This window comes from Micromonospora sp. NPDC052213, from assembly GCF_040679695.1.
Taxonomy (GTDB): Bacteria; Actinomycetota; Actinomycetes; order Mycobacteriales; family Micromonosporaceae; genus Micromonospora.
Window position 1 is genome coordinate 1 of record NZ_JBFAVI010000032.1, and the last position, 52,394, is coordinate 52,394.

The following is a 52,394-nucleotide window of genomic DNA, read 5'->3' on the forward strand; positions in this document are numbered from 1 at the left end:
CAGGTAGCTCAGCGCGCCCAGTTCCAGGCACTGAAGTGCGATCACGTCGTCGGCGCGCATCGAGTAGACGACGACCCGTCGCCCTGCCTGCACCAGCCTGCGCAGGTCACCCATCGCCGGGGTCGGTCCACCCAGGTGCAGGTCGAGAATGACCACATCGGCCTGGGCACCCTCACCGAGCCACGCGACGCGGACGTCACTGCCCGAGGCGGCCACCCGTATCGGCGGTGTTCCGCAGGACAGCCAGTGGGTCACCCCGGCCAGCACGGCTGGGTGGTCATCGACGATCACGGCGCTCAGCTGCTCCTCGTCTGCCATCTGGCCTCCATTCGCACGTACTCGCCATAGGTGTCATAGTCGACTGCGACCTGCGCGGAGGCCGCGGTGACCATGTCGGTGTCGGTGCCGGCATCCGCCATCACGGCAACCCGCACGTCCTCGTGGGTGCGCAGCACACTCACCCGCGCGTGGGACCGCGCCGCCGCCAACGTCGCCACGACCGGGCTGGTGAGTTCCCGACGCACCTCGGGGGGCACCGCCACGGCCGCGCCGCTGACCGCCAGCGACACCTCGATGCCGCGTCGTTCGGCCTCATCGACACAGGCGGTGACTTCGTGCACCAGCGGATCAGGGACCTCGTCGTTCTCGGCGAACAACCTGCGGAGCTGGGTCGCCGCGAGGGAGCACCGTCGTCGGGTGTCGTCGTCGCGGGGGTCCAGCACGCCATCGGCCAGGTCCGCCAGTAGCGGCAGTGTCACACCCAACTGCCCGGCGAAGACGCTGCGCTGTTCCCGTTCCCACTGCTCGACCGCCATCACCCTGGTGGTCAGCTGCTCCTGCTCGGCAGCCACCGACATCGCCTGACGGGTTCTGTGGTGCAGCATCCGCGAGATCGGCACGACCGCCAGCTGGATGCTGGCAGTGCCGAACGCGACGATGCCCGCGGCACCGATCCCGGCGCGGTCCGGCACGACCGCCAACAGGAATTGACCAACGCTCACCGTCAGGTGCACGGCCATGGCGGTGAGCAGCACGGGCACGCGGTCCAGGAGCAGCAGCAACAGATGCCACCCCACCAGGCCGAACGACCAGTCCGGTGTGCCGAAGTGCTGGCCCGGTGGCAGGACGCGGGTGGCACCGGCCGAGGCTGCCAGCGTGACCGCCGTGCCGACCACCACGACGGCGGCCGGTATGGGCTTTCGGCGCACCACCCACACGCCACAGGCCGCCGTGACGAGCGCCAGTGCCGTGAAAGCGGCCACGGCGACCCACTTCGGCCGGTACTCATATTCGACCAGCGGCCGTACGCACAGCCCGAATTGCACGACGCCGGTGACGCACAGCAGCGCAATCCGCATCGTGGAGTGCACGTGGTCGCGCGCGGCGCGGCTCTCAGGCACCGGGCCACACCAGCCGCACCGAGGTCCCCGTACCGGGGCGCGAGGTGACAAGGGCGCTGCCGCCGGCCGCGGTCATGCGTTCGACGATCGAGCCACGAATGCCGCGGCGGGAGTGCGGCACCTCGCCAGGGCAGAACCCCACGCCCGCGTCGTCGACCGCGACGACCACGCGGTCCTCCTCGACGTGGACGCTCAGCGTGGCGTCGCGTACTGCGGCGTGCCGCTCGACGTTGGCCAGCGCTTCACGTACCGCCCGCACCAGCGCGAGTGCCGCCGACGCGGGCACCACCGTCCCTTCCCGCCAGCGGACGTCGACGGTCAGTGGAGTCCGGTCCACGACGGAGCGCAGCGCGGCGTTCAGGTCCACCGGGCTGTCCTGCGAGGACTGTCCACCCGTAGCGCCGGTGAGCACGGTCAGGTCGTGCCGTGCGTACTCGGCCACCTGCCTGGGGTCGGTATCCCGGCCGTGCGTCGTCACCAGGAGAAACGTCGCCGACGCCGTGTCGTGCAGCAACGCGAGGAACTCCCGTTCCTGGGAGTGCCGCGCCACCGCCACCGCCTCGGCCCGCGCCAGCGCTGCCCGGCGTGCCCGCAACACGTCCACACGCCTGCTGGACCGCTGCAACAACACGAACGCCAGACGCGCCATGACGCACTCGACCAGCAGCCGCAGGCCGACCGCGCTCCCCTCGTCGACGCCAACCATCGTGAAGCCGACCACGAGCAGCCCGGCCGTGACGGGCAGTGACACCTTTGGCGGCCAGTCCCACTGCAGGGTGATCGACGTCGTGGTCAGCGCGTTGAGTGCCCACTGACTGGGCTTTCCATCGGTCCACTCCTGCGTCGCGCAGATCGCCGCGACACGCACCACCGCGAACGCAAGGGCCAGTGGCGCCGCACGCTCGGAGAACCCGGCCTGGCAGTCCACCACGGCACCGACCACCATCAGCCCGAACAGTGCGGACCCCAGCGGGAGGGCATCGCCGGGAACCGTCAGAAGCCCGAAAGCGCTGATGAGCAACAGCACGGATCCACGCATGGGCGCCGCGTACCGGCGTGCCATGGCCAGGAACTCCGCCTCTACGCTGCCCGGCCCTGAACTCGACGGCATGGCGATCTGTCATGTCCTGCGGCAGGAGCAGGACGCCTGCGTCCGCGCCACAAGACTGCGATCGGCTTCGATAACCACGCGAAGACCCTAACAACGGGGGCCCCTGTTTCACATCGGCCGGCGCCGTCGCCGTGATGCAGCTCGACGATCGGTGAGGGTGGGTCTGGTGGATGGCTCCCTGCCCTCAGTGGCCGTCGGTCGAACGCACGATGCCTGCCGTTCGTGCCCTGTCTAGGTTCGGGCGCACAGCACCCCTCGACGTGGGAGTCGGATGATGGCAGGCGACGGGTTCCGCAGACGGACCTTCTTGTGCGCAACGGTGGCGGCCGGTACCGCCACCGCGGTCGGTATCGGGGCGCGCGCGGCCGAGGCAGCCGTCCCGGTTTCTACAACCCCTTCGGTGGCTATCCGATCACTGGGACCTGGCAGGAACATCTCAACCGGGGTTCGCTCGGCGGCATCGACTACGGCATGCCCGTCGGCACGCGACTGCCCGCTGCGGGCGGCGGTGTCGTGACCAACGATCCGAACAACGGCACCGGCGGCCAACGGAATCAGAATTCTCTACAGCCGATAACGTGATCCGGGACCTGCGGCCGCTCGGCATCGACCCGCATATCCCCTGGTTGAACATTCCTTTGTCGAGTGACCAGGGCTGCCGGGGTGCCGTCGTCGCAAAAAGCGGGTGAGTGCGGGCGGGGATCGGCGAACAGCAGCCGGATGCACGTTGGGCCTGATCTGCAGGACTTTTTCAAGGGGAGATTTGACATGACCGCTTTCCTGGGGCGGCTTGCGGTGGCCGCCGCGGTTGCCTTCGTGTTGCCGGGTACCGCCGCGGCGGTACCCGCCGCCGCGGCGGTGCCGGCCGGCACGGTGTCCGGCATTGACGTTTCCACCTGGCAAGCCGGTATCGACTTCGCCGATGTCCGGGCCGACGGCTACCAGTTCGTGATCGTGAAGGCTGGCGGCTCCCAACTGTCGGAGGGCCCGTACACCGGCTCGCAGTACGCGATCCAGGTGGATGGCGCGCGGGCAGCGGGGCTCAGGGTCGGCCACTACTGGCTCGCTGGAGACTTCCAGGCCCCCGTTCAGGCTGCTGACTACCTTGCCGACCATCTGCACGACTATCGGCCTGGTGACGTGATCGCGCTGGACAACGAGGTGCTCGACGACTCGACGAGGCTGTGGAACGACACCGAGGTCGCGACATTCTTCCAGCGCATGCGCGACCGGATCGGCAACCACGTGCCCTGGCTGTACATGGGTGCGGCAGACCTGCGCTCCGGGACGTGGCCCCAGACGATCGCGGCCGGCGTGAAGCTCTGGGTGGCGTCGTGGGGCGCCAACAACGGCAGCTACCCCGGAGAGCCGAACCTGGGCGGCGCCTACCCGACATGGAGTGCGCACCAGTACAGTTCGTCCGGATCGACCGGCGGTATCGCCTCCGTGGACCTGAACGTGGCCAAGCCGAGCGCGTTCGAGATCGTCGACGGCGCACCGGTCGACCCGCCGCCGGACGACCCACTGCCCAAGACGACCACCGAGCAGGACGGCATCCCCGGCCCGATCTTCTACCAGCGGATGCAGAACTGGCTACGGATCACCGCCGGCTACACCGGCCCGATCGACGGCGTGCCCGGCGTGAACACGTACGCCGCACTGCAACGAGCCATGCGCAACTACGGCTACACCGGCCCCATCGACGGCATACCAGGGCCGAACACCTGGAAAGCGGTACAGCGACTCGCCTCCGGCTGGGGCTACACCGGCCCGATCGACGGCGTGATGGGACCGAACTCGTGGCGGGGCTTCGCCCGCTTCCTCAACCAGGACCAGTGGGACTAACCTGCCACCATCCAGGCAATGGCCGACTCACCGCACGGCGACGCCGACGAGCAGACGAGGTCCAGGTAAGCCTGACAGGCTTGCGGCCCCACTCGATGGCGCGGCGCACCCGGAGACTCGGGTGCGCCGCGCGGGGGTGCCGAACGGCCGGGCTCGTCAGGGGTCGCCGTCGAACTCGGTTCGCGGTGCCCGTCAGCGGCTCCGGTCGACCTCGATCCGGGCCTCGTCGGCCAGGCGGTAGCCGACACCGTGGACGGTGGTCACCAGCGGCGTGTCGGCGCCGAACTTGGCGCGCAGCCGGCGGACGTGCACGTCGACGGTGCGGGCCACCGCGTGTTCGTAGCCCCAGACGTTGGCGAGCAGTTGGAGGCGGGTGAAGACCTGGCGGGGTCGCTCGGCCAGGAACAGCAGCAGGTCGTACTCGATGCGGGTCAGCGCCACCGCCCGGGTGCCGTGGTGGACGACCCGGGGCCCGGCGAGGATCCGGACCCCGTCGGGGCGACCGGCGTCCGGGGCTGGGGCGGGGTCCGCGACGGCCGCGGCTCCGCCCGCGACGGCTGGGACCGGGCGCGGCGCCGCCGGCGGGCCATCGGCGGCGGCCGGGCGCACGCGCCCCTCCCCCGACTCGGCGAGTTCGCCGATCAGCTCCAGCAGCCGGGCCAGGCGGGGGCTCAGCGGCCCGGAAGCGACGTCGAGGGTGATGGTGAGGGTCGGTGCGGAGCGCGGGCGGACGGGCCCGGGGCGGCCCGCCGGCTGGGGCCGGGGGGTGAGGGCGACGACGGACATGGAGCCTCCTGGGGACGGCGGTGCCGCCACGCCCGGTGGGGCGGGACGGTCAGGACGGCGCCCGGCCGGCGGTCACCGGGGGCGCGGGAGCGGACGGACGGGGTGGCGGGGTGGGGCCGAGGACGGGCAGGCCGGCGAGCCGCCAGGCGACGAAGCCGCCGATCACGTCGGTGGCGCGGTGCAGCCCGAGGTCCCGCAGGGCGGCGGCGGCCAGCGAGGAGGTGTAACCCTCCTGGCAGATGACCACCACCGGCAGGTCGTAGCCGACGGCCTGCGGCAGCCGCGCCGGGCAGCGCGGGTCGAAGCGCCACTCCAACACGTTGCGTTCGACCACCAGCGAGCCGGGGACGGTGCCGTGCGCTGCCCGCTGGGCGGCCGGGCGGATGTCGACCAGCAGCGCCCCGCCGCGACAGGACAGATGCGCCCGCTCGGGATCCAGCCGGTCGAGCCGCGCGCGGGCGGCGGTCAGGATCTCGTCGACGCCCCGGGAGCCCGGCGGCGGCGCCGGGGCCGGACAGGCGTGCGGGTCGGTCTGCGGCATGGTCGTTTCCTCCGGTGGGTGCTGACGGTCGGTGGCGCGGGACGGTGGGGCGTTCACCAGGCGACCCCGGCCTCGGCCACCTCGGCGGCGCGGAGCCGGCCGTCGGCGAGCAGGTAGCGGGTCATCCGGCGCAGGGCGGGGCGGTAGACGTGGACGCTCACGGCCGGCTCGTCGCCCCGGTTGGTCACCTGGTGCACGTGTCGGGGCCCGAAGCGACGGCCGGAACCGGCGGCCAGGTGGTGCGGGCGCAGCCGGCCCCCGCTGACGGTCTCCTCGGTGAGGGCGCCGGCCACGACGAGGAACGCGCCGCCCGAGCCGCCGTGGTCGTGCAGGTCGGTGCCCTGCCCGGGCAGCCAGCTCAGCGCCCAGACCTCGTGGTCGGCGGTCTGGGCGAGCCGGGCGTACCACCGGGAGGCCGGGTCGAAGCACAGCGGCACCGGCCATCCGGCCGGGTCGGCGGCCCACGCACCGGCGATGGCGAGCAGGTCGGGCTGGCGACGGTCGGTCATGGCGGTCCTTCGGGGTACGGCGACGTGCGGAGCCCCAGCTTAGCCTGCAAACCCTATGGGTTTAGTAGGTAATTCCGCATGCCGGGACACGGGCGTCCACGAGCCGGTACGGGTCAGCGCCGGACCGGCGGCTCCACCCGGTAGCCGGGGACCGACGGCCAGCGGACGGTCAGCACGACCGCCTCGCACTCGGCGTACCAGGAGTGGTCCACCCCGCGCCCCCACACCACGTAGTCGCCGGGCTCGCGCAGCACCACCGTCCGGTCCGGCAACTCGACCCGGAAACGCCCGCTGACCAGCACCAGCAGGGCAGTCCGCCGCTCGCCGGTCGCCCATCGGGAGCGCGCCTCACCGGCCGGGTGCACGCCCCACTTGACCTCGACGTCGGTGCTGTGCCGAACGGCGCCGGGCGGCATGAAGTGGCCGAGCAGCCAGCCGGCGTTCGTCGCACCGTCGACGCCCGCCTTGCCCACGTACACCGTGCCGTCCATCGATCCCTCCCCAGCGCGCCGGCCGAGCAACCTACCAGGCTGCCGCGCGACTAACCTGGACCGGTGAGTGAGGAACTCGACGCCGAGACGCTGGCGTTCGCGCACCGGATGTTCGACCTGGCGCGCGACGGCGGCACAGACGAGCTGGCCGACTACGTCGACGCGGGGCTGCCGGTCGACCTGACCAACGACAAGGGCGACACCCTGCTGATCCTGGCGGCGTACCACGCCCACCCGGAGACGGTCGCCGCGCTGCTCGCCCGGGGTGCCGACCACGCCCCCACCAACGACCGGGGGCAGACGGCGCTGGCCGCCGCGACGTTTCGCAGCAGCGCCGACGCGGTCCGGGCGCTGCTCGCCGCCGGGGCCGACCCGCACCACGGCAACCCGTCGGCGGTGGAGACGGCCCGCTTCTTCGACCTGCCCGAGATGCTCGCGCTGCTGACGGCGCCGGCCGGCTGACGGCGACGGCCCCCGCGCCCGGGTCCCGGCCGGTATACAGAGGCGGTGGAAGATCCGCTGCCCGAGCAGATGCGCACCGCCGGCACGGCGCTGCTGGCCGCGCTGGACGAGCCCGCCCGCGCCCGCGCCGCCCTCCGGTTCGACGACGAGCAGGCCCGGCGCTGGCTGGAGTACCGGCCGCGACCCCGGCCCGGGGTGTGCCTGGCCGACCTGGACCGCGCCGGGCGCAAGGCCGCGCACCGGCTGCTGGCCACCGCGCTGAGCCCACCGGCGTACGCCCAGGCGATGGCGATCGTCGCGCTGGAGGAGGTGCTGGACCGGGCGGAGGGATGGCGCCGGGGCCGGCACAGCGGCGACTACTGGGTGGCCGTCTTCGGCGACCCGGCCCGGGACGACGCGTGGGCGTGGCGGCTGGAGGGGCACCACCTCTCGGTGAGCATGACCGTGGTGGCCGACCAGGTCTCCCCGGCGCCGATCTTCCTCGGCGCCAACCCGGCCACCGTCCGGTACGCCGGCCACCCCGTCTCCCGGCCCCTGGGCGTCGAGGAGGACCTGGGCCGCGCCCTGCTGGACGCCATCGGTCCGGCAGGCCGGGCCGCCGCGATCGTCGCCGACGAGGCGCCCGGCGACATCATCAGCGCCACCCGCGCCCGCGTCGACGCGCCACTGGAGCCGCTCGGGGTGCCCGCGGACCGGCTCGGCCCCACCGGGCGGGCGCTGCTGGACCAGCTCGTCGCGCTCTACCTGGACCGGCTCCCGCCCGAGCTGGCGATCCGGGAGGCACGCCGGCTGGCCTCGGGGCAGCTGCACTTCGCCTGGGCCGGCCCGACCCGCCCCGGCCACCGCCACTACTACCGCGTGCAGGGCGACGACCTGCTGATCGAGTACGACAACACCACCGACGACGGCAACCACGCGCACACCGTGCTGCGCCGCCCGGCCAGCGACTTCGGCGCGGACGTCCTGGCCGCCCACCACGCCGAATCCCACCCGACCCGCTGACCCTCCCCCGGCCACCCTCTCCGCCTCGCGGTCTCGCACCTTCAGCCCTCGGATCGGGTGGAATTGCCACCTTCGTCAGGGCGCCAGGTGCAAGATCGCGGGGACGGCGGGGGTGGGGTGGGTCAGGGACGGGAGCGGGCCAGGTCGACGGTGGAGCCGGAGACGCCGCCGCCCAGCGCGTCGAAGGTGGTCGCCTCGGCCCGGCGGCCCGCGTCGAACAGCCGCACCAGCCGGGCGCCCAGCCGGACGCCGACCGCGCCGACGGCCAGGGCCACGACCTCGGTGAGCAGCAGCACGACGCTGGCGCCGCGCTGCGGCGCGTCCGCGCGGACGAGGCAGGACACCAGGAACAGCGCGGCCATCGCCACGTTCACCAGGTTGAAGGTCACCGCCGTGCGCCGGGTCCGACCGCCCGGCACGTCCCACAGGTCGATCATGCCGGCCACGGCGGCCAGCGCGGCGGCGAACAGGGCCGCCACCGAGCTCCAGTAGCCCACCTCGCCGAGGAAGGCCGGCCCCCCGAGCACGTCGGTCAGGTCGAACACGGTCGCGCTCACGAAGAGCCCGAACGGGAACGTCACCAGCATCGGTTGGATCGGGTGGCCCTGCACCCGAAGCCGGCTCTGCATCGTTCCTCCCCCAGGTCGGCTCACCCCACGAATCCAGAGTGCTACCCGGGCGCTCCCAGGGCGAAACGACACGCGCCCCCATCGGCCCCGGATGTCACGGCTGGCAGGGACGGCGGACGGGACGGCGACGGGGCTCAGGTGTCCCGGGGACGCGACACGGTGCTGACCAGCCGGTCGGCCACCTCGCGCAGCGGGATGTCCAGCGACGACGCGGCGCTGCGCAGCACGTCGAGAGCCTCCTCGGCCGGACAGCCGCGCTGGGTCATGATGACCCCGATCGCCTGCCCCACCACCCCGTCGCCGAGCAGCGACGAGTCCAGCTCCCCGGCCCGGGCCGCCCGGCGCGCCCGGTCGCGGACCGCCGCGAGGAGCAGCCCGGCGTGCTCGGCGAGCAGCATCGCGGTGAGCTGGTGCCCGGGGGTGAGCAGGTCGGCGGCGCCGGCGTAGAGGTTGATCGCCCCGATCACCTGCTCGTCGACGTCGACGGGGGCGGAGATCACGCCGTGCACGCCCAGCTCCCGCGCGTGGGGCGTCCACACCGGCCAGCGCGGCTCGCGGCCCAGGTGCTCGGAGAGGATCATCTCCCGCCGCCGGATCGCGTCCATGGCCGGCGAGTCCGGGCCGTGCCGCAGGTCGTCCAGCCCCGCCAGCCGCTCGTCGGAGGCGGCCACGCCGGCCGGCTCCCCGGCCCGCAGCGCGGTGAAGCCGCACCAGCTCACGCCGTCCACCGCGTCCCGGCCGATGCGCACCAGCGCCGCCAGCGCCTCGTCGAAGTCGTCGACGGCGATCAGCCCGGCCGTCAGCTCCCGCAGCAGGGCGGCCGTCTCCAGGACGCCGAGCCGCTCCACCGCCGGGTCCCGCATCTCCAGGTTCACCGCGGCACAGCCTCCACCGACCCCGCGCCTGCCCCCGCGCGCCCGACCGGCGCCGTCACCCGTTCCATCTTCTGATCTCTCCCGACTCTTCGGACCCGCCCTACTACCCTCGCAAACCGGGGTCGAAACGGCGCAAAAGGGGGCCCCTTCCGGCGCCACATGGCGCGGAAGGGGCCCCGACGCGTCAGCGGGAGCCGGCGCTGAGCCGTCGACCCACGGAAGCGATCAACCGGTCCAGCTCGGAGCCGAACGGGTTGTCGTGCACCAGGTACGTCCAGGTGGCGCTCGGCCGCACGAGCTTCGCCTCGTCCGGCTCCCAGTCCTCGCCGAACTCCGTCTCCTCGAAGGTCGCGATGGTCCGCTTCTCGATCTCCGGGATCAGGTTGTTGAACGCCGGCACCGCCGCCCGGTGGAACTCGTCCAGCGGGTCGAGCCGGCCGAGCGCCCGCAGGTGCACGCCCTCGCGCACCTCGGACAGCTCGGCGAGGTGCTCCGCCCAGAGCCGGTCGAGGTGGTAGAGGGCGATCGACCGGGCGACCCGGGCGAGCAGGTCCTCGTCCATCTCCTCGGCCTTCTCCGGCACCCGGTCCAGCAGCATCAGCGCCGCCACGTCGCTGGTCAGCAGCCGCTCCCGCCGCTCGGCGAGGGCCTTGCGCTGCTGCTCGATGACCACGCTGTAGCGCCAGGTGTTGCGGTGGATCTCGTGGTTGACACCCTCGGCGACCCGCTGGGCGTGCTCGACGGCGTAGTCGACCTGCTCGTCGGTGACCAGGCCGTCGGCGTTCATCCGGGGCGACGCCGGGACGGCGTCGCCGGCGTGCCGGACGACCAGGTCGTCCTCGAGACTGACGAAGAAGACCGAGCCACCCGGGTCGCCCTGGCGGCCGGCCCGGCCGCGCAGCTGGTCGTCGACCCGCCGGCTGTCGTGCCGGCCGCTGCCGATCACGTAGAGGCCGCCCAGCTCGGCGACCCGCTCCCGGTCGGACTGGTCGCTGCCGCCGAGCCGGATGTCCACGCCCCGGCCGGCCATCTGGGTGGAGACGGTCACCGCGCCGTACGCGCCGGCCTCGGCGATGATCGCCGCCTCCTCGTCGTCGTTCTTGGCGTTGAGCACCACGCAGGGCACCCCGGCGGCGTTCAGGCCGGCCGCCAGCCCCTCGGACTCCTTCACGTCCAGCGTGCCGACCAGCACCGGCCGCCCCGCCGAGTGGCAGCGCGTGATCTCGTCGATCAGCGCCTCCTCCTTCTCGGCGCGGGTGGCGTAGATCCGGTCCGGCTCGTCCTCGCGGACGCACGGGGTGTTCGGCGGGATCACCGCCACCTCGAGGCCGAAGAACTCCCGGAGCTGGTCGCCCACCAGCACCGCGGTCGCCGTCATGCCGCACACCGTCGGGTAGAGCGCGATGTACGCCTGCACGGCGATGGTGCCGAGCACCTCGCCCTCGGCGGTCGCGTCCAGGCCCTCCTTGGCCTCCACCGCCGCCTGGAGCCCGTCCGGCCAGCGGCGGCGCTGGGCCACCCGGCCACGCATCTCGTCGATCAGCTCGACGGTGCCGTCACGGACGATGTAGTCGACGTCGCGGTGCAGCAGGGCGTGCGCGTGCAGCGCCACGTTCACCGCGGAGAGCTGCGCGACGTGCTCCTCGTCGTACAGGTCGATGCCGAGCTTGGCCTCGACGGCGGCCAGGCCGGCGGCGGTGAAGGCCACGCTGCGGCCGTCCTCGGCGACCGTGTAGTGCTTGCCCTTGCGCAGGCCGCGCACCAGGGCGGCGGCCGCGTGCACCGGGTCCTGCTCGCCGGCGACCGCGCCGGCGAGGACCATCGGCACCCGGGCCTCGTCGATGAGGATCGAGTCGGCCTCGTCGACGATCGCCGTGCGCAGCGGCGGCTGCACCCGGTCGTCGATGTCGGTCACGAGCTGGTCGCGCAGGTAGTCGAAGCCGGCCTCGCTGACGGAGACGTAGGTGACGTCGCAGGCGTACGCGTCGCGCCGCTCCTGGGGGGTGGATGCCTCGTTGACCCAGCCGACGGTCAGGCCGAGCAGGGTGTAGACGGGCTCCATCCACTGGGCGTCGCGGCGGGCCAGGTAGTCGTTGACGGTGAGCACGTGCACCGGGCCGTTGCCGAGCCGGACGTGCCCGTACGCGGCGACGGTGGCGGTGAGCGTCTTGCCCTCACCGGTGGCCATCTCGGCGACCTTGCCCGAGAGCAGGGCCATGGCGCCGAGCAGCTGCACGTCGTACGGCCGCTGGTCGATGCCGCGGCGGGCGGCCTCCCGGCCGATCGCGCAGATCTCCTCGTAGCCCGTGGCCGTGCCGGCGGCCTCGGTCAGCTCGGCGTCGTCGAGGGCCGACAGCTTCTCCTCGCGCGCCTCGATGGCCGGCAGCAGCTTCTCCAGCGGCCCCAGGTCGACCGTCGTCCCCGGGCGCTGGAGGAACCGCCGGAACCTGCTCTTCAAGCGTTGCGACACACCCATGAGCGGCAACGGTACGCGACCGGGCCGGGTAGTGGCGGCCCGCCCGGCGCGGCGCCGCGCGGGTGTCGCCGCCGGGCGGGTCGGGCGGCCGGCCGCTCAGGTCACCAGGAGCTGGTGGGCGGCCAGCTCGCGGTAGAGCGGGCTGGTCACGGTCAGCTCGTCGTGGGTGCCGGTGGCGGCCACCCGCCCGCCGTCGAGCACCACGATCTGGTCGGCGTCGACGACCGTGGAGAGCCGGTGCGCCACGATCAACAAGGTCCGCCGGACGGCCACCGCGTCGATGGCCCGGCGCAGCGCGGCCTCGTTGCGGGCGTCGAGGTTGCTGGTCGGCTCGTCGAGCAGCAGCACCGGCGGCCCGGCCAGCAGGGCCCGGGCGATCGCCAGCCGCTGCCGCTCGCCGCCGGAGAGCAGCACCCCGCCCTCGCCCACCTGCACGGCCAGCCCCTCCGGGGCCCGCTCGGCGAGATGAGCGAGGTTGACCTCGTCGAGCACCGCGCGCAGCCGGTCGTCGGTGGCGTCCGGCGCGCTGATCAGCAGGTTCTCCCGGAGCGTGCCGGCGAGCACCGGCGCGGACTGCTCGACGTAGCCGAGGCGGGCGCGCAGCGCGTCGCGCGGCAGGTCGCGCACGTCCACCCCGTCCAGCCGCAGGGTGCCCCCGGTCACGTCGTAGAAGCGCTCGACCAGGGCCAGCAGCGTCGACTTGCCGGCGCCGGAGGGGCCGACGAGTGCCGTACGGGTGCCGGCCGGCACGGTGAAGCTGACCTCGCGCAGCACCGGCGGGCCGCCCGGGTAGTGGAAGTCGACCCGGTCGAACTCGACGGCCGCCGGTGCCCCGTCGACGGTGCTCGGCCAGGTCGGGGCGGTGGCGTGACGGACGGGCACGGGGCGGTCGGCCGCGCCCTCGGTCGGCACCGCGAGCACCTCCTCGATCCGCTGCAACGCGCCCAGCCCGGTCTGCAACTGCGCGTAGGCGTGCACCGCCTGGCCGAGCGGCAGCACCAGGAAGAACAGCAGCATCACGAACGCGACGAGGTCACCGACGGTGATCACACCGGCCGCCACCCGCGCCCCGCCCACGCCCAGCACCAGCAGGAACGCGCCCTGGATCGTGACCGCGCTCACCGGGCCGACGAACGCCTGCACCCGGGCCACCCGCAGCCCCGCCGCGTACGCCTGCGCCGCGCTGGCGCCGACCGTGTCGGCCTCGCGCCGCTCCGCCCGGGCCGCGCGGATCGTCCGGACGGCGGAGATCGCCCGCTCCACCGCCGAGGTCATCTCCCCGATGCGCTCCTGGGCGGTCCGGGCCAGGTTGCGCATCCGGCGCGCGAAGGCGACCGCGAAGCCGACCCCGGCGGCCACCCCGAGCAGGGTCACCCCGAACAGCACCGGGTCGAGCAGCACCATCGCGCCGGCCGCGCCCAGCACCATCACCGCGCCGGTGACCACCTCGAACAGCCCGGAGGTGACCACCGCCCGCAGCAGCGTGGTGTCCGAGCCGACCCGGGACAGCAGGTCGCCGGTGCGGCGGCGGTCGTACTCGGCGATCGGCAGCCGCAGCAGGTGCCCGGCCAGCCGCCGCCGGGTGCCCAGCACGACGCCCTCGGCGGTGCGTTGCAGCAGGTAGTCCCGCAGCCCGCCGAGCGCCGCGGCCCCCAGCACCAGGGCGACCAGCGCCGCCACCAGGCCGGCCACCGGCCGGGCCGCGGACACGCCGTCGAGCACCGCGCGGGTGAGCAGCGGCTGCGCCAGCGACGCCGCCGCCCCGGCCAGCGACAGCGCGGCCACCACGGCGAGGGTGCCGCGGTGGGCGCGCAGGTACGGCAGCAGGGCGGCGAGGCCGACCCGAGGCTCCCCGGGGGCGGTCGCGGGGCCGCCGGCGGGAGCCTCGGCGGCGGCGGGAGCCTCGGCGGCGGCTGCGGGGGCGTCGGCGGTCACGACGGGGTCCTGGCGGTCATGTCCGCCAACGGTAACCGGCCCCGGCATCCGTCCCGGCCGGACGCGGATGTCAGACGGTCAGCACCACCTGGAGCTCCTGCCGGCGCCGCTCGGCCAGGTCGGTCAGCAGCGTCGGCGCCTCCTCGAACGGCACGACCGCCGACACCAGGTGCTTGCGGACCACGTCCCCGTACGCCCGCAGCAGGTCGATCGTCTCGGCGGAGAGGCGCTCGCGGTCCCAGGTCGGGGCGAGCCCGCGCGGCACCCGGCCGATCTGCGCGCAGCGCAGCGACAGTCCGTTGTGGTGGAACTCCTCGCCGAACCGCACCGCGTCCGCGCCGGCCTGGTAGAAGGCCAGGTCGACGACCGTGCCCTGGGGGCGCAGCAGGCGCAGCGCGAGCTGCAACGCCCACGCCTGCCCCCGGCACTGGAACACCACGTCGGCGCCCCGGTCGCCGGGGCCGTGCGCCCAGCGGGTCTTGAGGACCACCGCCGGGTCGTCGGCCTCCGGGTCGAGGGTCTCCAGGCCGAGCGCCTCGGCGACGGCCCGCCGCTGCGGGGTCGGGTCGAGCACCACCACCGAGGCGGCACCGTGCCGCTTGGCGAACAGGGCGGTGAGCAGGGCCACCACCCCGCTGCCGACGACGGCCACGCGGCGGCCCCGGACGCCGTCGCCCAGCGACCGCACGTCGGCGCCGTGCAGGTCGGCGGCGGCGTGCAGCACCCCGTTGGCGCAGATCGGCCCCATGTGCGCCACGTAGACGCCGAGCAGCGGGTCGATGTCGTCGGGCAGCGGCACGAACCGCTCGGCGACCGGGTCGGCGACCCAGCCGGTGCGGTGGCCGTACGTCATCGCGCCGACGGTGCCCACGGCGACGGCCGGGGTGCGGCTCTCCACCACCCGGCCGACCTGCATGTAGCCCAGCCGGGTCACCGGGTAGGGGGTGCTCGCGCCGCCCGGCTGGAACAGGCCGAGGTCGGCGTTCCAGGTGACGTGCAGGTAGGGGTTGGTGCCCTTGACGTAGCTCAGCTCGGTGCCGGCGGAGACGCCGCTGAACAGCGTCTCGACCCGGAACGTGCCGTCGGTCAGCTCGGCGGCGTCCTGCTCGACCAGTTCCACCCGGCCCGGGCCGCTGACCACCACCACCTTGTCACGCATCGACGGTCACCCCCGTGGCGAGCGGCGCGGCGGCCGGGCGGTCCAGGCGTACGGTCCGGCCGGTGCGGGCGGAGTCGGCCACCGCGAGGGCGAGCCGCTGGGTGCCGAGCGCCTCGGCGTACGGGACGCGGACGTCGTCGCCGACCCCGCGGACCGCGTCGACGAAGGCCCGGTCGACGGCCACCCGGGCGGCGTCGGGGTCGGCGTCGAAGCGACGTTCACCGTCGGCGTCGCGGACCACCAGGCTGTCCTCGGCCAGCGACAGGGCCAGCCCGTCGGCGAGGATCTCCACGCCGGCACGGTGTTTCCAGCCGAGCACGCAGGCGGCGGTCAGCGTGCCGACCGCCCCGCCGGCGAAGCGCAGCGCCGCGGTGGTCACCGAGTCGATGTCGGCGCCGTCGACCGGCGGCGGCGTCCCGTTGCCGTACGCGGTGACCTCGGTCGCCTCCCCGACCAGCGTCCGCACCAGGTCCAGCACGTGGGCGGCCTGCTCCACCACCGGTCCGCCGGAGCGGTCCCGCCTGGACCACCAGGCGACCGGGGGCACCTTGTCCCACCAGGCGCCGCTGACCATTCGCACCGGACGGCCGGCGAGCAGTTCCCGCGCCTGCTGCACCACCGGCAGGTACCGCCAGTGGTGCCCGACGCCGGTGAGCAGCCCCCGCCGGGCGACCAGGTCGGCGATCCGCTCGGCCGTGGCCAGGTCGACCGCGACGGGCTTCTCCACGAACATCGGCACCCCGGCCGCGATCACCGCCTCCTCCGCCGGGCCGTGCGCGAACGGCGGCACGCAGACGTACACCGCGTCCGGCCCGGCGGCCAGCAGTTCCTCCACGTCGTCGAAGGTCCGGGCGCCGTGCGCGCCGGCCAGCTCCGCCGCCGCCGCCGGGACCACGTCGGTCACCCCGAGCAGTTCCACGTCCGCGAAGCCGCCGAGCACCCGGGCGTGGCGTTGCGCCACCCCGCCGGCCCCTACCAGTCCCACCCGGCACGTGCGCATGTAAGAACCCTTCCGCCACGGTTTCACGTTCCGTCGGGTGCACTCCCCCCGTGTGGGCGCGATCAAACGTTCACCAGGGGGGAACCCGGCCGCGTGACCTCCGTGATCAAGCTGTTAGGCATGCTGCGGTTAGCGCGTGCGCTGTAGTGGGAAAAACAGAACGGGTTTTTCCGCCACGATCAGGGGGTGCCTGTGCGGAATACGGAGACGATGGTTTCACCGGTGGTGGAGGCCTGGGCCACCTACCGCACCACGTCCGCAGCCGACTGGCCGGCACGGCGGCTGCTGCGCGCGAAGGGCGACAGCAGGGTCAGCGTGGTCCTGCCGGCCCGCAACGAGGAGGCGACGGTCGGCGCGATCGTGTCGACGATCCGGGAGCACCTGATGGACCGGGTGGCCCTGGTGGACGAACTGATCGTGGTGGACTCGCGCTCCACCGACCGCACGGCGCAGGTGGCCCGCGCCGCCGGCGCGGAGGTGGTCGGCCAGGACGCGATGACCCGGGGGCTGCCCCGGCTGACCGGCAAGGGCGACGCGCTCTGGGCCGGGCTGGCCGCGGCCGAGGGGGACGTCGTCGCGTTCGTCGACGCCGACCTGCGGGAGTTCCGCCCCCACTTCGTGACGGGGCTGATCGGCCCGCTGCTGACCGACCCGTCGGTCGACTTCGTCAAGGGCTTCTACCACCGCCCGCTGGTCGGGACGACCGGGGTGGAGGCCGACGGCGGGGGCCGGGTGACGGAACTGGTGGCCCGGCCGATGCTCAACCTGTTCTGGCCGGAGCTGGCGGGCTTCGTCCAGCCGCTCGCCGGTGAGTACGCCGGCCGTCGGGAGGTGCTGGAGCGGGTGCCGTTCGTCTCCGGCTACGGGGTCGAGACGGCGATGCTGATCGACCTGCTCGACCTCGTCGGGCTGGACGCGCTGGCCCAGGTGGACCTGGGCGAGCGCAAGCACCGCCACCAGGACACCGCCGCGCTGGGCCGGATGTCGGCCCAGATCATGCTCACCGTCTGGTCGCGGTTGCAGCGACGCGGCTGGGCGGCCCCGGGCGCGATGCCCGCCGCCCTGCTGACCCAGTTCCGGCGCGGCGGCTCCGACGCGCTGCCCCACCTGGACCGGGAGATCGTCGTCAACGACGTCTCCATCGAGGAGCGCCCGCCCCTGGCGGAGCTGCGGCACCGGATTCCCCGCCGACGGGTGGCCGCGGCGTGACCGCCCGCTCGCACCAGCGCGCAGGTGACCGGTCGCGGACGGCCCAGGGCCCCGCCGAGGGAAGGAACCCCGCACGATGAGCCTCACCGTCCTGATGAACGCCGGTCCGTGGCTGTCCGTGCCGCCGCCCGGCTACGGCGGCATCGAGAACGTGATCGCGACGCTGGTGCCGGAGCTGCGCCGCCTCGGCGTACGGGTGGTGCTCGCGTCGGTCGACAGCAGCACCCTGCCGGTCGACGAGAAGCTGTCCGTCTTTCCCGACGGGCAGTTCCACGCGCTGCAACGGCCGTACAACCAGGTCTGCGGCATCTCCCAGGCGCACCTGAACGGGGTGGTGCGCGCGCTGCACTCCCGCGACGACATCGACCTGGTGCACGACCACGTGGAGGCGGTCGGCCTGGCCACCCTCGCCGCGATGGGCCCGGACGCCCCGCCTGCGCTGCACACGCTGCACTGGGACCTGGCCAAGCACCCGGCGCTCTACGGCAACCTGGACGGCGGCGACCGGGTCCGGGTCAACGGGGTGTCCGCCTCGCAACTGGCCCGCGCGCCCCGGGCGCTGCGGGAGCACTCCGTGGGGCACGTGCACCTGTCGACCCCCCTCGCCGTCGACGCCGACCGGCGGCCGGGCGCGGAGAAGGGCGACTACCTGGTCGTCCTGGGCCGGATCAACCCCGGCAAGGGCCAGGACCTGGGGGCCCGCATCGCGCACCGGGTGGGGGTGCCGCTGGTGCTCGCCGGGCCCGTCGGGCCGTACCACCGGCCGGAGGACCTGGCCGCCGCCGGGGACGAGGCACGGCAGAACCCGGACGTCCGGTTCTTCTACGACGAGGTGGCGCCGCACGTCGACGGCGACCTGGTCCGCTGGGTGGGCACCGTGGCCGGGCAGGAGCGCGACGACCTGCTGGCGGGCGCCCGCGCCTCGCTGTTCCCGCTGCGCTGGGAGGAGCCGGGCGGTACGGCGGTGGTCGAGTCGCTGGCCCTGGGCACGCCCGTGGTGGCGACGGCGCGGGGCTGCCTGCCCGAGCTGATCGAGCACGGGCGCACCGGCCTGCTCACCACCGACGAGGACGAGCTGGCCGACCTGCTGCTGGCCGCCAGCCTCCTCGACCCCGACGAGTGCCGGCGCGAGGCCGCGGCGCGCTTCACCCCCGCCGTGATGGCGGAGCAGTACGTGGGCCTCTACGAACGGGTCCGCCAGCTCGCCGCCGCACCGCGGCTGCAGCCGGTCTGATCCCACGCTCCGCGCCCGGGGCCGGGCTGCCTGGCAGGCGGGCCGCCCCGGGCGTCGCGTGCCCGGGCCGCCGGAGGGGCACGGGGCGGCTCCGGTCGTCTCGTGCCCGGCACGAGGAGAGATCCGCCGGCCGCGGGTTTGGCGGGATGAGGAGCGGGAAGGCGCGAACGGCCCAGCGTTCCCGCACAGTGAGGAGACGGCGGTGACCGGTCCCATGGCGCACTCCCGCGCCCGGCACAACCCGGCCGACGGCAAGGCGCCGGTCCGGCGGGCCGCCGCCGTCGTGGCGGTGGTCTTCCTCCTGGTCGGCGTGCTCGGCTTCGTGCCGGGGGTCACCAGCGACTTCGGGGACCTGCGGTTCGCCGGGCACGAGTCCGGCGCCAAGCTGCTCGGCGTGTTCCAGGTCTCGGTGCTGCACAACATCGTCCACCTGCTCTTCGGGGTGGCGGGGCTGGTGCTGGCCCGGACGGTCTCCGGCGCCCGCACGTTCCTGGTCGGCGGCGGCGCGATCTATCTGGTGCTCTGGCTCTACGGCCTGGTGGTCGACCACGACAGCGGGGCCAACTTCGTCCCGGTCAACAACGCCGACAACTGGCTGCACCTGTTCCTCGGCGTCGGCATGATCGCGCTCGGCGTGCTGACCACGCGGGGGCAGCCCCGCCGGTGACGCACCGTGAGCGGCGGGCGACCGTGACCATCGTCGGGGTCGCCCGCGTTCCGGTTTGACTCCCCCGGCGCCCGGGTAGTTCGCAGGTCCCCGACCACGCGAAGCGAGGGCGCACATGTCGAGCCGGATCACCTGCGAGGTGCGCGACGCGTCGCCCGTGACCGTCGTACGGCTCCGCGGCGGCCTCGATGTCGGCACCATGCGCGCGGTGCACGCCGTGCTGACGGACTGCCTGGCCGCCCAGCCCGACGCCCTCGTGGTCGACCTGACCGACGTCACCGTCCGCGACCGGCTCGCGCTCTCGGTCTTCGCGGCCGCCGCCCGGCGCGCCGCCGACTGGCCGGCGGTGCCGGTCGTGCTCTGCGCCCCGCCGCCGGAGGCGGCGGACTGGCTGGCGGAGTCGACCGCCTGCCGGGTGGTGCCGGTGCGCCGCGACTGCGAGGAGGCCACCCGGGCGGCGAACGCGGCGGTGGTGCCCCGGCTGCGGGCCCGGCTCGAACCGGTGGCGGAGGCCTGCCGGCGGGCCCGCGAGCTGGTCGCCGACGCGTGTGCCCGGTGGAACCTGCCGCAGGCGGCCGGCCCGGCCTCGCTGGTGCTCAGCGAGCTGGTCGGGAACGTGGTCCGGCACGCCGGGACCCCGATGCAGGTGACGCTCACCCTGCGCCAGCCGTACCTGCACCTCGCGGTGGTCGACGGCTGCCGGGCCTCGGCCCGGGCCGGTTCTCCCGAGCTGCTGGCGGAGGGCGGCCGTGGCCTGCTGCTGGTCCGCGAGCTGGCCCAGCGCTGGGGCAGCGTGCCGGCCGGCGACGGGAAGGCCGTCTGGGCCGTCCTGCCCGCCAATTGACCGAAATTACCGCTCTAGCCTGAATAGCCGCTGTCGCCTGGTTACATGGGCAGAGGGGCGGGTACGCACGCCGTCCTTTTCTGTCGTCATGGCGGGGTGAGAGTCACATGCCCAAGCGGGTAACCACGGAACCTCCACGCGACCGGGGCCCGGCGATCCTGGCACCGGCGCGCTTCGGCGGCTTCCCCGGGCCGCTGCGCAAGTCGCTCCCCGGCGGAACCCTGATCCGGTTCCTGGCCACCACCGACCACAAGCAGATCGGCCTGCTCTACCTGCTCACCTCGTTCGGCTTCTTCCTGGTCGCCGGGATCGAGGCGATGCTGATGCGGGCCGAGCTGGCCCGACCGGGCCTGCAGTTCCTCGCCCCCGAGCAGTACAACCAGCTGTTCACCTCGCACGGCGCGGTGATGCTGCTGCTGTTCGCCACCCCGGCGGCGTTCGGGTTCGCCAACTACATCGTGCCGATCCAGATCGGCGCGCCGGACGTGTCGTTTCCCCGGCTCAACGCCCTCGCGTACTGGCTCTACCTGTTCGGCGGCCTGATGGTGATCGGCGGCTTCGCCCTCCCGGGCGGCTCCGCCGACTTCGGCTGGACCGCGTACACGCCGCTGAGCAGCCAGGAGCACTCCCCGGGCGTCGGCGCGAACATGTGGGTGATCGGCCTGGTCATCTCCGGGCTGGGCACCATCCTCGGCGCGGTCAACCTGGTCACCACGATCCTGACCCTGCGCGCGCCCGGCATGACCATGTTCCGGATGCCGATCTTCACGTGGAACATGTTGTTCACCAGCGTGCTGGTGCTCCTGGTCTTCCCGCTGCTCGCCGCGGCGCTGCTGGCGCTGGCGGCGGACCGGCTGCTCAACGCGCAGGTCTTCACCCCGGAGAACAACGGCTCGATGCTCTTCCAGCACCTGTTCTGGTTCTTCGGCCATCCCGAGGTCTACATCATCGCGCTGCCGTTCTTCGGCATCATCACCGAGATCATCCCGGTCTTCGCCCGCAAGCCGATCTTCGGCTACACCGGTCTGGTGCTGGCCACCATGGCGATCACCGTGCTGTCGATGACCGTGTGGGCGCACCACATGTTCGCCACGGGCCAGGTGCTGCTGCCGTTCTTCAGCATCCTGAGCTACCTGATCGCGGTGCCCACCGGGGTGAAGTTCTTCAACTGGATCGGCACGATGTGGAAGGGACAGCTCACCTTCGAGACGCCGATGCTGTTCGCGATCGGCTTCCTGGTCACCTTTCTCTTCGGCGGCCTCACCGGGGTGCTGCTGGCCAGTCCGCCGGCGGACTGGCACACCCACGACACGTACTTCGCCGTCGGGCACTTCCACTACGTGCTCTTCGGCACGGTGGTCTTCGCCCTCTTCGGCGGCTTCTACTTCTGGTGGCCGAAGATGACCGGGCGGCTGCTCGACGAGCGGCTCGGCAAGGCGCACTTCTGGACCATGTTCCTCGGCTTCCACGGCACCTTCCTCGTCCAGCACTGGCTGGGCAACGAGGGCTTCCCCCGCCGGTACGTCGACTACCTGCCGAGCGACGGCTTCACCGCGCTGAACACCTTCTCCAGCATCTCCGCGTTCGTGCTCGGCGCGTCCACCCTCTTCTTCATCTGGAACGCCTGGAAAACCTGGCGCTACGGCGCCATGGTGGCGGTCGACGACCCGTGGGGCTACGGCAACTCCCTGGAGTGGGCCACCACCTGCCCGCCGCCGCTGCGCAACTTCGACCGGATGCCCCGGATCCGCTCCGAGCGCCCCGCGTTCGACGCCAAGTACGGCCCGCTGGTCGCCGACCTCGGCCGGGACCTGCCCCAGCGCACCACCAAGCCGCCGCAGCAGTTCCGCGAAGAGCTGCGCCGCGAGAAGCACCTGCCCGAGGCGCCGGCCGCCGAGGGGGCGCACGGCGCACGGGAAGCGGCCGGGTACCACCCCGCGCCGCAGTCCGGGGCCCGGCCGGTGGACGTGCCGGAGCCCGAGGAGGTGCGCCGGCCCAGCTTCGAGTACACCGAGCCGGAGGAGGAGCCCCGGCCCGGCGCCCGGCCGGAGCCGCCGGAGAGAGACCGCTGGCGGCACCCGCACGAGCCCGACGACACCCCGGAGCGCTGAGCGGGCGTACGCGGAAGGGGCCGGCGCCCGTGCGCCGGCCCCTTTCCGTCGTCCGGCCGGCGGTTGCCGGCGCGCGTCAGTTGTCGCGGGCCGGCGCGAGGCCCGCGGCGGTGAGCGAGCGGCGCACGGCCGGCTGGACCCGGGTCAGCCGCAGCGGCACCCCGGTGCGGGCGGCGGCCTCGCGGCCGGCCATCAGCGCGGCGATGCCGCCGGCGTCGAAGCCGCCCGCGCCGACCAGGTCCACCACCACCTCGGCGGGCTGGCCGGTCACCGCCTCCAGCATGGCCCTGCGGAGCTGGTCCGCGCCGTCCCGGTCGACCTCCCCGCCGACCTCCACGACCACCCGGTCGCCGTTCTGCTTCACGGAGATGCGGGTCTTCGTGCTGTCCGACTCGGCCGCGCCGTTCTGCCACGGCGGCGGGGCGTCGGCGAGCATCGCCTGGCGCAGCCAGGTCAGCGCCCGCGACAGCAGCCGCGAGACGTGCATCTGGGAGATGCCGAACCGGGCGGCGATCTCCGCCTGGGTCTGGTTGCCGTAGAAGCGCATGGCCAGGATGCGCCGCTCCCGCCAGGGCAGCCGGTGCAGCAGCCCGCTGACGGTCACCCGGTCGTCCACGGACTCCAGCGCGTTGTCGGACTCGCCGACCAGGTCGCCGAACTCGGCCGAACTCTCCCCGCCGACGGGGGCGTTGAGCGAGGCCGGGCTGTAGCCGGCCGCCGACTCCAGCGCGGCCAGGATCTCCTCCTCCGGCGTCTCCAGCCGCGCCGCCAGCTCGGCGACCGACGGGGCCCGGGACAACTCGCTGGTCAGCGCGGCGGTCGCCTGCCCCACCTCCAGGATCAGGTCGCGCAGCCGGCGGGGCACGTGCACGCCCCAGGTGCGGTCGCGGAAGTGGCGCTTGATCTCGCCGACGATGGTGATCGCGGCGTACGCGGTGAACGAGCCCCGCTCGGGGTCGTACCGGTCGACGGCGTTGACCAGGCCGAGGCGGGCGACCTGCTCCAGGTCCTCCAGCGGCTCCCCCCGCCCCCGGTACCGGCGGGCGAGTCGGCCGGCGAACGGCAGGGCGAACCGGACCAGGTCGTCACGCGCCTCCTGGCGCCGTTCGGGCGGCAGACCCTCGATCCGGGCCGCGTACGCCAGCGCGGCCGCGTCCAGGTCCTCCAGGCCCCGATCGGTCGGTGGTGGTGTGGTTGTGGTGCTCTGTCCGAACATCCGCGCCTCCCTCAGGAAGGTCCCCCGCCCGGATTCAGGAAACCGGTCGTGCGCGCGCGTGGTCGCACCACGCACCGGGCCGGAAGTGGGTCACATGACTGGGATGCCAGCGGGCGACGACGCCGCGCCGGACGGCGTGATCAGGCCGTCGCAGCCAGCGGTGTTCCCGCTCCGTAGGTACTCAATCACGGGACCCCGGTTTCGCGAGGATGTTTCGACAGGGCTGGTTCAACAGATCAGCAACCCCTGGTGGGCGCCGGTGTCGCGCAGTGCCGCGAGTGCCTCGGCGACGGTCATCGGCGGCGGCGTCGGCAGGTCGTACGGCTGGGCCCGCAGCACCTCGGTGGCTCGGCGGGTGGGCACGGAGGTGACCGGGTAGCCCCGCGCCGAGGTGCGGTCCAGCGCCCGCCGGCGGCGGCCGAAACCGGCGACGGCCAGCCACTGCGGCAACCCGGCGAGCGCCGGCGACCGCAGGCCGGGCGGCTCGGGCAGGACGTCCACCGAGCTGAACGGCTCGCTGCCGGCGAGCCACCACTCCACCCCCTCCACGCTGCGCCGGGTGGCGTTCTCGCACCAGTACGGCACCATGCCGGCCCGCACCACCTGCCACGGGTCGAGCAGCCGGCCGCACTCCACCACCAGCCGGTTGCCGGTCTTGCCGGCCGCGCGCAGCCAGCGCCGGTACAGGTCGGCGGTCGCGGCGCTCAGCGCGCCCGGCCGCGGGACGAGCACGCGGTGCAGCGGATGCCGGTGCCGGGCGGTCCACTCGCGGGCACCGTCCTCGAAACCGGACTCCACGCCGTGTTCGGCGGGGGCGGGTGGCGCGCAGACCTCCGGCGGCTGCCAGTGCGCGCCGTCCCCGCCGGCGGAGCGGAGCACCTGGCGCAGGGCGTGGCTGTCCGGGTGGAAGTCCACCGGGTCCAGGCCGCTGCCCGGGCAGCCGACCTGGAAGCTGTGGCCGGGCGCGGAGTCGAACACCGGCCAGGTGCGGACGTCGCGCAGCAGCAGCACCGGTGCGCCCGGCTCCAGCAGGTCGGCCAGGAACCGCGCGTACGCGGCCGGCAGGGACCGCCACCGGGCCGCGAGCGACACCGTGGCGCCGGCCAGCGCGCCCCGGCTGGCGGGGCAGTGCACCTGGCGTACGTGCAGGTCGGGGTTGCCGGCGAGCAGGCGGGCCGTCAGCGCCGCTCCGTGGTCGAGGGCGGCCTGCGGCCTGTCCACGGCGCCCTGGGCCCAGTGCACGCTCATCTCGAACCCGGCGGGCAGCCAGGGCACGCCGAGCGCCGTCGCCAGGTGCGCGGCGGCCCCGTGCGGGGAGCCGAGCAGGGCGCCCGGGTAGCGGCGGCGGGGGTACTGGTCGGCGAACCAGCGGGCGATCCGCTCGGCGTCGACCTCGGCCGTCTGGCCGGGGGTGAGCGCCACCCGACCGGCGGCCCGGACCACCGCCGCCCGCCGGACCGGCTCGGGCGCGCCGGTGAACCGCGACAGCGGGCCGGGGTGTCCGGGGTGTCCCAGGTCGGCGCAGTCGGTGCCGCGCAGCGCCCGCGCGGTGGCGGCCACCAGGACGCGGGCCGCGCTGCCGGCGGCCACCACCCGGTCGCCCGCCAGTCCGGCACCGTCGGCCGTGAGCCCCTTGCGCACCTTGTGCACCGGCCCCACCTTGCCTCGTTCGCTCACCACGCGGCCCGGCTTCCCGTCCCGATGGGGTTCAAACGGGGCATCCCCCACCGGGCGGGAGTAATCAGAAGATCCGGGCGGTTGCCGCCAGCCCCGTATCCGAGCCGTGACCAGGGGTTTCGGCGCCGGTACGGCGGGCACATGAGCGCCCATGCGCGCAGACGACGACACTCCCGCCGCGGCGGCCACCATCACCCCGTACCAGGACGGCCCGCTGCTGGTCCGGGGCGACTTCGCCCTGCTCACCCCGGACGGCGAGACCATCGACGCGCGGCGGGGCACGGTGGCGCTGTGCCGGTGCGGCAAGTCCGCGCTCAAGCCCTTCTGCGACGGCACGCACAAGGTGATCGGCTTCCGCGCCGGCACCGACCGGCAGACCTGACCCCGCCCCACCCCCGCGATCCCGCATCGGCGCCCCGACGGATCAGGATGGACAACCCGTGACGGGGGACGAGAGTGCGAGATCGACGAGCGGTGGATCGGAGAGGCGCGGAGGGCGGGCCGCGCCGGCCCGGGGGGACTCCCGCAGCGTGGCCCGGGGCGGGCCGGTGGTCGGGCGCAGCGAGGTGCGGCCGGCGGCCCAGGCGTCGAGCAGGTGCGCGGCGAAGAGCCGGTCCACCGCCAGCGCGGCGGCGGCACCGAGGAGCACGTCGGGGGCGAGCCCCGGCTCCACCCGGACCAGGCCGCCGCACAGGTCGTGCGCGGCGATCTGCTCGTGCACCGCGTCGGCCTCCACGTGCTCGTCGTAGAAGCGGGTGGCCGCCTCGTCCAGACCGAGCCGGCGCAGCCCGTTGCCGTACCGGCGGTTCGGCAGCGACGAGGTCATCTCGTACGCGGCGAGGTGCCCCAGCAGCGCCCCGCGCAGCCGCCGGTGCAGCCCGAACAGCGACATCAGGTTGTTGGTGGCCAGGGTGACCGCCGGCACCGCGTCCAGGTGGGCGGCGTATCCGGTGTCCAGCCCCAGCCGGTCCAGGGTCACCCGGAACAGCTCGGCATGCATCCGGTCCAGCCGACCGTTGCCGTACTCGTCCGTCTGGATCTCCACCAGGGCGGCCTTCGCCGGTCCGCCGAGGCGCGGCAGGGCCCAGCTGTGCGGGTCCGCCTCCCGCAGGTGGTAGACCGAGCGGTGGGTGACGAACTCCCGGAACTGCGCCAGCGACGCCCGGCGCTGGAGGTGCCCGGCGAGCGACGGCCCGGCGTCCGCGGCGACCACGTCCGCGAGGGCCGCCGGCACGCCGCCGGGCGGCACCGCCGGCAGCGGCCCCACGAGCGCCCGCACCGCCGCCTCGAAGACCCGTTCGGCGTACGCACGCAGCGCGAGCAGGGACGGCTGCCACTCCCAGTCGTCGTCGACGCCCCGCCAGCCCCGGTAGTGCAGCTCGTAGCAGCAGAAGAGGGTGAGCTGGAGGTCCTCGTCGGTGAGCGGGTCGACCGGGTCGAGCCGAGCGCCGAGCCCGGCCGGCAGGTCGTGCGGCTCCTGCCGCAGCGCGTCCAGCACCGCCGCCGAGACCGGTCCGCGGGGCTCCGGCAGGCGCGCGGGACCGTACCGGCGATCGGTGGGCTCGGACAAGGCGACCTCCCGCGTCTGACTGCCGGTCCTCAGTGCCCGCCCGCCGGGCGGCTAAACGAGGTCCTCGGTCTCCACGGTCACCCCGGCGGTGAGCATCCGGTCGCGGACCCGCCGGGCGGCGTCGCCCTCGGCGAAGACGCCGCGCAGGTCCGCGAACGCCGGCTCGGGAGGCGCCAGTCGTACGGCCGGGTCGACCACCGCCTCCACCACGCACGGGCGGTCGGCGGCGAGCGCCTCGTCCCAGGCGGCCCCCACCAGTTCCGGCCGGTCGACCCGCACCCCGTGCAGCCCGAGCAGGCGGGCCCAGCCGGCGTACGGGACGTCGGGGCGGCGGCGCGCGGGGTCGGTGGACGGCGGACGGCCCCCGCCCATGCCGGACTGGTCCCGGTTGTTGAGCACCAGCACCACCAGCCGGGGATCGCGCCACTCCTGCCAGTGGTGCGCCACGGTGACCAACTCGGCCAGCCCGTTGAGCTGCATGGCGCCGTCGCCGAGCAGGGCGATCACCGGCTGGTCCGGGGCGGCGAGCTTGGCGGCCACGGCGTACGGCAGGGCGCAGCCCATCGAGCCGAGTGTGCCGCAGAGCTGCGCGTTCACTCCCGGGGGCAGTTCCAGGTGCCGGGCGTACCAGTAGATGACCGAGCCGACGTCCACCGCGACCGCCCCGCGCCGCGGCACCCGGGTGGCGAGTTCCTGCACCACGAGCTGCGGGTTCACCGGCTCGGCGGGGGCGGCGGCCCGGTCGGCGCGCTCGGCCCGCCAGCGGTCGACCGAGCCCTCCACGGTCTCCCGCCAGCGGGCGTTGGGCCGCTCCGGCACCCTGGCCAGCAACGCCCGCAGCGTCTCCGCGGCGTCCCCCACCAGCGGCACGTCCACGGGGTAGCGGGTGCCGATCCGGCGCCCGTCGATGTCGATCTGCACGGTGCGGGCCTGCCCCGGCATCGGGAAGTAGTCCGTCCACGGGTCGTTCGTGCCGACCAGCAGCAGGGTGTCGCAGCCGCCCATCAGCTCGGCCGCGGCCGGGGTGCCGACCTCGCCGAGCACGCCCGCGTGGAAGGGCAGCCGCTCGTCGAGCACCGGCTTGCCGAGCAGCGAGGCAGCCACCCCGGCGCCGAGCCGGTCGGCGAGGGCGACGATGTCCTCCGCCGCGCCCCGGGCGCCCTGCCCGACCAGGATGGCGGTGCGCCGGCCGTTGGCGAGCAGTTGGGCGGCCGCCTCCAGGTCGACGTCGTGCGGTAGCACCCGGGCCAGCGGCTCCCCGGGCGTCGCCGCGAGCACGCCCGCCGCCTGGGGTTGCAGGTCGGGCACCGCGATCTCCTGCAACTGGCGCGGCAGCACCACGCAGACCGGGCTGCGGGTGGCCGCGGCGGTGCGGAACGCCTGGTCGAGCAGGGCCGGCACCCCGGCGGGGGTGCGGCCGTACCGGACGAACTGGTTGCACACGTCGCCGAACAGCCGGCTCAGCCCGATCTCCTGGTGGGCGCCGCCGAGCGGGCCGGAGACGTCCTCCCCGACGATGGCCACCACCGGCTTGCTGTCCAGCTTGGCGTCGTAGAGCCCGTTGAGCAGTTGGACGGCGCTCGGCCCCTGGGTGGCCAGGCAGACCCCGATCCCGCCGGTGAACTTGGCGTGCCCGGTGGCCATGTAGGAGGCGGTCTCCTCGTGCCGGGCGGGGACGAACGCCGGGTCCCCGCCCGAGGCGTCGAGCGCCTCGACCACGGGGGCGATGGCCTCCCCGGGGTAGCCGAAGGCCCGTGGCACCCGCCAGGCGCGGAGCCGCTCGACCACCAGGTCGGCCACCGTCCGCTCAGGCATTGCCACGCCCCGGCGTGGCGGCGTCGACGTACCGCAGCACCGCCCCGACGCCGTCGGCCAGCTCCGGCGCCTCGTCCGGGCCGAGCACGGTCAGCTCGGCCTCGGTGCCGACCAGGGCGCGCACGAGCGCGGCGTCGGCACGGACCTTCTCCGGGTCGCGCACCGACATGTCGGCGAGCTGCCGCGGGTCGGTGGCGATCGCCGTCGGATCCGGCCCGATCCACAGCTCCCCGGTCGCCGACGGGTCGTCGACGATGAGCATGGTGTCGACCTGGTTGCGTTGCAGCGCGGAGACCACCGCCTCCAGCCCGGCACCGACGTCCTCCTGCATGCCGAACCGGTCCAGCGCGGCGGTGATCCGCTGGTCGGCCACCTCGGCGATGGTCTGCACGGTGAGGTCGTCCAGGAGCGTCTGGTCGGCGCCGCCGGCCCGGGAGCCGGCGTCGGTGCGGACCACGACGTCCTGCCAGCGTTGCGGCATCTGGGCGGCGATCACGCCGGTGGCCCGCACGTCGCCGGCGACCACCACCACGTCCGCGCCGACCTTCTCGGCCAGCTCCACCGTCGCCGCGGTGACGTCGCCGGCGTTGTGGTGCCAGGCCTCCATGGCGGCGCGCTGGTACCGCGACTGGGACCAGCCGCCGGGCTTCACCCGGCGCAACTGGAAGTCCTCCCGGCCGGTCACGTGGGCGCGGCGCGGCACGCCGCCGGCGCTGATCGCCATGGCGTCGGCCCCGGTCCGGTCGGCCAGCACCCGCACCCACGCCACCTGCTCGCCGCGCTGCGCCAGCAGCGGCATCACGTGCGGCAGGGGGGTGAACGCGGCGAGGTCCCGCAGCGGCGGGGCGGAGAGGTACTCCGACAGCACCACCCGGCCCCGGGTGCCGAAGACCGCCAGGCCGTAGTCCCCCGGCATCGGGTCGTGCCCGCGGACGACCCGTTCGACCGCGTCGATCGTGTCCACGTCGGCGCGCTGTTCCTGGAGTTGGTTGCGCAGGGCCCGCCACCGCAGATCGAGCGCCGGGTGGGCGTCCTGGGTGTTGGCGGAGGCGTCCAGGTACACCGAGACCCACGGCCCCGGCCGGTCGTAGAGCGGGCGCAGGAAGGACAGCTGCATGCTCGACCCCTTTCCAGCTCGGCCCCCCGCTTACCCGCGCCGGTCCGGTTGTCACCTGGCCGCCGTGAGCGCGTGACCAGGATTCATTCACGTCGTTCAGGCCGGATGGCCGATACCATCGGTGAACGCAACCGGACTCTGGGTGGTGACCATGGACAGCGACCTCCATATCCGGCGGATCGTCCACCCCACCGACCGGATCGTCACCGGCCGAATCGTCCGCCTGCTCGACGGCTACCCGCGCGAGGTGCGGGTCGGCCAGCCGGTGCTGGTCGCGGTGCTCGCGGCGGCCGGGGTGGCCGGGCTGCTGGCGGCGGTGGTCCGGTCCCTGTTCTCCGCCGGCTCCGGCGCGGCGGCCCGGCGGCGGTTCAAGGACCTGAAGAAGGGCCCGGAATTCCTGGTCACCCCGGTGCGGCTGCGCGACTCCGCCGGGCAGCTCTGCGAGGTCGAGCTGCACGGGCACCTGCCGCAGAGCGCCCTGCACCCCGCCGACCACGTGCAGCTCACGCTGCGCCGGCAGGGCGACCCCGACCTGCCGCCGAAGATCGAGCGGATCGTCAACCTGACGACCGGGCAGCTGCTCACCCCGCGCACCGCCACGCTGTGGTCGCACCTCGGGCCGCCGCTGCTGCTCCAGGCGGCACTGGGCGGGCTGCTGGTCGCCGCCCTGCTCGCCTGGGCCGCGCTCACCTGAGTCGCGCGCCCGGCGCTGACCCGACATCTCGCACCCGGCACCGGCCTGGCTCGCGCGCCCGGCGCTGATCCGACGTTTCGCGCCCCGCGCGCCCGGGCACCGCAGGCGCCATGTTCGCCGGATTCACGCTCGACGAGATCGACCTCGGGCCGGTACGCCTGCGCGTACGCCACGGCGGGTCCGGGTCGCCGGTGGTGCTGCTGCACGGCCATCCCCGCACCCACGCCACCTGGCACCGGGTGGCGCCGCTGCTCGCCGGGCGGCACACGGTCATCTGCCCGGACCTGCGCGGCTACGGTGGCTCGTCGACGCCGCCGAGCACCCCCGACCACACGCCGTACTCGAAGCGGGCGATGGCGGGCGACGTCGTGGCGCTGCTCGACGCCCTCGGCCACGACCGCGCGGCCGTGGTGGGGCACGACCGGGGCTGCTACGTGGCGATGCGCACCGCGCTGGACCACCCCGACCGGGTCAGCCGCCTCGGGGTGCTCGACGGGGTGCCGATCGGGGCGGCCCTGGCCCGCGCCGACGCCCGGTTCGCCGCCCGGTGGTGGCACTGGTTCTTCCTGGGCCAGCTCGACAAGCCCGCCGAGCAGGTGATCAACGCCGACCCGGACGCCTGGTACGGCGGCTCCCCCGCCGAGATGGGCGAGGAGGCGTACGCCGACTACCACCGGGCCATCCACGACCCGGCGACCGTGCACGCCATGTGCGAGGACTACCGGGCGGGCCTCGGCCCGGACCGGGCAGCCGACGACGCCGACCGTGCCGCCGGCCGGCGGATCACCTGCCCGGTGCTCTTCCTGTGGTCCACGCGGGACGACATGGTGGACCTCTACGGCGACCCCGCCGCGATCTGGCGGGAGTGGGCCGACGACGTACGGGCCGCACCGGTCGAGTCGGGCCACCACATGGCCGAGGAGGCACCGGGACAGCTCGCCGCCGAGCTGTCCGCCTTCCTCGCCGGGTAGCCGCCCGGGTCGGGCGGGTCAGCCGACCGGGGCGGGCTCGCGGGCGGGCTCGCGGGCGGTGTCGAGCATGCCGCGCCGCCGCGCCCAACGCTCGAAGGCGAGCGTGGCGAAGGGCGGCACGGCACAGGCCAGGGCCACCCCGGTCGCCAGCAGGCTCCACCGGCGCAGGCGGGCCACCGCGAGCACCAGCACGCCGTACGCGATGAACAGGCCGCCGTGGATCGGCCCGAAGATCTGCACGCCCAGCTCGTTGGCGGGCGGGCCGTACTTCACCGCCATGCCGGCCAGCAGGGCGGCCCAGGAGATCGCCTCGGCGATCGCCGCCACCACGAACAACCGGGTCACCTTCTCGCGCATCAGCATCTCCATCTCTCGCCGCCGGCCATGCTATCGGTGACCCCGGTCGCGCCCGGGCGGGACCGGGACGCGGGCGACGGGGATCACCGGGAGCCCCGCTGGGTAGAGAAGAGGTCCTCAGGTCTTCCCCGGCCCCGACGTGGCGTGCGAGGTTTAGGGGACCAGCGGTGACAGGGTGGTGACCATGGGCGAGGAAGTCGGCGTGCGGACCTTCAGTCGCGAGGATCGGGCCCGCTACCGGGAGAAGGTGCGCCGCTGCCTCGACGTGTTCGCCGAGATGCTGCGCGAGTCGCGGTTCGACGTCGACCGGCCGATGACCGGGTTGGAGATCGAACTCAACCTGGTCGACGGGGACTCGATGCCCGCCATGCGCAACGCCGACGTGCTGGCCGCCGTCGCCGACCCGAGCTTCCAGACCGAGCTGGGCCAGTTCAACGTGGAGATCAACGTGGCGCCCCGCCGGCTGACCGGCACCGGCACCGCCGAGTTCGAGGAGCACGTGCGGGCCAGCCTGAACGCCGCCGAGCAGAAGGCCCGCGCGATCGGCGCCCACATGGTCATGATCGGCATCCTGCCGACGCTGCGACCCGAGCACCTGACCGCGGAGACGCTGTCGGCCAACCCCCGCTACGAGCTGCTCAACGAGCAGATCTTCGCCGCCCGGGGCGAGGACCTGCGGATCGCGATCAACGGGGTGGAGCGGCTCGCCGTCACCGCCGACACGATCACCCCGGAGGCGGCCTGCACCAGCACCCAGTTCCACCTCCAGGTCAGCCCCGCCCAGTTCGCCGACTACTGGAACGCCGCCCAGGCGATCGCCGGCATCCAGGTGGCGCTCGGCGCCAACGCGCCGCTGTTCTTCGGCCGCGAGCTGTGGCGGGAGACGCGCATCCCGCTGTTCCAGCAGGCCACGGACACCCGCGCCGAGGAGATCAAGGCGCAGGGCGTACGCCCCCGGGTCTGGTTCGGGGAACGCTGGATCACCACCGTGTTCGACCTGTTCGAGGAGAACGTCCGCTACTTCCCGGCGCTGCTGCCGGTCTGCGACCCGGAGGACCCGGCCGAGGCCCTCGCCGCCGGCGGCGTGCCCAAGCTCGCCGAACTGCGCCTGCACAACGGCACCGTCTACCGGTGGAACCGGCCCGTCTACGACGTGCTCAAGGGTCGCCCGCACCTGCGGGTGGAGAACCGGGTGCTGCCGGCCGGGCCGACCGTCCTCGACACCATCGCCAACGGCGCCTTCTACTTCGGCCTGGTCCGGGCGCTCGCCGAGGCCGACCGGCCACTGTGGTCGCAGATGTCCTTCAGCGCCGCCGAGGAGAACTTCACCAGCTGCGCCCGCCACGGCATCGACGCCCAGGTCTTCTGGCCCGGCCTGGGCTACCTCCCGGTCACCGAGCTGGTGCTGCGGCGGCTGCTGCCGCTGGCCCACCACGGGCTGGACCGGTGGGGCCTGGACCCGGGCGAGCGCGACCGGCTGCTCGGCATCATCGAGCAGCGCTGCCTGACGGGGCGCAACGGCGCGAGCTGGCAGGTGGAGACCCTGCACCGGCTGGAGTCCACCGACCACCTCGACCGGCCGGAGGCGCTGCGCGAGGTGGTGCGGCACTACGTGACGCTGATGCACAGCAACCGGCCGGTCCACGAGTGGCCGCTGCCCTGACCAGGGCAGGCGGGGCGACCGGCGGGATCAGCGCGGGCACTTTGGGGCACAGGTCGATCACCCAGCGCGATTGCGCAGGGCGGAAGAACCCCGGGGACCGGAAGCGCCCCATGATGAGACGCGGACATCGATCCCGCACGATTCGTTGCTGGTAGGAGGGGTCGGGCGGGTGCGTCCAGGCCGACCGGTGGCCCCCGTTCGCCGGTCGCGGGCGGCGTCGCCACCGTCGGCGGTCGCGCCCGGGTTCCACCCCCCACCCTGAGGAGCGCACGTGACGCAGACCCAGCGGTCCCCCCAGCAACCCGACGTACCCGTCCGGATCCGGCCCGACACCGCGCAGACCGGCACGTCCGCGTTCGTCACCGGGCACTTCCCCCGGCGGCGCGGGCTGATCATCCTGCTCAGCGTCCTCGGCGGCTTCCTGCTGACCGTGATCTGGTCGGCGGAGTTCGTCGACCGGACCATCGGCGACAACGTCGCCAACACCCTGCTCGGCCACGACGCCAAGGAGACCCCCATCCAGGGCGTCGCGGCCGGCGTGCTGTTCGCCTTCGTCTCCGGGATCGCCGGCACGTTCACCGCCTGCAACATCGCCGCGTTCGGCGCCCTGGCCCCGCTGACCGGCACCACCGGCAGCAGGCTCAGCAGGTTCGTGCAGCCGCTGAAGCCACTGGGCTGGATGTCGGTCGGCATGGTCGCGGTGTCGGCCACGTACGGCGCGATCGTGGGCTTCGTCGGAACGTCGATGCCGCAGTTCTCCACCGCCAGCAACAGCCCCGGCAGCCTGTCGCCGCGGAGCATCCAGTCGATGGTGGTCTTCGGCCTGATCGGGCTCATCATGATCTACCTCGGCCTGGCCGCACTCGGCGTGGTGCCGGATCCGTTCGCCCGGATCGCCCGGCGGCATCCCAACGTGCCGATGGTCTTCATGGGCGTGCTGATCGCCGGCTTCCTCATCGGCCGGCCGTTCGCGCTGTTCCGACAGATGTTCCGCGACGCCGCCGAGAGCGGCAACCCGCTCTACGGGGCCGCGGCGTTCACCCTCCAGTCGATCGGCAACATCGTCATCATGGCGGTGCTGTTCCTGCTGCTGGCCTGGCTCGCCGGTTCCCGCCTGCAACGCTGGTTCAGCGCCCGGCCGACCCGACTGGCGACCCTGACCGCGGTCGCGTTCATCGTGGCCGGCGCCTTCACGTTCCTCTACTGGGACGTGCGGATCCTCGCCCGCCGCGAGATCATCCCCTGGTATCCGACGGCCCCCTGGTCCTGACCGACCCGGGCCGGGGACCGGGGCGGCGCCGCCCCGGTCCCCGGCGGCCGGCACAGATCGATCCCGGCCGCGCCATGCCGTGGGCGCCGGTGGCGCCCCGGCCTTTCGCCGGCCCTCGCCCTGACGGCCGACGGCCCACCCCGCCCCGCCGGATGCGCGGCCTCCGATCAAGGGCGCGGGGCGGACCTGCCGCGCCCGTTCAGCCCTGTCCCGCCGGTGCCCGACCCTCGGCAGGGTCGACGACGACGCCGGCGTGGAACACGACGCCGTCGAGCACCTCCCGGACCCCGCGCCACCGGTCCAGCCGCGCCCCGGCGAAGGTGGCCTCGCCGTGGAACGACGCGCGCCCCTCGGACCCGCCCAGCCGGAAGGCGGCAGCGTCGAACGTGCTGTCGTCGAACCGGGTGGCGCCGTGGAACTGGGCGGCGGTGAAGTCCGCGTACCCCGCGTGGCAGCCGTGCAGGTCGAGGTCGAGCAGCGTCGCGCCACACAGCGACAGGGTCATGCCCGGCCAGTGCGTCGGCCCGTCGGGGGTGGCGGCCACCGGGCGCAGCCGCTCGGCGAGCAGCCGCTGCGCGTCGCGTCGCAGTGCCGTCTCCCCGGCCTCGGCGGGGCCCAGGTCGCCGCGTACGTCGAACGGCAGCGGCCCGCGCAGGTATCCGCAGACGGTGTCGACCACCCGTTGGCGCAGCTCCGGTCGCGCGTCGCCCAGCTCGCCGAGGGCGCGCAGCCCGGCGCGGCGGACGGCGGGGTCGCCGTCGCCGAGTTGCCGCGCGTAGGGCGACACGGATTCGTCCGGCACCAGCACGCCCGTGCCGTCCGGCCCCGGACGGGACGTCCAGCCGAGGGGCCAGCCCACCGCCTCGCCGGCCGCGCCGGCCCACTGTGCGCCGCCGAGGTCCACCGCGGGCTGGTCGAGTCGCACCGCCGCGCCGAACCGGGCGTCCCGGAACGTCGCCTCCCCACCGAACCGGGCCTTGCAGAACCAGGCCGGGCCACCGAAGCGGGCCTGCCGGAACGACGCGGTCCCGGCGAAGCGGGCGCCGTCCCCGCCTTCCTCCCAGCTCTGGTAGTCCCCCATCAGCACCGCGACGGGCCAGCCCGGGTCGTCCTCGTTCGGCTCGTTCCACGGCGCGGGTCGGACGTCCTCGATCGCGTCCCAGGCCGGATCGTCCTCCCACAGCTCGTCCTCGCCCCGCCCGAACCACGCCATGCCGGCGAAGTCCACCCGGTCGAAGCCGGCCGGTCCCCGGAACCGGGCACGCCCGAACGCCGCGTCGGCGGCGAACACCGCCCCGTCGAACCGGGCCTCGCCGTGGAAGAGCGCGCGGGTGAAGTCCGCGTCGCCGGTGAACCGGGCGCCGGCGAACGAGGTCGTACCGAGGAACCGCGTGTCGGCGAACCGTGCCCCGGCCAGCTCGCAGCCGCCGAGGTCCGCGTCCATCAGGGACGCCCCGGACAGGTCCACGGCGAGCGGCGTCGCGTCGCCCGCCCCGGCCGGGCGCAGCAGCCCGGCCAGCACCCGCAGCGCCGCCCGCCGCGCGTGGGCGTCCCCGCCGTCGGCGCCGGGCGTACGCAGCCAGGCGCAGATCGCGTCAGCCACGTCCTGGCGCAGCGTCGGGTCGGTCGCGCCGAGGTCGGCCAGCCGCCGCAGGGCTTCCTCGCGCGCCGCGCCCGTCCCCTCCGCCACCTGCCGTGCGGCGACCCGGCACGCCTCGACACCGGCCTCCTCGGTTGCCACGCGACCCTCCCAGCGGGGCGGCCGTCCCGCCACCCGGTACCCGCCGCCGGGACCGTCCCGGGGCGCGGGCGCAGGATAGCCGGGGGCGGTGACAAGTCGCCGCCTCTGGATCAGGACGGACGTCCGCCAAACCTCCAGTCGTGCACCTCGATCTCGGCGTACCGGTCCGGGGTCAGCACGGCGCGCGCCTCGTCCGGGTCCGCCGCCCCGACCAGCACCGCCGTGCCCAGCCAGGTGGCGCCGTCGTCGGACAGCAGCGGCCCGTACGCGATCAGGTCGTCCCGGTCGGGCGGCAGGTCCCGGTCGGCGGCCCGCCCCGCGCCGAGGCCGAGCACCAGGTACCGGTTCCCACCGGTCCGGCCACCGGGAAAGTCCCACATGGTGCGCCCCAGCGTGTTGTGCCAGCGGCGCAGCAGCACGTCCCGGTACGCACCGGCCTGGTAGTTGGGCTCGTCGAAGGCGAATGCCCGGGCGGCGGCGGCATCGGGCAGGTCGACGATGTGCACGCTGCCGGTCGGCGTTTCCCCGTCGGGGGCGAAGGTCGGGCCGCGGGCGATCATCTCCGCCGCGTACCGGTCCATGTAGGACCAGTGTTCTTCCAGCAACTCGGTGCGCAGTGCCAGGGAATCACGCCGGTCGCGGTGGTAGCAGAAGAACTCCATGCCGCAGATCCTGATCTCCGTTTCGGACCGGTGCAAGTGTCGGCGCCTCCGCCCCATGCCACCGAGGGCGGTGCCCCGAAACCGGCTACGGGACCGGAGCACACGCGCAGAGCCCCGGCCGTCGGCCGGGGCTCTGCCGGTCATGTTTCCTTACGCCGGGGAAAGACCTTCCGCGAAGTCGTAGAGGCTCTTGATGTCATTGTCGAAGTATGGACCGTCGAATTGCCCGTTGCCCGGATTGTCGCCGTGGCTCACGACGCTGTTGACGTATCCGAGGCCGTTCTGGTCGTTGTATTCCTGCAGCCAAGGGCCGCCGCTGGAGCCGTAGGTCATGTTGCACCACATCCGGATCTGCTGGCCGCCGGCGTACCACGTGCCACTCTGGCAGTAGTACTGGCTCTCCCCACCGCCGAGGTTCGACGGGTAGCCGAGGGCGGTCATCAGGGAGATGTTGTAGCCCCAGTTCCAGCGCAGACCGTGGCCACCGACCGTGTCGACCACCTTCAGGCCCCAGTTACCGCCGTTGTGCATGATGGCGATGCCCATGTCCTCGTCGTAGCTGCTGTTGTTGATCCACGCGGTGCGGGCCGTGAGCTGGTACGCCACGAACGTGCCGAACGGCCGCACACCGTCGCGGTACCGCGGCACGAACTGCCAGTTGCTGTACCACTGCCCGCCGCTGCCCTGGTGCACGCAGTGACCGGCGGTCATGACCAGCCGGCGCTTGCCGCTGGCGACGGCGCTCGCCGAGCAGGAGGCGGTACCGCCGCCGGGCATGGTGAAGTAGACCTTGCCGACGACGGCTGATTCGTTGAGCTGGATGCCGACGTCGTCGCCGCTGGCGACGCTCGGCGCCAGGGGCGCGACCGTGCCCGCCGGTCCGTCGGGCTTCGGCGCCCGGTTGGTCGACTCGGTGGTGCCTGGGCGCTTCGCGATGTCCAGGTCGACGGCGCTCGCCATCCGCTCCGGCGTCCAGAACGCGGCGACCTCCTTGGCGATCGCCGCGTTGGTGATCGCACGACCGTCACTGGTGCGGGCGGTGGTGGTGGTGTTGCCGTTCCTCTCGACTGTGGTCGGCTTCGCCTCGGCGACCGCCGGGGCGGTCACGACCAGCGCGAGCGCCAGGCTGGCCGTCGCGGACCAGCGTAGGGTTGTTTTCAAGTGTTCCCCCTTGTCCTGGGTGCTCCATTCGGGCCAGGGAAACGTATCGACTGATTTACATTGATCACAAGATAATGGAATGGCAGGTAATTGACACTGACTCTTTGGCGACCGGGAACGCCAACAGCGCGACCGGCAGACAAACCGTGCACAGTTCGAACAGAAGTCGCTATTGGCCGCGCAACTCCCAGCGCCCACGAACCCGCGCTCCCCGTCTGAGGACGCCCGCGGTTGTCGAGAAATGGGAATTGCGATTCCCGCAACCGGTAGACTCCGCCCGCGAACCGGCGACGGCCGCACAACGTACCGGCCTATCCGGTCAGCGGGTCAGGCCGACCAGCGTCGCCAGGCGCGCCACGCCGGCCGGCGCCGGGCGACCCCGGGCAAGTTCGGCGATCACCGTACGCGCCAGAGGCCGGGCCCGGACCTCGGCGGGCGCGACGCCGTCCGCCTCGACCAGCATCCGCCCCGCCCCGCGCAGGTCACCGATCTGGAGGTACCCGCGCGCGGCGTCCAGCAGGTACGCGGCCCGGTACTCGGCCGGCAGCCGCCGCCACCCCTCCCGCCGGATCGCCTGCTCGTGCCGGCGCACCGCCTCCCCGGCGTCCCCCGACTCGACCGCCGCGACCACCCGGGCCAACTCGACCGCGACCGGCCCGAAGCTGGTCCGGTACGGGTCGTCACCGGCCCCGACCCGGGCGGCGATGTCGGCGGCCCGGGCGGTCAACTCCCCGACCCGGCGGGTGTCGCCGCAGCCGGCGGCAGCCAGAGCGGCCTGAATCAGCAGGGCCCCGTGGACCATCGACGTCTCCGGCGTCGGTACGACGCGGCGCGCGGCGGCGACCGCCGCCGCCAGCGCCAACCGGTCCCGGCCCAGCGCGCGCAGCGCCTGCCCGATCGACACGACTGCCGACGCCGCCAGCACCGGGTCACCGCCCGCCACGGCCACCGCCCGGTCGGCGGCCAGCCACCCGAGGTCGGCCTCGCCGAGCTTCACCAGCACCGACGAGGTGATCCGGTAAGCCTGCACCAGCAGCTCCGGCGCGTGCGCGCGCAAGCCCTGGGCGGCGTCGAGCAGCCCCGGCAGCAGCCGCACCACCTGGGCGTAGTGCGCGTGCTGGTACGTCAGCCAGGCGTGCTCCAGATGCCGCTCGACCTCGCCTGCCGGCACCGGACGACCGGGTTCGCGGTCATATCGGGCGAGGGCGGCCCGGATGCCGTCCACCCCATCCGGCGGGCCGGCATCCGCCGACGGCGGCGGACGGTCCTCGCCGAGCAACACCAGCGGGTCGACCCGCAGCACCGCGGCGATCTCCTGGATGACCGGATACCGGTCCAGGGTGCGGACGCCCCGCTCGACCTTGTCCATCCAACTCTTGGACCTGCCGAGGCGGTCCGCGAGCATCTGCTGGGTCATCCGCCGCCGCACCCGCCAGCGTGCCACCCGACGACCGATCGGCTCGTCACCGCTGGTCACGCCGCCACCGCCGGTCCGGGACCGCCCGGGTGGTCTCCTCCACCGGTACGCGCTCCGCCTCGGCCTGGGCGAGCAGCCGTTTCTTGGCAGCCTCCCGCTCGGCCGCCTCGACCTGCTCGCCCCGACTCATCGCTGGCTCGTCGTTCTGCATCCGCACCTCCATCGACCGGGGGCGCGACGGTAGGTCTCGGAAGCACTTCCTATCGCCGCCCCATTGCGCCGTGAGGCCAGCGAAGTCGACTGCTGGTCGACAGACCAGATGGCAGGCGATGCGTGCCGTTGCGTAGCCCTCGGTGCCATGTTGCGCCGGGTTGCGCGAGGAACCCACAGCGCCGCAGCAGCCCATAGGCTCGTCACTGCTGGTAGCCACTCGACACCTGGAGGCATATCCATGGCGCGGCCGGTCACGAATGTGGCGTTCGAAGCACTGCTTCGCACCGCCGGGTACGGCAACGCCCACGCCGCCTTCGCTCGCCAGCTCAACCACGCCGGTCGTGTCCACGGCACATGGCGCTACGACGCCGCCAGCGTCTACTGGTGGCTACGCGGACGCCGGCCGGTCGACCACGTCCAAGCCACCATGGCCGACACGTTCGCCCGCAAACTCGGTCGCCCCGTTGCCGTCACCGAACTCGGGTTCACGGCACGCGGTGTCACCGCGAATGCTGGCTACCCCACGTCCGCGGGTCAGGCTATCGATGCTGCCGAAAGACTCTGGGCGACGCTCGCCAGGCAGCTCGGCTCAGCGCCTGGCGGGACATTCCAGAGTGGCGACGCCCTCCAAACCGCGCTCGCCTGGCGGTACGACTTGCCCGACCGGGCGGTCGCGTGCAGCGGCCGGCAACTGGTGACGAGTGCAGACATCCAATCCCTGTACGCCCTCGCCGACCATTTCACCGACCTCGACCGACGCCACGGCGGTGGCTCCCCACGCACCCGGGCGCTCATGGTCGACCTCCTCGTGCGCCAGGTCGTCCCGATGCTGCGAGGCAGCTACACCGACGCCGTCGGACGGGACCTCATGCGCGCGACCGCGACGCTTTCCGGCCAGCTCGCCTTCATGTCCTACGACGCAGGCGACCACGGCATCGCCCAACATCATCTGACCATCGCGCTACGGCTCGCCAAGGCCGCCGACGACCGCCTGTACGGCGCCCACCTGCTGGCCAACCTCGCCACCCAGGCCATCTACCTCGGGCACGCCCACGACGCCGTCCGGCTCGCCGAAGCTGCCATCGACGGAGCAGGCCGTGCCCCCGCCGCCGTCCGCTCGCGGCTGTACACGACCGCCGCCAGCGCGTACGGCACGTCAGGCGAAAGACGTGCGTGCCAGAACGCCCTCGCCATGGCCGAGCGAGCCGTCGATCGTACGGACCCCGACGGCGATCCGCGCTGGGTCAGCTACTTCAGCCCGGCCCACCTCGCCGGCGCTGCGGTCAAGTGCCTCAGCGACCTGGGCCTATACCGACAGGCCCTGAAACACGCACCTGACGCGCTCACCGTCGCCAACCAGAACATCCGGACGCGTGCCCTGCACACCGCCCTCATCGCCACGACCCATGCTCGCGCTGGAGACATCGAGGCTGCCTACGACCGGGGCCGGGAGCTGACGCACCACGCAACAACCGTCCACTCCGCCCGCGTGACACATCGCGTTCGCGAGCTTGCCGCCGCTCTGCGCCCTCATCAAGCCGTGCCTGAGATCAACGAACTCCTGCTGACTCTCGCAGTTCCGACAGTGCCCAGGTAACACAAGGTCCCATCGAGACAGTGTCGGCTAGCGTCACCGAGGTGACCTGGACCGAGCCCGCTACCTGGTACGCCAACCTTCCCGCCTTCTACGCCGCCGCAGCCGCCTTCATCACCGACCGGGCTGGAAACGTACTGCTCGTCAAGCCCACCTACCACGACCACTGGGCCTTCCCAGGTGGTTACGTGGACGAGGGCGAATATCCGCATGATGCCTGCGCGCGCGAGATCCGCGAAGAGCTGGGTACTGCTGTGGTGGTGGGCGACCTGCTCGTCGTGGACTGGGCACCTCCCGCCGGGCAGCGGCCACGCGCCCTGATCCACTTCACCTTCGACTGCGGTACGGTCTCCAGTCTTGAGGGCATCACCCTGCCTGAGCAGGAGCTTGAGGACATCGCCTTCTTCTCGCCGCAGGATGCTGAGCAGCGGCTCCCGGACAATGTCGCTCCGCGAGCCCACGCGGCGATACGCGCCCGAGCCCGGCGCACCCCGGTGTACCTCGTCGACGGCGGTGCTGCCTCACAACCGCAGGAATGATCAACAGCGGTCGTCCCCGCCATGCTCTCCAGCGTCGGGGCGACGCCTGTGCATGCCCTGGTGCTGACGGTGCGACTTGAAATGGGGTCGCTCAAGCGATGACCTGGTAGCGGGCAAGCATTGACATGACAGTTTCGATGCGGGCGGTCAGCAGATGGTCGGGCGGGTGGTGGAGCTGAACCATGTGACGTCTCAAAATCCCGGAGGTCAGAGCGCCACGACCGCCGCCGTCTCGGCCGGCAGTTCGATCCGGTCCCGCATCACCGTGACCCCCTCCCCCGTGGCCAGCAGCACCCGCCGCGCCACCCCCGGCAGCGTGACCCGCTGCGGCTTCGCGGCCAGGTTCGCCACCACCAGCGTCTCCCCCCGGCGCATCACCAGGAAGTGGTCGCCGTGGCGCGCCTCCACCCGGTTCAGCCGCGGGTCGGACAGGTCGGGGCGGCTCTTGCGCAGCGCGATGAGCCGCCGGTGGAAGTCGTACATCTCGCGGTGTTCGGGCTTGTCCAGCTCGGCCCAGTCGAGGCGGGAGCGGACGAACGTCTGCGGGTCCTGCGGGTCCGGGACGTCCCCCTCCGGCCAGCCGTGCGCGGCGAACTCCCGCTTCCGGCCCGTCGCCACCGCCGTCGCCAGCTCCGGCTCCGGGTGGCTGGTGAAGAACTGCCACGGGGTGCTGGCCGCCCACTCCTCCCCCATGAACAGCATCGGCGTGAAGGGCGCGGTGAACAGCAGCGTCGCGCCCACCCGCAGCAGCCCCGGGGAGAGCGTGGCGGAGATCCGGTCGCCGGTGGCCCGGTTGCCGATCTGGTCGTGGTTCTGCAGGTACGCCACGAACCGGTGCCCAAGGGTACGCTGCCGGTCCACCGGCCGCCCGTGCTGGCGGTTGCGGAAGCTGGACCAGGTGCTGGTGTGGAAGAAGCCGCCGGTGAGCACGTCGGTGAGGCATTCCAGGGAGCCGAAGTCGCCGTAGTAGCCCTGCCGCTCGCCCGTGAGCAGGGTGTGCAGAGCGTGGTGGGCGTCGTCGTTCCACTGGGCGTGCAGGCCGTAGCCGCCGGCCTCCCGTGGGGTGATGAGCCGCGGGTCGTTGATGTCGGACTCGGCGATCAGCGACAGCGGCCGGCCGAGGTGGGTGGCCAGCGACTCCACCTCCACGGCCACCTCCTCCAGCAGGTGGGTGGCGCGCGAGTCGGGCATGGCGTGCACGGCGTCGAGCCGCAGCCCGTCGACGTGGTAGTCACGCAGCCACATCAGCACGCTGTCGAGGATGTAGCGGCGGACGCCGTCGGAGTGCGGGCCGTCGAGGTTGACCGTGCGGCCCCAGGTGTTGCTCTGCTCGGTGAGGTACGGCGCGAACATCGGCGCGTAGGCCCCGGAGGGCCCGAAATGGTTGTAGACGACGTCGAGGATCACCCCCAGCCCCTTGGCGTGGGCGGCGTCGACCAGCCGTTTCAGGCCGTCCGGCCCGCCGTAGGGCTGGTGCGGGGCATACCAGCAGACGCCGTCGTAGCCCCAGTTGTGCTCGCCGTTGAAGGCGTTGACCGGGAGCAGCTCGATCATGTCGACGCCGAGGTCGACCAGGTGGTCGAGACGGCCGATGGCGGCGTCGAAGGTGCCCTCCGGGGTGAAGGTGCCGACGTGCAGCTCGTAGAGGACGCTGCCGGGCAGTTGCCGCCCGGTCCAGGCGTGGTCGGTCCACTCGAACGCCGCGTGGTCGTAGAGCCGGCTCGGCCCGTGCACCCCCGCCGGCTGCCAGGCCGACCGGGGGTCGGGCAGCGCCCGCTCGTCGTCGTCGAGGAGGAAGGCGTAGTCGGTGCCGGGGCCGGTGGCGGGCACCTCGACCCGCCACCAGCCGCCGGGACCGGAACGCATCTCGTGGTCGGCGACGCCGGGCAGGCGCAGCCGGACCCGGGCGGCCTGCGGCGCCCACACCGCGAATTCGGTCATCAGGCAGCCTCCACGGACTCGGGGGTGGGAGCCAGCAGCGCGACGGGGTAGGTGGCCAGCAGGTCGGCCAGACGGGTCTCCCCGCCACTGTAGACCCGGCCGGTGAACAGGTCGGTCAACTCGTGAACGGGAAGTGACAGGACCGTGTCGTCCCAGCCGCCGGCGCGGGCCAGGCCGAGCGGCAGCCGGGTGGCGACCGCGACCGCGCCGCCCCGGTCGAAGGCCACCACGTGCCGCCCGGCGCGCCCGTGCGCGGGCACCGGCCGGTAGCCGGTGAACAGCTCCGGGCGGTCCCGGCGCAGCCGCAGGGTCCGCGACACCACCAGCAGCTTCGCCGCCCCGCCGGCGTCGACCGGCGGAAGCGGGCCGCCGTCGAGGTCGGCGAGCAGCTGCCGGCGTACGGCGAAGTCGACCGGACGGCGGTTGTCGGGGTCGACCAGGGAGTTGTCCCACAGCTCGGTGCCCTGGTAGGTGTCCGGCACCCCGGGCATGGCGAGCTGCACCAGCTTCTGCCCCAGCGAGTTGGACCAGCCGGCGGGGGTGATCTCGGCGGCGAACGCGGTCAGCTCGGCGCGCAGCCGCGGGTCGTCGTACATCGCGTCGACCACGGCGTGCACGGCCCGCTCGAAGGTGGGGTCGGGGTCGGCCCAGCTCGTGGCGGCCGACGCCTCCCGGGCGGCCTTCTCGGCGTACGCGTGCAGCCGCTCCCGCCCGATCGGCCAGGCGCCGACGGCGGTCTGCCAGAGCAGGTGCGCGAAGGCCGGGTCGGGCAGCGGCGCGCGGGCCGTCCACCGCGTGACCAGGTCGGCCCAGCGCCCCGGCAGTTCGCTGAGCACCGCGAGCCGGGCGCGGACGTCCTCCGAGCGCTTGGTGTCGTGGGTGGAGAGGGTGGTCATGCTCGCCGGCCAGCGCACCTGCCGGGCGGCGGCGAAGCGGTGGAACTCCGCCGGCGGCGTGCCGAAATGGGCGGGGCTGCCGCCGACCTCGTTGCGGGCGACGAAGCGGCTCCACCGGTAGAAGGCGGTGTCCTCCACGCCCTTGGCCATCACCGCGCCGGTGAACTGCGGGAAGCGCCTCGCCAGTTCGTCGTCCGGGTCCCGCAGCCGGCGGGTGACCGCGTCGAGCGCGCCGGCCAGGTCGGGGGGCGGCGGCCGGCCTCGGCGCGGGCGGCGGCCAGGTGCCGGGCACCCTCGGGCGGATAGCCCCGGTAGACGGGGAAGGCGGCAGCCAGCTCGGCCAGCGCCGCGCGGGCCGCCTCGCGGTCGACGTCGGGGGCGAGCGCGGCCAGCCGGGTCAGCTCGGCCGACAGCAGCCGGGTGGCGGCGGCGAGCTTCGTGTCGTGGGTGAGGTCCTCCCAGGAGGTGTGCCGGCCGGTCAACCGGGTGTCGAGGGCGGTGAGGTCGGCCTCCGCGTCGGAATCGACGAAGAGCCCGCAGACGGCGGCGAGGGCGTCGTAGCCGGTGGTGCCGTCCACCGGCCAGTCCGGCAGCTCCTCGCCGTACTCCAGGATCTTCTCCACCACCAGCCACGCCGCGGGGGCGGCGGCGCGCAACCGGGCCAGGTAGCCGGCCGGGTCGCGCAGCCCGTCCGGGTGGTCGACGCGGATGCCGTCGACCTCGCCGGTTGCCGCCCAGCGCAGGACCAGCTCGTGGGTGGCGGCGAAGACCGCCGGGTCCTCCACCCGCAGCCCGGCGAGGTCGGAGACGGCGAAGAACCGGCGGTACGTCAGCTCGGCGTCGCCGCGCCGCCAGGAGACCAGCTCGTAGTGCTGCCGGTCGTGCACCTCGCGGGCGCTGCCGGCGCCGGTGCCGTCGGCGACCGGGAAGCGGTGCTCGTGGTAGCGCAGCTCGCCGTCGGCGAGCTTGAGGTCGTCGAGGGCGTCCGGGGCGTCGGCCAGCACCGGCAGCAGCAGCCGGCCGGCGTCCCAGTCGATGTCGAACCAGCCGGCGTACGCCGACTCGCGGCCCCGGCGCAGCACGTCCCACCAGGCGGGGTTGGCGGCGGGCACGGCCACCCCGGCGTGGTTGGGCACGATGTCCACGACCAGGCCGAGGCCGGCCGCCCGCAGGGCGCGCAGCAGCCGCCGCCGGCCCGCCTCGCCGCCCAGCTCCGGGTTGACCGCCCGGTGGTCGACCACGTCGTAGCCGTGCGCGGAGCCGGGGGTGGCGGTCAGCAGGGGCGCGCTGTAGAGGTGGGTGACGCCCAGGTCGGCGAGGTAGTCGGCGAGGCCGGCGGTGGCGTCCAGGTCGAAGCCGGGGCGGACCTGCACCCGGTAGGTGGCGCCGACCCGGGACGCGGCCGGTCGAGGGGCGGTCGACATGTCAGGTCGTCCTCTCCAGCACCACCACGCACCGGTCCGGCACGCCGAGGACGCCGCCCGCCTCGACCACGGTGGTCTTCTCCGGTTCCGGTTCCGCCGTGCTGATCACCAGCTCCCAGCGTCGGCCGAACTCGGGCCCGGGCACGGTGAAGTCCAGCGGCGCGTCGTGGGCGTTGAAGCAGAGCAGGAAGGAGCTGTCCAGGTGGCGCTGGCCGTACTGGCCGCGCTCGCGGATGCCCTCGCCGTTGACGAAGAGCGCGACGGAGCGGCCGAAGTCGTTGCCCCAGTCCTCGCCGGTCATCTCCCGCCCGTCGGGGGTGTACCAGGCCAGGTCCGGCAGGGGCTCGTCGACCAGCCGGGAACGCACCGGCAGGCCCGTGAAGAAGCGGCGGCGGCGGAACACCTGGTGGCGACGGCGGAAGGCGACCAGCTTGCGGGTGAACCCCAGCAGGTCGGCGTCGGCGTGCTCCCAGTCGACCCACGCCAGCTCGCTGTCCTGGCAGTACGCGTTGTTGTTGCCGCGCTGGGTGCGGCCCAGCTCGTCGCCGTGGCCGATCATCGGCACGCCCTGGGAGAGCACCAGGGTGGTCAGGAAGTTGCGCCGCTGCCGGGCCCGCAGGGCCAGCACCGCCGGGTCGTCGGTGTCCCCCTCGACCCCGCAGTTCCACGACCGGTTGTGGCTCTCGCCGTCCCGGTTCTCCTCCCCGTTGGCCTCGTTGTGCTTGTCGTCGTACGACACCAGGTCGGTGAGGGTGAACCCGTCGTGGCAGGTGACGAAGTTGATGCTGTGGAACGGTCGACGCCCGTCGTCCTGGTAGAGGTCGGCGGAGCCGGAGATGCGGGACGCGAACTCGGCCAGGGTGGCCGGTTCGCCGCGCCAGAAGTCGCGCACGGTGTCGCGGTACTTGCCGTTCCACTCGGTCCACACCGGCGGGAAGTTGCCCACCTGGTAGCCGCCGGGGCCGACGTCCCACGGCTCGGCGATCAGCTTGACCTGGCTGACCACCGGGTCCTGCTGCACCACCTCGAAGAAGGTGGAGAGGCGGTCGACCTCGTAGAACTCGCGGGCCAGGGTCGCGGCGAGGTCGAAGCGGAAGCCGTCGACGTGCATCTCGGTCACCCAGTAGCGCAGCGAATCCATGATCAGCTGGAGCGAGTGCGGGCTGCGCACGTTGAGGCTGTTGCCGGTGCCGGTGTAGTCGACGTAGTGGCGTCGGTCCTCCTCGCTCAGCCGGTAGTAGCTGGGGTTGTCGACGCCCTTGAAGCTCAGCGTCGGGCCGAGGTGGTTGCCCTCGGCGGTGTGGTTGTAGACCACGTCGAGGATGACCTCGATCCCGGCGGCGTGCAGCGCCTTGACCATGCCCCGGAACTCCTGCACCTGCTGGCCCAGGCGACCCCACGCGGAGTAGCCGTGGTGCGGGGCGAAGAAGCCGATGGTGTTGTAGCCCCAGTAGTTGCGCAGCCCCAGGTCCGCGAGGCGGTGGTCGTGCACGAACTGGTGCACGGGCATCAGCTCGACGGCGGTCACCCCGAGCGTCGTCAGGTGCTCGATCATCGGCGGGGAGGCCAGGCCGGCGTACGTGCCGCGCAGCTCCTCGGGGACGTCGGGGTGGCGCATGGTCAGGCCGCGCACGTGCGCCTCGTAGATCACCGAGTGGTGGTACGGGGTGCGCGGCGGCTTGTCGTTGCCCCAGTCGAAGTACGGGTTGACCACCACCGACTTCGGCACGAACGGCGCGGAGTCGGCGGTGTTCATCCGCTCCGGGTCGCCGTGCTCGTAGTCGTAGACCGCCGGGTCCCACCGCACGTCGCCGTCGACCGCCTTGGCGTACGGGTCGAGCAGCAGCTTGTGCGGGTTGCAGCGCAGCCCGTTCGCGGGGTCGTACGGCCCGTGCACGCGGTAGCCGTACCGCTGCCCCGGCTCGACACCCGGGATGTACGCGTGCCAGACGTAGGCGTCGACCTCGCGCAGCTCGACGCGCCGTTCCGCCCCGGTCTCCCCCTCGTCGAACAGGCACAGCTCGACCCGCTCGGCCACCTCGGAGAAGATCGCGAAGTTGGTGCCCATCCCGTCGTGGGTGGCCCCCAGGGGATACCGCTCACCCGGCCAGACCTGCATGTCGCTCCTTCGGCCAAAGATCATGAGCGCGCACCGCACCATGAGCGCACCACACGGCGGGGGCCGGGCGGCGCGCGTGCGGGTATTGCCCCGCGGGTTCGGCCACCAATCCACCCGATCGGCGGATGACCGGATCCACCCGACCGATACCGCCGGCGCACACCGCCGCACGGGCCGAGCGCCGCGGTTACGATCTTGCATCCGCACTGGTCAGGGTGTTGATCATCGGACAGACTCGCAGGACCCGGCTGGGACGAGGTCCGAGGGGGATGTACGTGCGGATTCTCCTGGTGGAAGACGACCTACGCGTGGCGTCTGCCCTCACCAAGGCCCTGCGCCGCCGGGGATACGAGGTGGTGCCGGCGCTGACGGCCGCCGAAGCGATCCGGGCCGACCCGGTCGACCTGGTCCTGCTGGACCTCAACCTGCCCGACCGGGACGGCCTGGAGGTGTGCCGGCGGCTTCGTCAGACCGACGAGGACGTCGCCATCATCGCGGTCAGTGCCCGTGCCGAGGAGTACGACCGGGTGGCCGGCCTGCGGGCCGGCGCCGACGACTACGTCGTCAAGCCGTTCTCGATGGTGGAGTTGCAGGCCCGCATCGAGGCGGTGATGCGGCGTACCGTCCGCAGCGCCCGGACCACGAGCCAGTTGCGGGTCGGCACGCTGCGCATCGACGTCGACGCCCGGCGGGTCTGGGTGGGCGACCGGGAGGTCAGCCTGGCCCGCAAGGAGTTCGACCTGCTGGTGGCGCTGGCCCGGCAGGCCGGCGCGGTGGTGCCCCGGGACCGGCTGCAGTTGGACGTCTGGCAGACCACCTGGGGGACCCGGCACAACCTCGACGTGCACGTCGCGGCCCTGCGGGGCAAGCTCGACGACGCCGGCCTGGTCGAGACGGTCCGGGGCGTCGGCTACCGGCTGCGCGTGGGATGACGGCGGCCGGTGAGCGACCCGGGTGTCCGCGACCGCCCGCCGATGTCGGTGAACGGGTCGGAAACCTCAGCTGATCCTCAAGAAACGCAGGGTGTGGGCCAACGGTGGGCCGAGTGCGGGTGTGCTGGGCGCACCCCAGCCATCCCTCCTGTTTGGAGATCGGTTTGAGATACAGACGGACAACGGCCGGTGTGTTCTCCGCCCTGCTCGCCGCCACCCTCGTGGCGACGGCGGTGCCCGGGCAGGCGCACGGGCAGCCGAGCGCGGCCCTTCAGCAGGCGGAGCCGAACCAGGTGCAGGGCCTCACGGTCGTGCAGGGCGACGGGTACGCCACGCTGGCGTGGACCCGGGTAGAAGGGGCCACCGACTACCAGATCGAGCGGACCCCGCTGGCCGGGGACGGCACGCCCGGCACGCCGGTGATCGTCGGTGTCTGGCGCCCGAACCGCCAGGTCAACAACACCGCGCCGACCTTCGCCGACGCGGGCTTCGTACCGGGCAACGGCTTCCAGTGGCGGGTCCGGGCCCGGTTCGGCACCGAGGCCCAGCCCTACTCGGCGCCGGTCAGCGGCACCACCAGGGCCCACTGGGGCGACCCGGCCGTCCCGGGTGAGAACCTTCGCACCCAGTGGGAGGACACGCTGGGCGCGCAGTACACCAGCGACGTCAACGAGTACGCGTACACCGCCGCGATCGACAACGCCAGCGACCGCGTTCGCGTGGTGGAGATCGGCCGCACCGTCCAGGACCGGCCGATCAACATGCTGGTCATCGGCTACCCCAAGCCGCCGGCGACGCCGGAGGCCGTGGCCGCGACCAACCCCCTGATGGTCAACTGCAACGTGCACGGCAACGAGCCGGGCGACCGCGAGGCCTGCCTGATCATGGCCCGGCAGTTGGCCTTCACCAAGGACAGCAGGACCCTCGACCTGCTGTCGAAGACCACCATGCTGATCGTGCCGACGCTCAACGGCGACGGGCGGGCCGCCAACACCCGCGGCAACTCCACCGGTCAGGACCTGAACCGGGACCACTCGCTGATCCGCCAGCCGGAGACCCTCTCCCTCGCCGAGATGGTCCGCGACTACCGGCCGATCGCCGGCTACGACGGCCACGAGTACGGCAACACCAACGCCGGTGACCTGCCGATGCTGCCGCCCCGGCACCAGAACGTGGCGCAGGGAATCTTCGACGAGTCGCAGGAGATGATCGAGGGCCACATGTACGCCCAGGGCGCCCGGGACGGCTGGTGGGCGTGTCCGTACGGCTGCACCTCCAACGCCACGGTGGGCCTGAGCGAAGAGACCATCCTGCGTAACACCCTCGGCCTGAAGAACGTCGTCAACTCCCTGCTGGAGCTGCGCAGCTCCGGTGGCCCGACGCGGCCCGACGAGAGCAACACCGCGAACAACCGCCGGCGCAAGACGTACTCCGCGCTGTGGACGTTCAACGAGTTCTTCAGGTACCACGGCGCCAACGTCAAGGACATCACCGAGGCCCGCGCCGAGGCGATCACGTTCCAGTCCGCCAACGAGGGACGGATCGTGTTCCGGGGCTCCCGGAAGATCGAGGCCTACCCCGCCCCGCACCCGGGTGAGGCCCCGCCGCCCGTGGACGCCCCCACCCCGGAGCGGATCCTCGAGCAGCCGCCGTGCGCGTACAGGCTGACCGAGGAGCAGTACCACGGTGAGCGGACCGACGGGCCGACCGGCAAGCGCACCACGGCGGCCCAGCGCATCGCCGCCCACGGCTGGAAGGTGATCAAGGTCGCCGACGGCTACCTGGTTCCGCTGTCCCAGCCGCAGCGGGGCCTGATCCCGCTGCTGCTCGACGAGCAGGCCGTCGAGGGCCTGGTCGCCGGCGAGCGGATCGCCCCCACCCTGACCGGCACCCACAACGGCACGCTGGTCGTCTCCGGCGTCGCCTGCCTGGACGGGGCCACCGTCCGGGGTCCGGTCCAGGTGCGGCCCGGCGCCACGCTGATCGTCAACGGCAGCTCGATCGACGGTCCGGTGAACGCCACCGGCGCCGCCGGGGTCGTCATGACCGACAGCACGGTCGAGGGTCCGGTGCGCGCCACCGGCACCAACGGCCCGGTCGTCCTGGTCGGCAACGAGGTGACCGGGCCGGTCAGCGTGACCGGCAGCACGGGCGTGGCCCCGCTGGTGGCCGGCAACACCGTCAACGGTCCGCTGGCCTGCGCCGGCAACTCCCCCGAGCCGATGAACATGGAGGTCACCAACTCCGTACGGGGTCCGAACGTCGGCCAGTGCGCGCTTCTGTGACCTGCTGAGTTCCGCCCGAACGTGGTGCCGGCAGGCCTCCCGCCGACCTGCCGGCACCACCCGTACCCGTTCCGAAGTGGAGAAGACCGTGCCCGACACCCTCACCCCGGGGCCGTGCTCCGGAAACCGGTCCCGGGTCGCCCGCCGCCGGCGGGCGGTGGCCGGGGCTGCTCTGGCCCTCCTGGTCGCGGTGACCGGGTGCACCGGTTCGCAGCAGGAGAGGTCCGCCGCGACGGACCGCACCGGCGACGCCACACCGGTCGCGGTGACCGGACCGCTGTGCGACGTGCTGCCCTCGGGGACCGAGCCGGGCAGTCCGGGCTCGCTGGTGGGCCAGTCGCCCGACCAGGCCCTCACCTGGATTCCCGTGCTCACCACGTTCGAGGCGGCGGTGCGGGCCACCGGGATGGCCGAGGAGTTGTCCGCCGCCGGTGGGCTGACCATCCTCGCCCCGACCGACGACGCCTTCCGGGCCAAGTTCTCCACCGCCAACCTGGACCACCTGCTGCTCAAGGACACCGACACGCTGCGGGGGCTGCTGAAGGAGCACCTGGTCGGCGGGGCGCGCTCGGCCGCCGAACTGGTGGCCGCCGGCTCCGTCACCACCCTCGCGGGCACCACCCTCGCCGTCACCGCGGCCGGACCGGGGGCCCGGCTGGCCGACCGGGCCGAGACGGTCTGCGCGGACTACCGGGCCGCCGGCGCCCGGATCCACGTGATCAACAAGGTGCTCGGGAGCCTGCCGGACACCGCCCGCGAGGAGGACGACCACCACTGAGCGGTCCGACGGCTCCCCAGCCGGCCCACCAAACCCGGCCCCCCCCCCCCCCCCCC

45 protein-coding genes and 1 pseudogene are annotated in these 52,394 nt (G+C 73.5%); 19 read left to right on the top strand and 27 right to left on the bottom strand.

Annotated features, from left to right (window positions below; genetic code table 11):
* The 3 genes from AB0L34_RS11005 to AB0L34_RS11015 form a co-directional block, all read right to left on the bottom strand.
* Positions 1-318: response regulator (locus tag AB0L34_RS11005; protein WP_363703876.1), on the bottom strand; the 318-nt coding region annotated here is incomplete at its 3' end.
* Positions 297-1,400 carry a hypothetical protein gene (locus AB0L34_RS11010; protein ID WP_363703878.1) on the bottom strand — a complete coding sequence of 368 codons (1,104 nt, stop codon included), beginning with the start codon at positions 1,398-1,400 and terminating at the stop codon, positions 297-299. The genes AB0L34_RS11005 and AB0L34_RS11010, both read right to left, overlap by 22 nt.
* Positions 1,393-2,427 carry an ATP-binding protein gene (locus tag AB0L34_RS11015; protein WP_363703880.1) on the bottom strand — a complete coding sequence of 345 codons (1,035 nt, stop codon included), beginning with the start codon at positions 2,425-2,427 and terminating at the stop codon, positions 1,393-1,395. The genes AB0L34_RS11010 and AB0L34_RS11015 overlap by 8 nt, the downstream gene beginning before the upstream one ends.
* A gap of 393 nt (positions 2,428-2,820) precedes the next feature.
* Here AB0L34_RS11015 and AB0L34_RS11020 point away from each other — a divergent pair, with 393 nt between their 5' ends.
* Positions 2,821-3,093 carry a hypothetical protein gene (locus tag AB0L34_RS11020; RefSeq protein WP_363703882.1) on the top strand — a complete coding sequence of 91 codons (273 nt, stop codon included), beginning with the start codon at positions 2,821-2,823 and terminating at the stop codon, positions 3,091-3,093.
* 186 nt (positions 3,094-3,279) lie between these two features.
* Positions 3,280-4,356 (top strand): GH25 family lysozyme, encoded by a 1,077-nt coding sequence (locus AB0L34_RS11025; protein WP_363703884.1) that lies wholly within the window; start codon positions 3,280-3,282, stop codon positions 4,354-4,356.
* A gap of 192 nt (positions 4,357-4,548) precedes the next feature.
* On the opposite strand, the gene AB0L34_RS11030 is transcribed toward AB0L34_RS11025, so the two are convergent.
* The 4 genes from AB0L34_RS11030 to AB0L34_RS11045 all read right to left on the bottom strand — a co-directional run bounded on the left by AB0L34_RS11030 (position 4,549) and on the right by AB0L34_RS11045 (position 6,683).
* On the bottom strand, positions 4,549-5,142 hold the full coding sequence (locus tag AB0L34_RS11030; protein WP_363703886.1) for a winged helix-turn-helix domain-containing protein: 594 nt from the start codon (positions 5,140-5,142) through the stop codon (positions 4,549-4,551).
* Between the two features lie 49 nt (positions 5,143-5,191).
* Entirely contained in the window at positions 5,192-5,683 is a 492-nt protein-coding gene (locus tag AB0L34_RS11035; RefSeq protein ID WP_363703888.1) for a rhodanese-like domain-containing protein, read from the bottom strand.
* 53 nt (positions 5,684-5,736) lie between these two features.
* Complete coding sequence (locus AB0L34_RS11040; RefSeq protein WP_363703890.1) at positions 5,737-6,192, bottom strand: cysteine dioxygenase family protein; 456 nt, start codon at positions 6,190-6,192, stop codon at positions 5,737-5,739.
* A 113-nt stretch (positions 6,193-6,305) separates the two neighbouring features.
* Positions 6,306-6,683: a signal peptidase I gene (locus tag AB0L34_RS11045; RefSeq protein WP_363703892.1), complete on the bottom strand. Its 378-nt coding sequence runs from the start codon at positions 6,681-6,683 to the stop codon at positions 6,306-6,308.
* 63 nt (positions 6,684-6,746) lie between these two features.
* Between AB0L34_RS11045 and AB0L34_RS11050 the strand changes: the two genes are divergently transcribed.
* Both AB0L34_RS11050 and AB0L34_RS11055 read left to right on the top strand, forming a co-directional pair.
* Entirely contained in the window at positions 6,747-7,145 is a 399-nt protein-coding gene (locus AB0L34_RS11050) for an ankyrin repeat domain-containing protein (RefSeq protein ID WP_363703894.1), read from the top strand.
* Between the two features lie 45 nt (positions 7,146-7,190).
* Positions 7,191-8,147 (top strand): DUF3500 domain-containing protein, encoded by a 957-nt coding sequence (locus AB0L34_RS11055; protein WP_357463712.1) that lies wholly within the window; start codon positions 7,191-7,193, stop codon positions 8,145-8,147.
* A gap of 122 nt (positions 8,148-8,269) precedes the next feature.
* On the opposite strand, the gene AB0L34_RS11060 is transcribed toward AB0L34_RS11055, so the two are convergent.
* The 6 genes from AB0L34_RS11060 to AB0L34_RS11085 form a co-directional block, all read right to left on the bottom strand.
* Positions 8,270-8,776 (bottom strand): DUF2231 domain-containing protein, encoded by a 507-nt coding sequence (locus AB0L34_RS11060; protein WP_363703896.1) that lies wholly within the window; start codon positions 8,774-8,776, stop codon positions 8,270-8,272.
* 134 nt (positions 8,777-8,910) lie between these two features.
* Positions 8,911-9,651, bottom strand: coding sequence for a GAF and ANTAR domain-containing protein (locus AB0L34_RS11065; protein ID WP_363703898.1), 741 nt, complete (start codon positions 9,649-9,651; stop codon positions 8,911-8,913).
* Positions 9,652-9,835: 184 nt separating this feature from the next.
* The gene (gene secA2, locus AB0L34_RS11070) at positions 9,836-12,127 is read right to left on the bottom strand and encodes an accessory Sec system translocase SecA2 (protein WP_363703900.1); all 2,292 of its coding nucleotides are present in this window, start codon (positions 12,125-12,127) and stop codon (positions 9,836-9,838) included.
* Positions 12,128-12,223: 96 nt separating this feature from the next.
* The gene (locus tag AB0L34_RS11075) at positions 12,224-14,062 is read right to left on the bottom strand and encodes an ABC transporter ATP-binding protein (protein WP_363703902.1); all 1,839 of its coding nucleotides are present in this window, start codon (positions 14,060-14,062) and stop codon (positions 12,224-12,226) included.
* 70 nt (positions 14,063-14,132) lie between these two features.
* Positions 14,133-15,221 carry a zinc-binding alcohol dehydrogenase gene (locus AB0L34_RS11080; RefSeq protein WP_357463727.1) on the bottom strand — a complete coding sequence of 363 codons (1,089 nt, stop codon included), beginning with the start codon at positions 15,219-15,221 and terminating at the stop codon, positions 14,133-14,135.
* The gene (locus tag AB0L34_RS11085) at positions 15,214-16,221 is read right to left on the bottom strand and encodes a Gfo/Idh/MocA family oxidoreductase (protein ID WP_363703904.1); all 1,008 of its coding nucleotides are present in this window, start codon (positions 16,219-16,221) and stop codon (positions 15,214-15,216) included. Before AB0L34_RS11085 ends, AB0L34_RS11080 begins: the two co-directional genes overlap by 8 nt.
* A gap of 192 nt (positions 16,222-16,413) precedes the next feature.
* On the opposite strand from AB0L34_RS11085, the gene AB0L34_RS11090 reads away from it, so the two are divergent.
* The 5 genes from AB0L34_RS11090 (at position 16,414) to ctaD (ending at position 22,286) form a co-directional block, all read left to right on the top strand.
* Positions 16,414-17,430, top strand: a complete 1,017-nt coding sequence (locus AB0L34_RS11090) for a glucosyl-3-phosphoglycerate synthase (protein WP_363703948.1) — start codon at positions 16,414-16,416, stop codon at positions 17,428-17,430.
* A gap of 76 nt (positions 17,431-17,506) precedes the next feature.
* Positions 17,507-18,664, top strand: a complete 1,158-nt coding sequence (locus tag AB0L34_RS11095; protein ID WP_363703906.1) for a glycosyltransferase — start codon at positions 17,507-17,509, stop codon at positions 18,662-18,664.
* 214 nt (positions 18,665-18,878) lie between these two features.
* Positions 18,879-19,331 carry a DUF4383 domain-containing protein gene (locus AB0L34_RS11100; RefSeq protein WP_363703950.1) on the top strand — a complete coding sequence of 151 codons (453 nt, stop codon included), beginning with the start codon at positions 18,879-18,881 and terminating at the stop codon, positions 19,329-19,331.
* A gap of 115 nt (positions 19,332-19,446) precedes the next feature.
* On the top strand, positions 19,447-20,175 hold the full coding sequence (locus tag AB0L34_RS11105) for an ATP-binding protein (RefSeq protein ID WP_363703908.1): 729 nt from the start codon (positions 19,447-19,449) through the stop codon (positions 20,173-20,175).
* Positions 20,176-20,282: 107 nt separating this feature from the next.
* Positions 20,283-22,286 (top strand): cytochrome c oxidase subunit I, encoded by a 2,004-nt coding sequence (gene ctaD / locus AB0L34_RS11110; RefSeq protein WP_363703910.1) that lies wholly within the window; start codon positions 20,283-20,285, stop codon positions 22,284-22,286.
* Between the two features lie 76 nt (positions 22,287-22,362).
* Here ctaD and AB0L34_RS11115 read toward each other — a convergent pair whose 3' ends face one another.
* On the bottom strand, positions 22,363-23,502 hold the full coding sequence (locus AB0L34_RS11115; RefSeq protein ID WP_350705717.1) for a SigB/SigF/SigG family RNA polymerase sigma factor: 1,140 nt from the start codon (positions 23,500-23,502) through the stop codon (positions 22,363-22,365).
* Positions 23,503-23,730: 228 nt separating this feature from the next.
* Positions 23,731-25,143, bottom strand: coding sequence for a hypothetical protein (locus AB0L34_RS11120; RefSeq protein ID WP_363703952.1), 1,413 nt, complete (start codon positions 25,141-25,143; stop codon positions 23,731-23,733).
* Positions 25,144-25,330: 187 nt separating this feature from the next.
* Between AB0L34_RS11120 and AB0L34_RS11125 the strand changes: the two genes are divergently transcribed.
* Positions 25,331-25,561 (top strand): CDGSH iron-sulfur domain-containing protein, encoded by a 231-nt coding sequence (locus tag AB0L34_RS11125; RefSeq protein ID WP_363703912.1) that lies wholly within the window; start codon positions 25,331-25,333, stop codon positions 25,559-25,561.
* Between the two features lie 42 nt (positions 25,562-25,603).
* Here the strand turns inward: AB0L34_RS11125 and AB0L34_RS11130 are convergent, their stop codons facing one another.
* From AB0L34_RS11130 to AB0L34_RS11140, 3 genes are read right to left on the bottom strand one after another with little or no spacing between them, the layout of a single operon-like run.
* Positions 25,604-26,749 (bottom strand): iron-containing redox enzyme family protein, encoded by a 1,146-nt coding sequence (locus tag AB0L34_RS11130; protein ID WP_363703914.1) that lies wholly within the window; start codon positions 26,747-26,749, stop codon positions 25,604-25,606.
* Positions 26,750-26,800: 51 nt separating this feature from the next.
* Positions 26,801-28,564, bottom strand: a complete 1,764-nt coding sequence (locus AB0L34_RS11135) for a thiamine pyrophosphate-binding protein (protein ID WP_357463751.1) — start codon at positions 28,562-28,564, stop codon at positions 26,801-26,803.
* On the bottom strand, positions 28,557-29,681 hold the full coding sequence (locus tag AB0L34_RS11140) for a Vms1/Ankzf1 family peptidyl-tRNA hydrolase (protein WP_363703916.1): 1,125 nt from the start codon (positions 29,679-29,681) through the stop codon (positions 28,557-28,559). The genes AB0L34_RS11135 and AB0L34_RS11140 overlap by 8 nt, the downstream gene beginning before the upstream one ends.
* Before the next feature lie 142 nt (positions 29,682-29,823).
* Here AB0L34_RS11140 and AB0L34_RS11145 point away from each other — a divergent pair, with 142 nt between their 5' ends.
* Positions 29,824-30,375 carry a hypothetical protein gene (locus tag AB0L34_RS11145; protein ID WP_363703954.1) on the top strand — a complete coding sequence of 184 codons (552 nt, stop codon included), beginning with the start codon at positions 29,824-29,826 and terminating at the stop codon, positions 30,373-30,375.
* 110 nt (positions 30,376-30,485) lie between these two features.
* Complete coding sequence (locus tag AB0L34_RS11150) at positions 30,486-31,346, top strand: alpha/beta hydrolase (RefSeq protein ID WP_363703918.1); 861 nt, start codon at positions 30,486-30,488, stop codon at positions 31,344-31,346.
* An 18-nt stretch (positions 31,347-31,364) separates the two neighbouring features.
* Here AB0L34_RS11150 and AB0L34_RS11155 read toward each other — a convergent pair whose 3' ends face one another.
* Complete coding sequence (locus AB0L34_RS11155; protein ID WP_363703920.1) at positions 31,365-31,703, bottom strand: DUF3817 domain-containing protein; 339 nt, start codon at positions 31,701-31,703, stop codon at positions 31,365-31,367.
* A gap of 184 nt (positions 31,704-31,887) precedes the next feature.
* On the opposite strand from AB0L34_RS11155, the gene AB0L34_RS11160 reads away from it, so the two are divergent.
* Positions 31,888-33,366 (top strand): glutamate--cysteine ligase, encoded by a 1,479-nt coding sequence (locus AB0L34_RS11160; protein ID WP_363703922.1) that lies wholly within the window; start codon positions 31,888-31,890, stop codon positions 33,364-33,366.
* Between the two features lie 271 nt (positions 33,367-33,637).
* A complete protein-coding gene (locus AB0L34_RS11165) occupies positions 33,638-34,636 on the top strand; it encodes a hypothetical protein (protein ID WP_363703924.1) in 999 nt (332 codons plus the stop codon).
* Between the two features lie 199 nt (positions 34,637-34,835).
* Here the strand turns inward: AB0L34_RS11165 and AB0L34_RS11170 are convergent, their stop codons facing one another.
* From AB0L34_RS11170 to AB0L34_RS11190, 5 genes are all read right to left on the bottom strand, one after another.
* Positions 34,836-36,377: a pentapeptide repeat-containing protein gene (locus tag AB0L34_RS11170; protein WP_363703926.1), complete on the bottom strand. Its 1,542-nt coding sequence runs from the start codon at positions 36,375-36,377 to the stop codon at positions 34,836-34,838.
* 110 nt (positions 36,378-36,487) lie between these two features.
* Positions 36,488-37,039 carry a YciI family protein gene (locus AB0L34_RS11175; RefSeq protein WP_363703928.1) on the bottom strand — a complete coding sequence of 184 codons (552 nt, stop codon included), beginning with the start codon at positions 37,037-37,039 and terminating at the stop codon, positions 36,488-36,490.
* A gap of 150 nt (positions 37,040-37,189) precedes the next feature.
* On the bottom strand, positions 37,190-38,200 hold the full coding sequence (locus tag AB0L34_RS11180; protein WP_363703930.1) for a hypothetical protein: 1,011 nt from the start codon (positions 38,198-38,200) through the stop codon (positions 37,190-37,192).
* A gap of 319 nt (positions 38,201-38,519) precedes the next feature.
* Entirely contained in the window at positions 38,520-39,677 is a 1,158-nt protein-coding gene (locus tag AB0L34_RS11185) for a helix-turn-helix domain-containing protein (RefSeq protein WP_363703932.1), read from the bottom strand.
* Positions 39,664-39,828: a hypothetical protein gene (locus tag AB0L34_RS11190; RefSeq protein ID WP_350712232.1), complete on the bottom strand. Its 165-nt coding sequence runs from the start codon at positions 39,826-39,828 to the stop codon at positions 39,664-39,666. The genes AB0L34_RS11185 and AB0L34_RS11190 overlap by 14 nt, the downstream gene beginning before the upstream one ends.
* 240 nt (positions 39,829-40,068) lie before the next feature.
* Between AB0L34_RS11190 and AB0L34_RS11195 the strand changes: the two genes are divergently transcribed.
* Together AB0L34_RS11195 and AB0L34_RS11200 are read left to right on the top strand one after the other, a co-directional pair.
* Positions 40,069-41,427, top strand: coding sequence for a hypothetical protein (locus AB0L34_RS11195; RefSeq protein ID WP_363703934.1), 1,359 nt, complete (start codon positions 40,069-40,071; stop codon positions 41,425-41,427).
* A gap of 41 nt (positions 41,428-41,468) precedes the next feature.
* Positions 41,469-41,963, top strand: a complete 495-nt coding sequence (locus AB0L34_RS11200) for an NUDIX hydrolase (RefSeq protein ID WP_363703936.1) — start codon at positions 41,469-41,471, stop codon at positions 41,961-41,963.
* Positions 41,964-42,170: 207 nt separating this feature from the next.
* On the opposite strand, the gene treZ is transcribed toward AB0L34_RS11200, so the two are convergent.
* The 3 genes and pseudogenes from treZ to glgX all read right to left on the bottom strand — a co-directional run bounded on the left by treZ (position 42,171) and on the right by glgX (position 48,343).
* Positions 42,171-43,904 (bottom strand): malto-oligosyltrehalose trehalohydrolase, encoded by a 1,734-nt coding sequence (treZ, locus tag AB0L34_RS11205; RefSeq protein WP_363703938.1) that lies wholly within the window; start codon positions 43,902-43,904, stop codon positions 42,171-42,173.
* A pseudogene (treY, locus tag AB0L34_RS11210) lies at positions 43,904-46,224 on the bottom strand (malto-oligosyltrehalose synthase). The gene treZ and the pseudogene treY overlap by 1 nt, the downstream one beginning before the upstream one ends.
* Position 46,225: 1 nt before the next feature.
* Positions 46,226-48,343, bottom strand: a complete 2,118-nt coding sequence (gene glgX / locus AB0L34_RS11215; protein WP_363703940.1) for a glycogen debranching protein GlgX — start codon at positions 48,341-48,343, stop codon at positions 46,226-46,228.
* 269 nt (positions 48,344-48,612) lie between these two features.
* On the opposite strand from glgX, the gene AB0L34_RS11220 reads away from it, so the two are divergent.
* The 3 genes from AB0L34_RS11220 to AB0L34_RS11230 all read left to right on the top strand — a co-directional run bounded on the left by AB0L34_RS11220 (position 48,613) and on the right by AB0L34_RS11230 (position 52,338).
* Complete coding sequence (locus tag AB0L34_RS11220; protein WP_363703942.1) at positions 48,613-49,275, top strand: response regulator transcription factor; 663 nt, start codon at positions 48,613-48,615, stop codon at positions 49,273-49,275.
* A 164-nt stretch (positions 49,276-49,439) separates the two neighbouring features.
* The gene (locus tag AB0L34_RS11225; protein WP_363703944.1) at positions 49,440-51,560 is read left to right on the top strand and encodes a M14 family metallocarboxypeptidase; all 2,121 of its coding nucleotides are present in this window, start codon (positions 49,440-49,442) and stop codon (positions 51,558-51,560) included.
* Between the two features lie 76 nt (positions 51,561-51,636).
* Complete coding sequence (locus tag AB0L34_RS11230) at positions 51,637-52,338, top strand: fasciclin domain-containing protein (RefSeq protein ID WP_363703946.1); 702 nt, start codon at positions 51,637-51,639, stop codon at positions 52,336-52,338.
* Positions 52,339-52,394: the final 56 nt, after the last annotated feature.

Excerpts from the sequence above, each read along its gene's own strand:
- AB0L34_RS11160 (WP_363703922.1), top strand. The coding sequence starts at position 31,888 with ATGGGCGAGGAAGTCGGCGTGCGGACCTTCAGTCGCGAGGATCGGGCC.
- AB0L34_RS11080 (WP_357463727.1), bottom strand. The coding sequence starts at position 15,221 with ATGCGTGACAAGGTGGTGGTGGTCAGCGGCCCGGGCCGGGTGGAACTG.
- AB0L34_RS11035 (WP_363703888.1), bottom strand. The coding sequence starts at position 5,683 with ATGCCGCAGACCGACCCGCACGCCTGTCCGGCCCCGGCGCCGCCGCCG.
- AB0L34_RS11095 (WP_363703906.1), top strand. The coding sequence starts at position 17,507 with ATGAGCCTCACCGTCCTGATGAACGCCGGTCCGTGGCTGTCCGTGCCG.
- AB0L34_RS11125 (WP_363703912.1), top strand. The coding sequence starts at position 25,331 with ATGCGCGCAGACGACGACACTCCCGCCGCGGCGGCCACCATCACCCCG.
- glgX (WP_363703940.1), bottom strand. The coding sequence starts at position 48,343 with ATGCAGGTCTGGCCGGGTGAGCGGTATCCCCTGGGGGCCACCCACGAC.
- ctaD (WP_363703910.1), top strand. The coding sequence starts at position 20,283 with ATGCCCAAGCGGGTAACCACGGAACCTCCACGCGACCGGGGCCCGGCG.
- AB0L34_RS11175 (WP_363703928.1), bottom strand. The coding sequence starts at position 37,039 with ATGGAGTTCTTCTGCTACCACCGCGACCGGCGTGATTCCCTGGCACTG.
- AB0L34_RS11045 (WP_363703892.1), bottom strand. The coding sequence starts at position 6,683 with ATGGACGGCACGGTGTACGTGGGCAAGGCGGGCGTCGACGGTGCGACG.
- secA2 (WP_363703900.1), bottom strand. The coding sequence starts at position 12,127 with ATGGGTGTGTCGCAACGCTTGAAGAGCAGGTTCCGGCGGTTCCTCCAG.
- AB0L34_RS11100 (WP_363703950.1), top strand. The coding sequence starts at position 18,879 with ATGGCGCACTCCCGCGCCCGGCACAACCCGGCCGACGGCAAGGCGCCG.
- AB0L34_RS11150 (WP_363703918.1), top strand. The coding sequence starts at position 30,486 with ATGTTCGCCGGATTCACGCTCGACGAGATCGACCTCGGGCCGGTACGC.
- AB0L34_RS11190 (WP_350712232.1), bottom strand. The coding sequence starts at position 39,828 with ATGCAGAACGACGAGCCAGCGATGAGTCGGGGCGAGCAGGTCGAGGCG.
- AB0L34_RS11085 (WP_363703904.1), bottom strand. The coding sequence starts at position 16,221 with ATGCGCACGTGCCGGGTGGGACTGGTAGGGGCCGGCGGGGTGGCGCAA.
- AB0L34_RS11060 (WP_363703896.1), bottom strand. The coding sequence starts at position 8,776 with ATGCAGAGCCGGCTTCGGGTGCAGGGCCACCCGATCCAACCGATGCTG.
- AB0L34_RS11140 (WP_363703916.1), bottom strand. The coding sequence starts at position 29,681 with ATGCAGCTGTCCTTCCTGCGCCCGCTCTACGACCGGCCGGGGCCGTGG.
- AB0L34_RS11115 (WP_350705717.1), bottom strand. The coding sequence starts at position 23,502 with ATGTTCGGACAGAGCACCACAACCACACCACCACCGACCGATCGGGGC.
- AB0L34_RS11135 (WP_357463751.1), bottom strand. The coding sequence starts at position 28,564 with ATGCCTGAGCGGACGGTGGCCGACCTGGTGGTCGAGCGGCTCCGCGCC.
- AB0L34_RS11025 (WP_363703884.1), top strand. The coding sequence starts at position 3,280 with ATGACCGCTTTCCTGGGGCGGCTTGCGGTGGCCGCCGCGGTTGCCTTC.
- AB0L34_RS11105 (WP_363703908.1), top strand. The coding sequence starts at position 19,447 with ATGTCGAGCCGGATCACCTGCGAGGTGCGCGACGCGTCGCCCGTGACC.
- treZ (WP_363703938.1), bottom strand. The coding sequence starts at position 43,904 with ATGACCGAATTCGCGGTGTGGGCGCCGCAGGCCGCCCGGGTCCGGCTG.
- AB0L34_RS11040 (WP_363703890.1), bottom strand. The coding sequence starts at position 6,192 with ATGACCGACCGTCGCCAGCCCGACCTGCTCGCCATCGCCGGTGCGTGG.
- AB0L34_RS11030 (WP_363703886.1), bottom strand. The coding sequence starts at position 5,142 with ATGTCCGTCGTCGCCCTCACCCCCCGGCCCCAGCCGGCGGGCCGCCCC.
- AB0L34_RS11155 (WP_363703920.1), bottom strand. The coding sequence starts at position 31,703 with ATGCGCGAGAAGGTGACCCGGTTGTTCGTGGTGGCGGCGATCGCCGAG.
- AB0L34_RS11220 (WP_363703942.1), top strand. The coding sequence starts at position 48,613 with ATGTACGTGCGGATTCTCCTGGTGGAAGACGACCTACGCGTGGCGTCT.
- AB0L34_RS11195 (WP_363703934.1), top strand. The coding sequence starts at position 40,069 with ATGGCGCGGCCGGTCACGAATGTGGCGTTCGAAGCACTGCTTCGCACC.